This is a genomic window from Mycobacterium asiaticum, assembly GCF_001668675.1.
GTDB classification, from domain to species: Bacteria; Actinomycetota; Actinomycetes; order Mycobacteriales; family Mycobacteriaceae; genus Mycobacterium; species Mycobacterium asiaticum_D.
The window spans coordinates 1-50,331 of record NZ_LZKQ01000251.1 but is presented as its reverse complement, the minus strand read 5'-3'; the positions used below and the strand labels follow the sequence as shown (position 1 = coordinate 50,331).

At 67.6% G+C, this 50,331-nt stretch carries 46 protein-coding genes, 1 pseudogene and 2 riboswitches; of the genes and pseudogenes, 20 read left to right on the top strand and 27 right to left on the bottom strand.

Features of this window, described 5'->3' with window-relative positions:
- Window positions 1-216 precede the first annotated feature (216 nt).
- Window positions 217-891: an MOSC domain-containing protein gene (locus A9X01_RS21610; RefSeq protein WP_253849277.1), complete on the top strand. Its 675-nt coding sequence runs from the start codon at window positions 217-219 to the stop codon at window positions 889-891.
- A gap of 35 nt (window positions 892-926) precedes the next feature.
- Window positions 927-1,676: a CPBP family intramembrane glutamic endopeptidase gene (locus A9X01_RS21605; RefSeq protein WP_065122695.1), complete on the top strand. Its 750-nt coding sequence runs from the start codon at window positions 927-929 to the stop codon at window positions 1,674-1,676.
- Between the two features lies 1 nt (window position 1,677).
- Here the strand turns inward: A9X01_RS21605 and A9X01_RS21600 are convergent, their stop codons facing one another.
- The 6 genes from A9X01_RS21600 to modA all read right to left on the bottom strand — a co-directional run bounded on the left by A9X01_RS21600 (window position 1,678) and on the right by modA (window position 6,949).
- A complete protein-coding gene (locus A9X01_RS21600) occupies window positions 1,678-2,703 on the bottom strand; it encodes a zinc-binding alcohol dehydrogenase family protein (protein ID WP_172832580.1) in 1,026 nt (341 codons plus the stop codon).
- 45 nt (window positions 2,704-2,748) lie between these two features.
- Window positions 2,749-3,051 (bottom strand): GlsB/YeaQ/YmgE family stress response membrane protein, encoded by a 303-nt coding sequence (locus A9X01_RS21595; RefSeq protein ID WP_065036923.1) that lies wholly within the window; start codon window positions 3,049-3,051, stop codon window positions 2,749-2,751.
- A 101-nt stretch (window positions 3,052-3,152) separates the two neighbouring features.
- The gene (locus A9X01_RS21590; protein ID WP_065122694.1) at window positions 3,153-4,232 is read right to left on the bottom strand and encodes an alanine and proline-rich secreted protein Apa; all 1,080 of its coding nucleotides are present in this window, start codon (window positions 4,230-4,232) and stop codon (window positions 3,153-3,155) included.
- A gap of 42 nt (window positions 4,233-4,274) precedes the next feature.
- Window positions 4,275-5,396, bottom strand: coding sequence for a sulfate/molybdate ABC transporter ATP-binding protein (locus tag A9X01_RS21585; protein WP_065122693.1), 1,122 nt, complete (start codon window positions 5,394-5,396; stop codon window positions 4,275-4,277).
- Window positions 5,397-5,402: 6 nt separating this feature from the next.
- Window positions 5,403-6,197: an ABC transporter permease gene (locus A9X01_RS21580; protein ID WP_172832579.1), complete on the bottom strand. Its 795-nt coding sequence runs from the start codon at window positions 6,195-6,197 to the stop codon at window positions 5,403-5,405.
- Window positions 6,198-6,205: 8 nt separating this feature from the next.
- A complete protein-coding gene (gene modA / locus A9X01_RS21575) occupies window positions 6,206-6,949 on the bottom strand; it encodes a molybdate ABC transporter substrate-binding protein (protein WP_065122692.1) in 744 nt (247 codons plus the stop codon).
- Window positions 6,950-7,085: 136 nt separating this feature from the next.
- On the opposite strand from modA, the gene A9X01_RS21570 reads away from it, so the two are divergent.
- The 3 genes from A9X01_RS21570 (at window position 7,086) to A9X01_RS21560 (ending at window position 10,260) form a co-directional block, all read left to right on the top strand.
- Window positions 7,086-7,763, top strand: coding sequence for an SDR family oxidoreductase (locus A9X01_RS21570; RefSeq protein WP_065122691.1), 678 nt, complete (start codon window positions 7,086-7,088; stop codon window positions 7,761-7,763).
- Between the two features lie 34 nt (window positions 7,764-7,797).
- A complete protein-coding gene (locus A9X01_RS21565; protein WP_065122690.1) occupies window positions 7,798-8,718 on the top strand; it encodes an LLM class F420-dependent oxidoreductase in 921 nt (306 codons plus the stop codon).
- A 150-nt stretch (window positions 8,719-8,868) separates the two neighbouring features.
- The gene (locus A9X01_RS21560) at window positions 8,869-10,260 is read left to right on the top strand and encodes an NAD(P)/FAD-dependent oxidoreductase (protein ID WP_065122689.1); all 1,392 of its coding nucleotides are present in this window, start codon (window positions 8,869-8,871) and stop codon (window positions 10,258-10,260) included.
- A gap of 2 nt (window positions 10,261-10,262) precedes the next feature.
- Here the strand turns inward: A9X01_RS21560 and A9X01_RS21555 are convergent, their stop codons facing one another.
- On the bottom strand, window positions 10,263-10,667 hold the full coding sequence (locus tag A9X01_RS21555) for a PaaI family thioesterase (RefSeq protein ID WP_065122688.1): 405 nt from the start codon (window positions 10,665-10,667) through the stop codon (window positions 10,263-10,265).
- 280 nt (window positions 10,668-10,947) lie between these two features.
- Between A9X01_RS21555 and A9X01_RS21550 the strand changes: the two genes are divergently transcribed.
- The 9 genes from A9X01_RS21550 to A9X01_RS21510 all read left to right on the top strand — a co-directional run bounded on the left by A9X01_RS21550 (window position 10,948) and on the right by A9X01_RS21510 (window position 23,149).
- The gene (locus A9X01_RS21550) at window positions 10,948-11,364 is read left to right on the top strand and encodes a BlaI/MecI/CopY family transcriptional regulator (protein ID WP_065034744.1); all 417 of its coding nucleotides are present in this window, start codon (window positions 10,948-10,950) and stop codon (window positions 11,362-11,364) included.
- A gap of 14 nt (window positions 11,365-11,378) precedes the next feature.
- Window positions 11,379-12,329, top strand: coding sequence for a M56 family metallopeptidase (locus A9X01_RS21545; RefSeq protein ID WP_065122687.1), 951 nt, complete (start codon window positions 11,379-11,381; stop codon window positions 12,327-12,329).
- An 84-nt stretch (window positions 12,330-12,413) separates the two neighbouring features.
- Window positions 12,414-13,883 carry an NADP-dependent phosphogluconate dehydrogenase gene (gene gnd, locus A9X01_RS21540; protein ID WP_065122686.1) on the top strand — a complete coding sequence of 490 codons (1,470 nt, stop codon included), beginning with the start codon at window positions 12,414-12,416 and terminating at the stop codon, window positions 13,881-13,883.
- A gap of 13 nt (window positions 13,884-13,896) precedes the next feature.
- Window positions 13,897-15,333 (top strand): GuaB1 family IMP dehydrogenase-related protein, encoded by a 1,437-nt coding sequence (locus A9X01_RS21535; RefSeq protein WP_065122685.1) that lies wholly within the window; start codon window positions 13,897-13,899, stop codon window positions 15,331-15,333.
- A gap of 7 nt (window positions 15,334-15,340) precedes the next feature.
- Window positions 15,341-16,720 (top strand): hemolysin family protein, encoded by a 1,380-nt coding sequence (locus A9X01_RS21530; RefSeq protein ID WP_065122684.1) that lies wholly within the window; start codon window positions 15,341-15,343, stop codon window positions 16,718-16,720.
- A complete protein-coding gene (locus A9X01_RS21525; RefSeq protein ID WP_065122683.1) occupies window positions 16,717-17,781 on the top strand; it encodes a hemolysin family protein in 1,065 nt (354 codons plus the stop codon). The genes A9X01_RS21530 and A9X01_RS21525 overlap by 4 nt, the downstream gene beginning before the upstream one ends.
- A gap of 255 nt (window positions 17,782-18,036) precedes the next feature.
- A complete protein-coding gene (locus A9X01_RS21520) occupies window positions 18,037-20,235 on the top strand; it encodes a malate synthase G (protein WP_065122682.1) in 2,199 nt (732 codons plus the stop codon).
- Entirely contained in the window at window positions 20,228-22,285 is a 2,058-nt protein-coding gene (locus tag A9X01_RS21515) for a substrate-binding domain-containing protein (RefSeq protein ID WP_065122681.1), read from the top strand. Before A9X01_RS21520 ends, A9X01_RS21515 begins: the two co-directional genes overlap by 8 nt.
- Before the next feature lie 3 nt (window positions 22,286-22,288).
- Window positions 22,289-23,149: a haloalkane dehalogenase gene (locus tag A9X01_RS21510; RefSeq protein WP_065122680.1), complete on the top strand. Its 861-nt coding sequence runs from the start codon at window positions 22,289-22,291 to the stop codon at window positions 23,147-23,149.
- A gap of 6 nt (window positions 23,150-23,155) precedes the next feature.
- On the opposite strand, the gene gcvP is transcribed toward A9X01_RS21510, so the two are convergent.
- From gcvP to A9X01_RS21450, 12 genes are all read right to left on the bottom strand, one after another.
- Window positions 23,156-25,975, bottom strand: coding sequence for an aminomethyl-transferring glycine dehydrogenase (gene gcvP / locus A9X01_RS21505; RefSeq protein ID WP_065122679.1), 2,820 nt, complete (start codon window positions 25,973-25,975; stop codon window positions 23,156-23,158).
- Between the two features lie 41 nt (window positions 25,976-26,016).
- Window positions 26,017-26,135, bottom strand: a riboswitch (glycine riboswitch).
- Window positions 26,136-26,233, bottom strand: a riboswitch (glycine riboswitch). It lies immediately after the preceding riboswitch.
- A gap of 31 nt (window positions 26,234-26,264) precedes the next feature.
- Entirely contained in the window at window positions 26,265-26,891 is a 627-nt protein-coding gene (locus A9X01_RS21500) for a MerR family transcriptional regulator (RefSeq protein ID WP_036360271.1), read from the bottom strand.
- 342 nt (window positions 26,892-27,233) lie between these two features.
- Window positions 27,234-27,728 carry a bifunctional nuclease family protein gene (locus tag A9X01_RS21495; RefSeq protein WP_036360273.1) on the bottom strand — a complete coding sequence of 165 codons (495 nt, stop codon included), beginning with the start codon at window positions 27,726-27,728 and terminating at the stop codon, window positions 27,234-27,236.
- Between the two features lie 71 nt (window positions 27,729-27,799).
- Window positions 27,800-28,540, bottom strand: a complete 741-nt coding sequence (ftsR, locus tag A9X01_RS21490; RefSeq protein WP_065122678.1) for a transcriptional regulator FtsR — start codon at window positions 28,538-28,540, stop codon at window positions 27,800-27,802.
- A complete protein-coding gene (garA, locus tag A9X01_RS21485) occupies window positions 28,537-29,004 on the bottom strand; it encodes a glycogen accumulation regulator GarA (RefSeq protein WP_065122677.1) in 468 nt (155 codons plus the stop codon). The genes ftsR and garA overlap by 4 nt, the downstream gene beginning before the upstream one ends.
- Before the next feature lie 254 nt (window positions 29,005-29,258).
- Window positions 29,259-29,663 (bottom strand): glycine cleavage system protein GcvH, encoded by a 405-nt coding sequence (gene gcvH / locus A9X01_RS21480; RefSeq protein ID WP_065122676.1) that lies wholly within the window; start codon window positions 29,661-29,663, stop codon window positions 29,259-29,261.
- A gap of 34 nt (window positions 29,664-29,697) precedes the next feature.
- Window positions 29,698-30,483, bottom strand: coding sequence for a DUF881 domain-containing protein (locus A9X01_RS21475; RefSeq protein WP_065122675.1), 786 nt, complete (start codon window positions 30,481-30,483; stop codon window positions 29,698-29,700).
- A gap of 3 nt (window positions 30,484-30,486) precedes the next feature.
- Window positions 30,487-30,819 carry a small basic family protein gene (locus A9X01_RS21470; RefSeq protein WP_065122674.1) on the bottom strand — a complete coding sequence of 111 codons (333 nt, stop codon included), beginning with the start codon at window positions 30,817-30,819 and terminating at the stop codon, window positions 30,487-30,489.
- A 1-nt stretch (window position 30,820) separates the two neighbouring features.
- A complete protein-coding gene (locus tag A9X01_RS21465) occupies window positions 30,821-31,744 on the bottom strand; it encodes a DUF881 domain-containing protein (protein ID WP_065122673.1) in 924 nt (307 codons plus the stop codon).
- Window positions 31,737-32,357 (bottom strand): CDP-alcohol phosphatidyltransferase family protein, encoded by a 621-nt coding sequence (locus A9X01_RS21460; protein WP_065122672.1) that lies wholly within the window; start codon window positions 32,355-32,357, stop codon window positions 31,737-31,739. Before A9X01_RS21460 ends, A9X01_RS21465 begins: the two co-directional genes overlap by 8 nt.
- A 110-nt stretch (window positions 32,358-32,467) precedes the next feature.
- Entirely contained in the window at window positions 32,468-34,792 is a 2,325-nt protein-coding gene (gene secA2, locus A9X01_RS21455) for an accessory Sec system translocase SecA2 (protein WP_065122697.1), read from the bottom strand.
- 107 nt (window positions 34,793-34,899) lie between these two features.
- On the bottom strand, window positions 34,900-36,555 hold the full coding sequence (locus A9X01_RS21450; RefSeq protein ID WP_065122671.1) for an acetolactate synthase: 1,656 nt from the start codon (window positions 36,553-36,555) through the stop codon (window positions 34,900-34,902).
- Window positions 36,556-36,636: 81 nt separating this feature from the next.
- Between A9X01_RS21450 and bacA the strand changes: the two genes are divergently transcribed.
- Window positions 36,637-38,556 carry a vitamin B12 ABC transporter pemease/ATP-binding protein BacA gene (gene bacA / locus A9X01_RS21445; RefSeq protein WP_065122696.1) on the top strand — a complete coding sequence of 640 codons (1,920 nt, stop codon included), beginning with the start codon at window positions 36,637-36,639 and terminating at the stop codon, window positions 38,554-38,556.
- 113 nt (window positions 38,557-38,669) lie between these two features.
- Entirely contained in the window at window positions 38,670-40,700 is a 2,031-nt protein-coding gene (locus A9X01_RS21440) for a M13 family metallopeptidase (protein ID WP_172832578.1), read from the top strand.
- A 93-nt stretch (window positions 40,701-40,793) separates the two neighbouring features.
- On the opposite strand, the gene A9X01_RS21435 is transcribed toward A9X01_RS21440, so the two are convergent.
- From A9X01_RS21435 to A9X01_RS21425, 3 genes are all read right to left on the bottom strand, one after another.
- Window positions 40,794-42,281, bottom strand: a complete 1,488-nt coding sequence (locus A9X01_RS21435) for an FAD-binding protein (protein WP_065122669.1) — start codon at window positions 42,279-42,281, stop codon at window positions 40,794-40,796.
- Window positions 42,278-42,778, bottom strand: a complete 501-nt coding sequence (locus A9X01_RS21430) for a VOC family protein (RefSeq protein ID WP_065122668.1) — start codon at window positions 42,776-42,778, stop codon at window positions 42,278-42,280. The genes A9X01_RS21435 and A9X01_RS21430 overlap by 4 nt, the downstream gene beginning before the upstream one ends.
- Before the next feature lie 101 nt (window positions 42,779-42,879).
- On the bottom strand, window positions 42,880-43,566 hold the full coding sequence (locus tag A9X01_RS21425) for a TetR/AcrR family transcriptional regulator (RefSeq protein ID WP_065122667.1): 687 nt from the start codon (window positions 43,564-43,566) through the stop codon (window positions 42,880-42,882).
- A gap of 109 nt (window positions 43,567-43,675) precedes the next feature.
- Here A9X01_RS21425 and A9X01_RS21420 point away from each other — a divergent pair, with 109 nt between their 5' ends.
- A complete protein-coding gene (locus A9X01_RS21420) occupies window positions 43,676-44,119 on the top strand; it encodes a nitroreductase/quinone reductase family protein (protein ID WP_065122666.1) in 444 nt (147 codons plus the stop codon).
- Here the strand turns inward: A9X01_RS21420 and A9X01_RS21415 are convergent.
- Window positions 44,116-44,772 (bottom strand): Rv1815 family serine proteinase, encoded by a 657-nt coding sequence (locus A9X01_RS21415; protein ID WP_065122665.1) that lies wholly within the window; start codon window positions 44,770-44,772, stop codon window positions 44,116-44,118. The two genes, A9X01_RS21420 and A9X01_RS21415, sit on opposite strands and share 4 nt — an antisense overlap.
- Window positions 44,773-44,839: 67 nt before the next feature.
- Window positions 44,840-45,796: a sterol desaturase family protein gene (locus A9X01_RS21410; RefSeq protein ID WP_065122664.1), complete on the bottom strand. Its 957-nt coding sequence runs from the start codon at window positions 45,794-45,796 to the stop codon at window positions 44,840-44,842.
- Window positions 45,797-45,823: 27 nt separating this feature from the next.
- Here A9X01_RS21410 and A9X01_RS29435 point away from each other — a divergent pair, with 27 nt between their 5' ends.
- Together A9X01_RS29435 and A9X01_RS21400 are read left to right on the top strand one after the other, a co-directional pair.
- The gene (locus A9X01_RS29435) at window positions 45,824-46,735 is read left to right on the top strand and encodes an alpha/beta hydrolase fold domain-containing protein (protein WP_081282529.1); all 912 of its coding nucleotides are present in this window, start codon (window positions 45,824-45,826) and stop codon (window positions 46,733-46,735) included.
- The gene (locus tag A9X01_RS21400; protein WP_065122663.1) at window positions 46,732-47,916 is read left to right on the top strand and encodes an NAD(P)/FAD-dependent oxidoreductase; all 1,185 of its coding nucleotides are present in this window, start codon (window positions 46,732-46,734) and stop codon (window positions 47,914-47,916) included. Before A9X01_RS29435 ends, A9X01_RS21400 begins: the two co-directional genes overlap by 4 nt.
- Here A9X01_RS21400 and A9X01_RS21395 read toward each other — a convergent pair.
- From A9X01_RS21395 to A9X01_RS21385, 3 genes and pseudogenes are all read right to left on the bottom strand, one after another.
- A complete protein-coding gene (locus A9X01_RS21395; protein ID WP_065122662.1) occupies window positions 47,913-48,638 on the bottom strand; it encodes an MgtC/SapB family protein in 726 nt (241 codons plus the stop codon). The genes A9X01_RS21400 and A9X01_RS21395 overlap by 4 nt on opposite strands.
- A gap of 108 nt (window positions 48,639-48,746) precedes the next feature.
- The gene (locus tag A9X01_RS21390; protein ID WP_065122661.1) at window positions 48,747-49,073 is read right to left on the bottom strand and encodes a DUF732 domain-containing protein; all 327 of its coding nucleotides are present in this window, start codon (window positions 49,071-49,073) and stop codon (window positions 48,747-48,749) included.
- Window positions 49,070-50,101: pseudogene (locus A9X01_RS21385) on the bottom strand (PPE family protein, SVP subgroup); the annotation flags it as partial. The pseudogene A9X01_RS21385 and the gene A9X01_RS21390, both read right to left, overlap by 4 nt.
- Between A9X01_RS21385 and A9X01_RS30105 the strand changes: the two are divergent.
- Window positions 50,091-50,331, top strand: a 241-nt coding sequence (locus A9X01_RS30105) for a PPE domain-containing protein (protein ID WP_155772209.1), incomplete at its 3' end; no start/stop codon positions are given. The pseudogene A9X01_RS21385 and the gene A9X01_RS30105 overlap by 11 nt on opposite strands.

The window sequence follows — 50,331 nt, the reverse complement described above, 5'->3', positions numbered from 1 at the left end:
CTGGTGTCCAGCACGCTGCGCGATCTGGTGATCGGGTCGGGGCTGGCCTTCGAGGACCGCGGCGCGCACCAACTCAAAGGCGTGCCGGGTGAATGGCGGCTGTCGGCGGTCTAAAGGGTGGTGGGTCGTCCTCGGGTGGGGCGGGCCCGGTGGGGCTAACGGAGTGCGATACTGCGCCGGCCCACAGACAGGCCGATCGCTCGCTACGCTGTCCGAGTGGCGAAAGTGTTGTCGGTCAACGTAGCTGGCGGTCGTCCCAACCCCGATCCGCGCGCCATGAAGAAAGTCACCGGCATCGACAAGGTCGCCGTCACCGAGCCGGTCCTGGTCCGGGCGCCAGGCCCCAAGCGCGGCGGGCTGGGCAGCGGGCTCGTCGGCGACACGATCGGCAACAGCAAGTACCACGGCGGTGACGACCAGGCCGTCTACGTCTACGCCCGGGAAGATCTCGACGAGTGGGAGACCAAGCTCGATCGCACCCTCACTCATGGGATGTTCGGTGAGAACTTGACCACCACGGGCGTCGAGGTCACCGGGGCCAGGATCGGTGAGCGCTGGCGGGTCGGCACCGAGGGGTTGCTGCTGGAGGTTTCCGCGCCCAGAACGCCGTGCCGGACCTTCTCGGCGTTCCTCGAGCTGAGCCACTGGATGAAGACCTTCACCCAGGCCGGTAAACCGGGCGCCTACCTCCGGGTGCTCGAGCCGGGGACCGTTCAGGCCGGCGACGAGATCACCATTGTCGACCGGCCCGACCACGACGTGACGATCGGCATGGTCTTCCGCGCCAAGATGTCAGAACCCGAGTTGCTCCCCCGGCTCCTGGCCGCCGAGGCCCTCTCCGACGAGTACAAAAACTACGTCCGCCGCCGGCTTGCGGTGCGGGAAAGCTAGGCAGCGCCCATCGCTACGCCGGTAGAATCGCCCCAATGCGTCACCAAATCCTGGAACCGGGCTGTGCTGCGCCGGTGCAACCGGACAGGTTTCGTATCCACGTAGACATCGTCGTGGTCGTCGCGGTCCTGGTGTTGACCAACCTGATCGCGCACTTCACGACCGCTTGGGCGAGCATCGCGACCGTCCCGGCAGCCGCCGTCGGGCTGGTCCTGCTACTTCGCTGGCGCGGATTGGATTGGGCTGAACTCGGTCTGGGCCGCGAGCACTGGAGATCCGGGATGGGCTACGCGCTGGCCGCGGTGGCGCTGGTGGTGTCGGTGATCGCGGTCGGGGTGCTGCTGCCGATCACCCGGCCGATGTTCCTGAACAACCACTACGCGACGATCTCTGGTGCGGTCATTGCCTCGATGGTCATCATCCCGTTGCAGACCGTCATTCCCGAGGAACTCGTCTTCCGCGGCGTGCTGCACGGCACGTTGCATCGGGCCTGGGGGTTCCGTGGCGTCGCGCTGGCCGGATCGCTGCTCTTCGGGTTGTGGCACATCGCCACCTCGCTGGGCCTGACCAGCAATAACGTCGGCTTCACCCGGCTATTCGGCGGCGGCGTCTTCGGCATGGTGGCCGGTGTGACGCTCGCGGTCCTGGCCACCGGCACGGCCGGCTTCGTGTTCAGTTGGCTGCGCAGGCGCAGCGGCAGTCTGATCGCGCCGATCGCGCTGCACTGGTCGTTGAACGGCGTGGGCGCCCTGGCCGCGGCGCTGGTCTGGCACCTGTCCAGCTGACCTACACCAGAAGTACCGCGGCTCCGGCTATCCGGCCCGAGCTGAGATCGGTCAGCGCCCGATCGGCTTGTCCCAGCGGGTATTCCGGCGTGGTGACGTCGATGTGATACTGCGCGGCGAAGTCGAGGAACCCACGGGCATCGGCTCGCGTGTTCGAAGTGACCGATCGAATTTGGCGCTCCTGGAACAGATGTCGTTGATAGTTGAGCGACGGGATGTCGCTCAGATGGATTCCGGCGATCGCGAGCGTGCCGCCCCGGTCGAGAGCCTCGAGCGCGGGTAGCACCAGATCGCCGACCGGGGCGAACAGGATCGCCGCGTCCAGTGGAACCGGCGGCGGGTCGGAGGCACCCTGCGCCGACGCAGCGCCCAGCCCCAGCGCCAGCTCACGCGCCGCGGCGCCGCGGGTCATGACATGCACCTCTGCACCCTGCGCCAACGCGACCTGGGCGGTGATGTGCGCGCTACCCCCAAATCCGTAGAGCCCCAGCCGGCCTCCCGGCGGCACCTCGGCGCGCAACAGGGAGCGGTAGCCGATGATCCCGGCGCACAGCAGCGGCGCCAGCTCGCTGTCGCTGTAACCCGCCGGCAGGTGATGTGCGAAAGCGGCTGGCACCGTGGCGAACTCGGCGTAGCCGCCGTCAGCGTCCCAACCCGTGTAACGGGACTGCGGACACAGGTTCTCGTCGCCCCGGCGGCAGTATTTGCACGTCCCGCAGGTGTGTCGCAGCCAGGCGATGCCCACCCGGTCGCCCACCTTGAAGGCGTCGCCGGCGGCTGAGCCGACCTCGACCACCTCCCCCACCACCTCGTGGCCGGGAGTTACCCGCTCGCGGTGCACGGGCAGGTCACCCTCGGTGACGTGCAGGTCGGTGCGGCACACCCCGCACGCCAGCACGGCCACCAGCAGCTCGGTCGGCGCGGGCCGCGGAACCGCGGTGCTGACGCGTTCAAGCGGCTGGGTCCGCATAGGCCCGGGTGCACGCACCTGCCACGCGGTCATCGTCCGGGCGGTCGGCGGCGCCATTACCCCATCATGCCGCGAAGGACCATGCCGCCAAGGCGTCCGGTCCTAACCGCGCCGCTGTACCAGCCCGACGAGCCACAGCAGGATCACCGAGCCCAGGATCGCGGTGAAGAAGGTGAACCACCAGCCGCCCGACGCGGTGTCGAAGGCGAAGCTGAGCAGAAAGCCACCTATCAACGCACCGACCACACCGATCACGATGTTCATCAGGATGCCCGAGCCGCCGCCCTTGACGATCTTGCCGGCGATCCAGCCGGCCAGCGCACCGATGATGATGTAGCCGATCCAGCCCACGCTGGTGAGGGTCGACGAGCGAGCAAGGAATTCGGTAGCGGCAACGATGTCCATCAGGGTCTCCTATCGCCATCCCAGCCCCATTGCTGGGTTGTGACTTCGGTATACGCCTTCTGGATAACGATTCAAGCGTCGATTTGCGGCGCCTGCCGAGGTCAGGCCGGCTGGCTCCGCTGTTCGGTCGCCGCCGGCGCCCCGGCGGCCGGTGCTTGGGCCGGTGCCGGGGCCGGCGCGGGAACCTGAGCCGGAGCGGGAGCGGGTGCCGGCGCACCCGCGTCCGGCGCGGGCGCAACCGGGGGCGCTGGCGCCACGGGGGCGGGCGCCGGTGCGCCAGGAACCGCGCCGGGAACCCCTTCCGGAGGCGGGGCGGCGGGGGCTGCTGGTGCATTCCAAGGCCGGATCGACTCGGCCAGCGCCTTCGCGGCGTTCTTGTCCACCGGATTGTTCGACGTGCCCAGCCACACCACGAACCAGCGCTGCGGCGGTCCGCCGGTGGCCCCGGCCGGGTTCCCGACCACGCCCGTCCAGATCTGGCCCACCGGCTTGGTGGCGTCACTGAACTTCACTTCGTAATACGACGCGCTGCCCGACTCGCCATTGGCATTGAGCGGCACGGTCTCCTGGTTGACCCGGGTGCCGGGGTACGGCATGAAGAACTCGCCCATGTCCGAGCCGAGCCGGACGGCCGCCTTGGGGTTGGTGGCCTCGGCGCTGGCGTAGAGCTTCTGGTCCAGCCGGCCCAGCACGATGCGGGTGTCGTTGGCCACCGGTTGCGGCTGGCCGGGCATCGGGGCCTCACCGGCTGCCTTGCTCAGCAGCGCCGAACCGTAGTCCAGGTGCGAGGCGTCGGATTCCACCCAGCCAGGCGGAAGGACGAAGCTGAATCCGCCGACGGCATTGGTGATTCGCCCGGCGTTCGGGTCCGGCGGGGGTGGCGCGTTCGGATCCGCGGGTGGCGGCACCGCATTGGGGTCACCCGGCTGCGCGTTCGGGGTCGGGCTAGGGCTGGCCCCTGGCGGCGGGGTTGCCGGCGTGCTTGGGGTTGCTCCAGGCGCAGGTGTCGGTGACGCGGCCGGCGGCGCGACGGTCGGTGACGGCGGAGGCACCGGCTCCGGGTCGGCGCTCGAGGTAGCCGGCAAGGCGATGGTGACGACGCTGGCACTGGTCGCGGCGGCAATGGCCAGCGATGCCAGTAATCCTTTGCGGCGTGACGGGTTCGGGTCCACCTGATGCATGGGCACGAACCTACCGTGTTGCCGCTGCGAAGCAAGGAAAGACTACCCGGTGTCTCCCCAGTTCGTGGACCGGCGAAAGGCCGGGTGCAGCGCTACCTCGGTGGCTTTGACGCTGAACCACACCCGGGTTCCGACCGTGAGCTGCAATTCCGCCGCGGCGTCCACCGTGATGCTGGCTGCCAGCCCCGGCCCCCCGTCGGGCTGGTCCGCGGCGCGCACCAGGACCGCATGTCCGCGGGTGTCCAACTCGGCAACGGTCACCTCGACGGTGTTGCGCGGGCTGCCGTGGGGCGGCATGTCGTAGACGGCGACGCTTGCCGGGGTGAACACCGCAACCGCGGCGTCGCCGTCGCGAAGCTCCGCCGAATCCGCGATGCCGTGCCACTTCTGACCGGAACCGGTGTACAGGGCCCCGTCGCCGCCGATCGTTCCACTGACCAGGTTCACCCCCGCGATCCGGGCGCCGAAACGGCTACGCGGCGCACTCAGCACGGCGGCCGTCGGCCCGATTTCGGCGATCTTCCCCGACTCCAGCACCAGCACCCGATCGGCCAGGGTGAGCACGTCCAGCAGATCGTGGGTGACCAGGATGACCGCGCAACCGCTGTCGGTGACCACGCCGCGCAGCAGAGCACGGATCGACGCGGCCGCGGAGACGTCGAGTCCGCGGAGAGGCTCGTCGAGCAGCAGAATTTCCGGCTCCGCGGCCAGCGCCCGGGCAATCGCCACGCGTTGGGCCTGCCCGCCCGACAGTTGCCGCGGCTTGCGCTCCGCGAGTTGTTCGGCGTCCACCTCGCGCAGCCAGCGCAGCGCCGACGCCCGATCAGAACGCCTGCTGCGCCGGCTGTTTGTCCCGAAGGCAGCTCCGAAGGCGACATTGCCGAGAACGGTGAGGTGCGGAAACAGCAAGGGGTCCTGCAGGAGCAGACCGACCCGGCGGCGGTGGGTGGCGACTTCTACCCGCGCAGCGGTGTCGGTCAACACCCGGTCGCCCAACCGCACCCGACCCGCATCGGGCCGGAGCAGGCCCGCGATCACATGCAGCGCGGTCGACTTGCCGGCGCCATTGGGTCCCAGCACCGCTACCACCTCACCGGGAGAGACCGTGAACTCCAGGTCCAGATTCCGGGCGGTGACCACCGCGCGCAGCTGCAGTTCGCTCATCGCCGGCTACCGCGCGTCGGGTCCGGTCAGGCGCCGTGAGCCCAGCCCCAGCACCACCAGCGCCGCCACCACCACCAGCAGAAGTGACAGTGCCACTGCGGCATTGGGGTCATCGACGCGTTGCAGGTAGATCTCCAGTGGGAGCGTCCGGGTCACGCCCTGCAGCGAACCGGCAAACGTCAAGGTAGCGCCGAACTCCCCCAGCGCCCGCGCGAAGGCCAACACCGCGCCGGACACCAGGCCCGGCACCAGCAGCGGCAGCGTCACCCGCCACCACACCGTGGTCGGCCGCGCTCCCAGCGTCGCCGCCACCACCTCGTAGTCGCCACCGGCGCTGCGCGCGGCACCCTCCAGCGAAATCACCAGAAAGGGCAGCGAGACAAAGGTCTGCGCCATCACGACAGCAGTGGTGCTGAACGCCACGCTGACGCCGGCGGTCTCCAGATACCGCCCGACCAAACCCAACCGGCCGAACGCGTAGAGCAGCGCGATGCCGCCGACGACCGGGGGCAGCACCAGCGGCAACAGGATCAAAGGGCGCAGCAGACGCACCACTCGCAGTTGGCTGCGGGCCAGCACCAACGCCATGGGCACGCCCAGCACCACACATACGGCGGTGCTCGCCGCGGCCGTCTTCAGGCTCAGCACCAGCGCCGTCGCCGAGGAGTCGCTGCTGATCAACGACCAGAAGTGCGGCCAGTCGACCTTGGCGGCCGTCGCCACCAGCGGCAACCCGATGAACACCGTCCCGATGGCGGCCGGGATGTACACCCAGCGCGGCAGGTTGGTGAGCGAGGGCACTGGCGTCGTCAGGGGCGGGCGAAGCCGGCCTGGTCCAGGAGCCCCCGGCCCGTCCCGCCCGTCACGGTGGCCACGAACTTCCGGGCCAGCGCGGATTGCGGCGCCTTCTTCAATACCGCGATCGGATAGGAGTTCACCGCGCTCGCGGCTTCAGGGAACTTGACGGTCGCCACCTGGGCTCCGGCGGTCGCGGCATCGGTCACGTACACAAGTGCGGCGTCGGCCTGTCCGGTGGTGACCTTGTTCAGGGCGTCGGTGACGCTGGGTTCCTCGCTGACGGGATGCAGTTGCGTGCCGGTCGCCTCCTCGATGCGCCGGGTCGCCGATCCGCACGGCACCGGTTGCTGGCAGATGACCACACTCAATCCCGGTCTGGCCAGGTCGGCGAAGGATTGAAGGTGCTTGGGATTGCCCGGCGCGGTGACGATGGTCAGCGTGTTGCTGGCGAACGTCGTCGGGCCGTCCGCCACCAGGCCGGCGGCGGCGACCCTGTCCATCTGCGCGGTGTCGGCCGACGCGAACACGTCAGCGGTGGCCCCCTGGGTCAACTGCGTCGCCAACTCCGAGGAACCGGCGAAATTGAACTGGACGCCGGCCCCCGGATTATCGCTCTTGAATCGGTCCCCTAACTGGGTGAACACCTGCTTCAGCGACGCGGCGGCGAACACCACGATCGAATTCTGCTGCGCGCCGGAGGTGCACGAAGTCAAGCTCGCGACCAGCACTATCGCGACCCAGCCGATGCGATGCATTGGTCAAACCTAACCCTGGGACCACCACAGCCGAATAGTTACGTAATTCGTCCGCGCGTCGATGCGCCTGCGGTTTCGCCGAATAGCTACTGTCCAGTAACATGGGCGGAGTTCGATGCCATCGCACGAGGAGGTCATGGCAGTGGAGGTTGTGGTTACCGGCGGAGATACCGATCTGGGGCGCACGGTAGCCGAGCGTTTCCGCGACGACGGCCACAAGGTCACTCTGGTGGGCGCGCGCGGCAGTGACCTCGAGGTCGTTGCCAAGGAACTCGATGTGGACGCGATCGTCTGCGACGTCACCGATCCCGGCAGCCTCGAGGAAGCGCGGAGCCTGTTCCCGCACCACCTCGACACCATCGTCAACATCCCGGCACCGACCTGGGAAGCCGGCGACCCTCGTACGTATTCGTTGTCCGACACCGCCACTGCATGGCGCCGGGCGCTGGACACCACGCTGCTCTCGGCGGTGCTCACGGTCCAGTGCGTCGGTGACCACCTGCGCTCCGGCGGCAACATCATCAGCGTGCTGGCCGAAAACCCGGCAACCGGAAGTGTCGACGCGTCGATCAAAGCCGCACTTTCCAGCTGGGTCAGCGGGCAGGCGGAGATCTATGGCACCAGGGGCATCACGGTCAACGCGGTGGCGTGCGGCCGCAGCGTCCAGCCTGGCTACGAGGGGCTGTCGCGCACACCGGCGCCGGTCGCGGACGAGATTGCGCGCCTGGCGCTGTTCCTCACCACCGCGGCGGCCCGCCACATCACCGGCCAGACGCTGCACGTCAGCCACGGGGCGCTCGCTCAGTTCGCCTGATCCGCTTCGGTAGCCGGGGGCTACGGTAGACACCGTGGCGATTCGGCTCGGTTTTCAGATCCCTAACTTCTCTTACGGGACAGGTGTCGAGAACCTGTTCTCCACCGTCATCGATCAGGCGCGTGAAGCCGAATCAGCGGGCTACGACTCGCTTTTCGTGATGGACCACTTCTACCAACTGCCGATGCTGGGCACGCCGGATCAGCCGATGCTGGAGGCTTACACCGCCTTGGGGGCGTTGGCCACCGCCACCGAGCGCCTGCAATTGGGGACCTTGGTAACCGGCAACACCTACCGAAACCCCACGTTGCTGGCCAAGGTCATCACCACGCTGGACGTGGTCAGCGCCGGGCGGGCAATCCTGGGCATCGGGGCGGGCTGGTACGAACTGGAACACCGCCAGCTCGGCTTCGAGTTCGGCACGTTCACCGACAGGTTCAGTCGCTTGGACGAGGCGCTGCAGATCATCGACCCGATGATCAAGGGCGAGCGGCCCACCTTCTCCGGCAAGTGGTACAGCACCGAATCGGCCATGGCCGAACCGCGTTTCCGCGACCGGATTCCGATCCTGATCGGCGGTGGCGGCGAGAAGAAGACGTTCGCGCTGGCGGCCCGCTACGCCGACCACCTCAACATCGTGGCGGCGTTCGACGAACTTCCCCGCAAGGTGGACGCGGTCAAGGCCCGCTGCGCGGAAGTCGGTCGGGACCCGTCGACTCTGGAAACGAGTCTGATGCTGACAGTCGTGTTCGACGAGAACGCCGATCCCGACCAAGTCCCGCCGAGCATGAGCGGGCGCATGGCGATCGGCGGCCCAGCGCAGATCGCCGAACAGGTCCGGGCCAAGGTGCTGGAAGCGGGAGTGCAGGGAGCCATCGTCAACATCCCGACGAGTCACATCCCCGGCGTCATCACCAAGGTCGCCGAAGCGCTGCGCCCGGTTTTCGGACTGTAGCCGCAAGCGTCCACTGTCGAGCCTTCGCTCGGTGTGGCTCATTACACAGGCTCATGGCTGGGTTTGTGCCGATAGGTTGACTAACCTTATAGGGGGTACTAGCTAACTTCAGTCGCCCGTCAAGGAGCCCCCGGTCAGGAGCAGCGGAACATGAGTCCCCAGCAGGAACCCACAGTTGAGGCGCGTCATCGCCACCGGGTCGTCATCATCGGATCGGGGTTCGGTGGACTCAACGCGGCAAAGAAACTGAAGCGCGCTGATGTCGACATCAAGTTGATCGCGCGCACCACCCATCACCTGTTCCAGCCTTTGCTGTACCAGGTCGCCACCGGCATCATCTCCGAGGGCGAGATCGCTCCTCCGACCCGCGTCGTGCTGCGTAAGCAGCGCAACGTCCAGGTATTGCTGGGCAATGTCACGCACATCGACCTGGCCCGCAAGACTGTCGTATCGGAGTTGCTGGGCCACACTTACGAGACGCCCTACGACAGCCTGATCATCGCCGCCGGCGCCGGGCAGTCCTACTTCGGCAACGACCACTTCGCCGAATTCGCGCCGGGCATGAAGTCCATCGACGACGCGCTGGAGTTGCGCGGTCGCATCCTGAGCGCGTTCGAGCAGGCCGAACGGTCCAGCGACCCGGAACGCCGCGCCAAACTGCTCACCTTCACTGTCGTCGGCGCCGGCCCCACCGGTGTCGAAATGGCCGGGCAGATCGCCGAACTCGCCGAATACACCCTCAAGGGTGCCTTCCGGCACATCGATTCGACCCGGGCGCGGGTGATCCTGCTCGATGCCGCACCCGCGGTACTTCCTCCGTTCGGCGAGAAGCTCGGCGATCGGGCGAGGGCACGATTGGAGAAGCTGGGCGTCGAGATCCAGCTGGGTGCCATGGTCACCGACGTCGACCGCAACGGCATCACCGTCAAGGACGCCGACGGCACCGAGCGGCGCATCGAATCGGCCTGCAAAGTCTGGTCCGCCGGGGTGCAGGCCAGCCGACTGGGCCGTGACCTCGCGGAGCAGTCCGACACCGAACTCGACCGCGCCGGCCGAGTCAAGGTGCTGCCCGACCTGTCGATCCCGGGACACCCCAACGTTTTTGTGGTCGGCGACATGGCTGCCGTCGAGGGTGTGCCTGGCGTTGCGCAGGGTGCCATCCAGGGCGCGAAATACGTTGCCAACAACATCAAGTCGGAGCTCGCCGGCGCGGACCCGGCCGAGCGTGAGCCGTTCCAGTACTTCGACAAGGGCTCGATGGCCACGGTCTCGCGGTTCTCCGCGGTGGCCAAGATCGGTCCCTTGGAGTTCAGCGGTTTCATCGCCTGGCTGATCTGGCTGGTGTTGCACCTGGTGTACCTGATCGGGTTCAAGACCAAGATCACCACGCTGCTGTCGTGGACGGTGACCTTCCTGAGCACTCGGCGCGGTCAGCTGACCATCACCGACCAGCAGGCGTTCGCGCGAACGCGCCTGGAACAGCTGGCGGAACTGGCTGCCGAGGCGCAAGGTGCCGAAGCCATAGCGCGAAGAGCCAGTTGACCTTAAGGCTCAAGATTCTGTAGGCGGACCTGACCCCGGGCCACGATCCGGTCGTCGTCGTCGGTGATGGTGACCAGCCAGAGCTGCTGACGGCGACCGCGGTGTATGGGTTCGGCCTTGCCGTACACGGTGCCGGATCTAATGGCGCGCAAGAAGTCGGTGTTGTTGTTGACGCCGACCACGTTTCCGCCACCGCCGTTTGCGTTCAGCCAGGTGTACGCGGCCACGCTGGCCATGCTTTCGATCACCGAGCAGTAAACCCCGCCGTGTACCAGGCCCATCGGTTGCAGCAGCTTGGGTTTCACCTCCAGCTGCGCGCGGGCGCTGTCCGGAGTGAGTTCGGTGAACTGCAGACCGAGCTCGCTGTCGAACGCGGCAACGAAATCCGAATCGGGCCCTGATGACACGTCCTTGTGTCTACACCATGGGTTATGCGGCCCGGAAAAACGGGCGAGCCCCGTGCGCGTGGCACGGGGCTCGCCGATCGAGTAGGCCGGGGGTCACTGCAGCCCTCAGGACTCTCCGCGGCCTTTTCTTTCGCTCGACCGTCATCAGCATAGGCAAGGCTGCCCTAATTTCGCAAGCATTGATTGCGTAGTGTTGTGGTGTGCGGGAACCAACACGGCGCTAGATACGACACTCGGTAGTAATCGGAGTAAGCTGTCATCAACGCTCAGGAGATGAACTATGGCCAAGCTGACGCGGCTGGGGGATCTGGAACGCGCCGTGATGGACCACCTCTGGTCCATGCCGGAACCCCAGACTGTTCGCCAGGTCCACGAAGCGTTGTCGGCACGACGCGATCTCGCTTACACCACCGTTATGACCGTGCTGCAGCGGTTGGCCAAGAAGAACCTGGTTTCCCAGCTCCGGGACGACCGCGCCCACCGCTACGCGCCGGTGCATGGCCGCGATGAACTGGTAGCAGGGCTGATGGTGGACGCGCTGGCCCAGGCCGAGGACTCCGGCAGCAGGCAGGCCGCGCTGGTGCACTTCGTCGAGCGGGTCGGTGCTGATGAGGCCGCCGCACTGCGCCGCGCACTCACCGAACTCGAAGCAAATCACCGCAATTCGACATCTGCTGGACCTCCGGCCGACGACTAAGGGAGAATCACAGCGTGTCTGCGCTGGCCTTCACCATCCTTGCGGTGCTGCTGGCTGGCCCGACACCGGCGTTGTTGGCCCGCGCCTCCTGGCCGCAGCGCGCTCCACGGGCCGCGATGGTGCTCTGGCAGGCCGTCGCCCTGGCCGCCGTGCTGTCCACGTTCAGTGCCGGGATCGCGATTGCCAGCCGGTTGCTGATGCCGGGCCCGGACGGTCGGCCGACGGCGGGAGTCCTGGACGCCGAAGGTCGCCTCGGCTGGCCGCTGTGGTCGGCCTACATAGCCGTTTTCGCCCTGACCCTGATGGTCGGTGCGCGGCTGGCGGTCGCCGCGGCGCGGGTGGCCATCGCCACCCGGCGGCGCCGGGCGCGCCACCGCATGGTCGTTGACTTGGTCGGGATCGACCACGATGCCGCCTTGGGCCAGCCGTGTTCGGTGCCCCGCGACCTGCGCATCCTGCACGTCGAGCAGCCTCTCGCCTATTGCCTGCCCGGCGTGCGCAGCCGGGTGGTGGTCAGCGAAGGGACACTGAACACACTCGGCGACAACGAAGTAGCCGCGATCCTGTCTCACGAGCGGGCTCACCTGCGCGCCCGGCACGACCTCGTCCTGGAAGCGTTCACCGCCCTCTACGCCGCGTTCCCCCGGCTGGTACGCAGCGCCAACGCGCTGGGTGCCGTGCAGCTGCTGGTGGAACTGCTGGCCGACGACGCTGCCGTCCGCGCCACCGGTCGCGCTCCCCTGGCCCGGGCGCTGGTCGCTTGTGCTTCCGGTCGCGCGCCCTCGGGTGCGCTGGCCGCCGGCGGCGCCAGCACCGTGCTGCGGGTACGACGGCTCAACGGCAGCGGCAACAGCCCGCTGCTGTCCGCGGTGGTCTACCTGGCCGCGGCGGCGGTGCTGGTGGTGCCGACCATCGCGCTGGCCGTACCGTGGCTGACGGAGCTGCACCGGTTGGTCTCCGCCTGACGCCAAGCCAAACCCTTTGGACCGCCAGAAGTCTGCTGTGTCACAGTGTGTCCATCCAACGAAGGCCCGATCGAAAGGCAACAGATGAGTTCGTCGGATTCGAAGACTGCGACAGCCCAGATCGGCGTCACCGGCCTGGCGGTCATGGGCTCCAACCTCGCCCGGAACTTCGCCCGGCACGGCTACACCGTGGCGCTGCACAACCGCTCGGTGGCCAAGACCGATGCGCTGTTGAAAGAGCACGGTTCCGAGGGCAATTTCGTGCGCAGTGAAACGATCCCCGAATTCCTTGCGGCCCTGGAAAAGCCGCGCCGGGTCATCATCATGGTCAAGGCGGGCGACCCCACCGACGCCGTCATCAACGAGCTCGCCGACGCCATGGAAGAAGGCGACATCATCATCGACGGCGGCAACGCTCTCTACACCGACACCATCCGCCGCGAGAAGGCCATACGGGAGCGCGGGCTGCACTTCGTTGGCGCCGGGATCTCCGGCGGTGAGGAAGGTGCCCTGAACGGGCCGTCGATCATGCCCGGCGGGCCCGCGGAGTCCTACACCTCGCTGGGGCCGCTGCTCGAGGAGATCTCCGCGCACGTCGACGGGGTGCCGTGCTGCACCCACATCGGACCCGACGGCGCCGGACACTTCGTGAAGATGGTGCACAACGGCATCGAATACTCCGACATGCAGCTCATCGGCGAGGCGTATCAGCTGCTGCGCGACGGACTCGGCAAGACGGCCGGGGAGATCGCCGACGTCTTCGACGAGTGGAACAAGGGCGACCTGGACAGCTTCCTGGTCGAGATCACCGCTCAGGTGCTGCGGCAGAACGACGCCAAGACCGGCAAGCCGCTGGTCGACATCATCCTGGACGAGGCCGAGCAGAAGGGCACCGGCCGCTGGACGGTGAAGTCGGCGCTGGATCTCGGCGTGCCGGTGACCGGGATCGCCGAAGCGGTGTTCGCGCGGGCGCTGTCGGGCTCGGTGGCCCAGCGTAAGGCCACCACCGGGCTTGCCTCGGGCGAGCTAGGGCGGCGAATCGCCGGCGACGATGAAGCCGCGGCGCAATTCATCGAGGACGTCCGGCAGGCCCTGTACGCGTCCAAGATCATCGCCTACGCGCAGGGCTTCAACCAGATCCAGGCCGGCAGCGCCGAATACGACTGGGGTGTCACCCCCGGCGATCTGGCCACCATCTGGCGCGGGGGCTGCATCATCCGGGCCAAGTTCCTCAACCGGATCAAAGAGGCCTACGACGACGACCCGGACCTGGCGACGCTGATCGTTGCGCCCTATTTCCGCAGCGCGATCGAGGCCGCCATCGACGGCTGGCGCCGGGTGGTGGTGACCGCCACGCAGTTGGGTATCCCCATTCCGGGGTTCTCGTCGGCGCTGTCGTACTACGACGCGCTGCGCACCGAGCGCCTGCCGGCCGCCCTGACCCAAGGCCTGCGGGACTTCTTCGGCGCGCACACCTACGGGCGCACCGACGAGGACCCGAGCAAGAAGTTCCACACGTTGTGGAGCGGAGACCGGAGCGAAGTACCTGCTTAGCGAGTTGCACTAGATGAGATTTCTGGACGGGCACCGCCCAGCGTTCGACCTGACCTACAACGACGTGTTCATCGTGCCGAACCGGTCCGACGTCGCGTCGCGGTTCGACGTGGACCTCTCCACCGTCGACGGGTCGGGGACCACCATCCCGGTGGTCGTCGCAAACATGACCGCGGTGGCCGGCCGCCGGATGGCCGAGACGGTGGCGCGGCGCGGTGGCGTGGTGATCCTGCCACAGGATCTGCCGATCCCGGCCGTCCAGCAGACGGTCGATTTCGTCAAGAGCCGAGACCTGGTGCTGGACACCCCGGTCACGCTGGCGCCCGACGACTCGGTGTCGGACGCCACGGCGCTGATCCACAAGCGGGCGCACGGCGTCGCGGTGGTTGTCTTCGAGGGACGCCCGATCGGGCTGGTGCGCGAGTCGGCCTGCGTGGGCGTGGACCGCTTCACCCGGGTCCGCGACATCGCCGCCACCGACTTCGTGACCGCCCCGGCCGGCACCGAACCGCGCAAGATCTTTGATCTGCTCGAACACGCTCCGATCGATGTCGCGGTGGTGACCGGCGCGGACGGGTCGCTGGCAGGTGTGCTGACGCGCACGGGCGCCCTGCGCGCCGGCCTGTACAGCCCGGCCGTCGACGCCAAGGGCCGCATGCGGGTCGGGGCGGCAGTGGGCATCAACGGCGACGTCGGCGCACGCGCCCAGGCACTCGCCGAATTGGGCGTGGACGTGCTGGTCATCGACACCGCGCACGGACACCAGCTCAAGACCATCGAAGCGATCAAGACGGTCGCCTCCCTGGGCCTCGGGGTGCCGTTGGTGGCCGGCAACGTGGTCTCGGCGGCGGGGACGCGGGACCTGCTGGAAGCCGGGGCGAACGTCGTCAAGGTGGGCGTGGGTCCCGGCGCGATGTGCACCACCCGGATGATGACCGGCGTCGGCCGGCCGCAGTTCTCCGCGGTCCTCGAATGTGCCTCCGCGGCAAGGGAACTGGGCGGACACGTGTGGGCCGACGGCGGGATCCGCCATCCCCGCGACGTGGCGCTGGCGCTGGCGGCCGGCGCGTCCAACGTGATGATCGGGTCCTGGTTCGCCGGCACCTACGAATCCCCCGGCGACCTGATGCGGGACCGGGAGGACCGGCCCTACAAAGAGAGCTACGGCATGGCTTCCAAGCGTGCAGTGGTGGCGCGCACCGGCGCGGACAGCCCGTTCGACCGGGCCCGCAAGGCGTTGTTCGAGGAGGGGATCTCGACATCGCGGATGGGGCTGGACCCCGACCGCGGCGGCGTCGAGGACCTGATCGACCACGTCACCGCGGGCGTGCGCAGCACCTGCACCTATGTGGGCGCGGCGAACCTGGAAGAGTTGCACGAGCGGGCGATCGTCGGCGTGCAGTCGGCGGCGGGCTTCGCCGAAGGGCACCCGCTGCCCACCGGCTGGTGAAAGGCTCATGAATCACTCCGGCACCGCGGTGAGCGTGCTGGCCATCCTGGCCTTGATCTTCGGCACCGCGGTATTCGTCGCGGCGGAATTCTCCTTGACGGCATTGGACCGCAGCACCGTGGAGGCCAACGCGCGCGGCGGGGCGAGGCGCGACGGGTTCATCCGGCGGGCCCACCGCCGGCTGTCGTTTCAGTTGTCGGGCGCGCAGCTGGGAATCTCCATCACCACGCTGGCCACCGGCTACCTGATCGAGCCGCTGGTGGCTGACCTCCCGCACGGCTGGCTGGACCGCATCGGCACGCCCGACCGGCTGGCCGACGCGATCACCGGTTTCGCCGCGCTGGCGGTGGTGACCTCGGTGTCCATGGTGTTCGGCGAACTGGTGCCCAAGTATCTCGCCGTGGCCCGGCCGCTGCGGACCGCCCGTGCCGTCGTGCTGCCTCAGTGGTTCTTCTCCGTGCTGTTCACCCCGGCGATCCGGATGACGAACGGTGCCGCGAACTGGATCGTGCGCCGGCTCGGCATCCAGCCCGCCGAGGAGCTGCGTTCTGCCCGCACCGCGCAGGAACTGGTGTCGCTGGTACGACGCTCGGCGCGCCGCGGCGCGCTGGACGACGTGACCGCGTCGCTGATGCACCGTTCCCTGCAATTCGGCTCGCTGACCGCCGAGGAGTTGATGACACCCCGCTCGAAGATCGTTGCCCTGCAGACCGACGACACGATCAGTGACCTGATCGCCGCCGTCGCCGCGACCGGCTTCTCCCGCTTCCCGGTGGTGCGTGGTGACCTCGACGAGACAGTCGGGATCGTGCATGTGAAGCAGGTGTACGCGGTGCCACGTGCCGACCGGGCGAAAACCCTGCTGACGACGATCGCCAAGCCGATCGCGGTGGTGCCGTCGACCCTGGACGGCGATGCCGTGATGGCGCAGATCCGGGCGAACTCGCTGCAGACCGCGATGGTGGTCGACGAATACGGCGGCACCGCCGGCATGGTGACCGTCGAGGACCTGATCGAGGAGATCGTCGGCGACGTCCGCGACGAGCACGACGACGCGACACCGGACGTGGTGGCATCCGAGAACGGATGGCGGGTTTCGGGCCTGCTGCGCATCGACGAGGTGGAGACTGCGATCGGCTACCGGGCCCCGGAAGGGCCATACGAGACCATCGGCGGCTTGGTGTTGCGCGAACTCGGACACATTCCGGAGCCCGGTGAGACGGTGGACCTGCCCGCGCTGGACCGCGACGGGTTGCCCGACGAGGCGACGCGGTGGCGGGCCAAGGTGGTGCAGCTGGACGGTCGCCGACTCGACCTGTTGGAGCTGTCCGAGTGGGCCAGTCCCGTCGAACCCTCGGACAGTGCTGCCGACGGGGCCGAGCGATGAACCCGGTGGTGGCGATCCTGCTGGCAGTCCTGCTGATCGCCCTGAACGCGTTCTTCGTCGGCGCGGAGTTCGCCATGATCTCGGCGCGCCGGGACCGGCTGGAGGCGCTGGCTGAGCAGGGCCGGACCCGAGCGGTCACGGTCATCCGGGCCGGTGAACAGCTGCCCGCGATGCTGGCCGGCGCGCAACTGGGTGTCACCGTCGCCTCGCTGCTGCTCGGCCGCATCGCCGAGCCGGCCGTCGCCGGGCTGCTGCAGTCGTTGCTCGGGCTGACCGGGATGCATCCCGCGCTGCTGCACACGCTGGCGTTCGCGATCGCGCTGGCCGTGGTGGTGATCCTGCACGTGTTGCTCGGCGAGATGGTGCCGAAGAACATCGCGCTGGCCGGCCCGGAGCGCACCGCGATGCTGCTGGTTCCGGCGTATCTGCCCTACGTGCAGGCGGCGCGGCCCGTCATCGCCTTCTACAACAAATGCGCCAACGGGGTCCTGCGGGCGGTGGGCGTCGAGCCCAAGGACGAGCTCGACATCACGGTGTCCACCGCCGAGCTGTCGGAGATGATCGCCCAATCCTCCTCGGAGGGTTTGCTCGACAACGAGGAACAGATCCGCCTGACCCGTGCCCTGCGGGTCCGCACCCGGGTGGTCGGGGATGTCGCGGTGCCGCTGGCCCGAGTGCATGCGGTCTCGGTTGCCGCACCGGGCTCCGGACCGACCATCGGCGCGGTGGAAGAGGCCCTGGCCCAGACCGGCTATTCCCGCTTCCCGGTGGTGGACCGCGACGGTAATTTCCTGGGATACCTGCACATCAAGGACGTGCTGGCCCTGGGCGACGATCCGGAAACGGTGATCGACCTGTCCCTGGTGCGTGCCTTGCCGCGGGTACCGCAGTCGCTCGGATTGCCCGACGCCCTGTCCCGGATGCGCCGCAGCAACAGCCACCTGGCCTTGGTGACCGCTGACAACGGCACCGTGCAGGGCGAGATCGTTGCTGTGGTGGCGCTGGAAGATCTGGTCGAGGACCTCGTCGGCAGCATGCGCGACGATGGTGCCGGTGATTGACCGTATGATCTGAGCGGCCGCGGGTATCAGTGAGCTGATGCATGGAACGAAATTCCTCGTGCCCGCGTTGCCGAAAAGCGATTCCAAGGACGCCCGTCGCGTGGCTGCGGGCGAGCCTGTCAGCGTGCCGTGACCTGGCATTGTGTGCCGGTCGGGCTACGCTCGTCAGGCTGTTGCTCGGTAGGGTGATGGTAGCTAGTCGGGCCTGGTCCCGGGTTAGTTGAGGGGCCGGAAAGGCCATTACGGAGGAGAACAATGACTGATCGGGTAGCCCAAGGCAATCTGCGCGTCGCCCAGGTGCTGTACGACTTCGTGAACAACGAGGCCCTGCCCGGCACCGGTATCGACCCGGACAGCTTCTGGGCCGGCGTCGACAAGGTGGTCACCGACCTCACCCCGCGCAACCAGGAGCTGCTGGCCAAGCGCGACGAGTTGCAGGCCCAGATCGACAAGTGGCACCGGCACCGGGTGCTGGAGCCGCTGGACCCGGACGCCTACCGCCAGTTCCTCACCGACATCGGCTACCTGCTGCCCGAGCCGGAAGACTTCACCATCACCACCTCAGGCGTCGACGACGAGATCACCAGCACCGCCGGCCCGCAGCTGGTGGTGCCCGTGCTCAATGCCCGGTTCGCGCTGAACGCCTCCAACGCGCGGTGGGGCTCGCTGTACGACGCCCTGTACGGCACCGACGTCATCCCTGAAGACGACGGCGCCGAGAAGGGCGACAGCTACAACCAGGTGCGCGGTGACAAGGTCATCGCCTACGCCCGTGAGTTCCTGGACGGGGCGGTCCCGCTGGCGTCGGGCTCCTGGGCGGACGTGACCGGCCTGAGCATCGAGGACGGCCAGCTGCAGGTCGCCCTCGACGGCGACTCCACCACCCTGGCCAGCCCGGAGAAGTTCGTCGGGTACCGCGGCGAGCTGGGCTCCCCCGACTGGTCGGTGCTGCTGGTCAACCACGGCCTGCACATCGAGATCCTGATCGACCCCGACTCGCCGATCGGCAAGACCGACGCCGCCGGCATCAAGGACGTGGTGCTCGAGTCGGCGGTCACCACGATCATGGACTTCGAAGACTCGGTCACCGCGGTCGACGCCGACGACAAGGTGCTCGGCTACCGCAACTGGCTGGGCCTGAACAAGGGTGACCTGGCCGAGGAGGTCGCCAAGGGTGGCAAGACCTTCACCCGCCGTCTCAACGAGGACCGCACCTACACCACGCCCGACGGCGGCGAGCTGACCCTACCCGGGCGCAGCCTGCTGTTCGTCCGCAACGTCGGCCACCTGATGACCAACGACGCCATCGTGGACGCCGAAGGTAATGAGGTGCCGGAGGGCATTCAGGACGCGTTGTTCACCGGCCTGGCCGCGATTCACGGGCTCAGGTCCGGCTCGGACAACGATGGGCTGAATGGCCCGTTGGTCAACAGTCGCACCGGCTCGGTGTACATCGTCAAGCCCAAGATGCACGGGCCCGAAGAGGTCGCGTTCACCTGTGAGCTGTTCAGCCGCGTCGAGGACGTGCTGGGACTGCCGCAGGCCACGTTGAAGGTCGGCATCATGGACGAGGAGCGCCGCACCACGGTCAACCTGAAGGCGTGTATCAAGGCCGCCGCGGACCGGGTGGTGTTCATCAACACCGGCTTCCTGGACCGCACCGGCGACGAGATCCACACCTCGATGGAGGCCGGCCCGATGATCCGTAAGGGTGCGATGAAGAGCACCACGTGGATCAAGGCCTACGAGGACGCCAACGTCGACACCGGACTGGCCGCCGGCTTCAAGGGCAAGGCCCAGATCGGCAAGGGCATGTGGGCCATGACCGAGTTGATGGCCGACATGGTCGAGCAGAAGATCGGCCAGCCGAAGGCCGGCGCCACCACCGCGTGGGTGCCGTCCCCGACGGCGGCGACCCTGCACGCCATGCACTACCACCAGGTGGACGTCGGCGCCGTGCAGGAGGAGTTGCAGGGCAAGAAGCGCACCACCATCGACGAACTGCTGACCATTCCGCTGGCCAAGGAACTGGCCTGGGCCCCCGAGGAGGTCCGCGAGGAGGTCGACAACAACTGCCAGTCCATCCTCGGTTACGTGGTGCGCTGGGTCGAACAGGGCGTCGGCTGCTCGAAGGTGCCCGACATCCACAACACCGCGCTGATGGAGGACCGCGCCACGCTGCGCATCTCCAGCCAGTTGTTGGCCAACTGGCTGCGGCACGGGGTGATCACCCGCGAGGACGTGCGGTCCAGCCTGGAGCGGATGGCCCCGCTGGTGGACAAGCAGAACGAGGGCGACCGTGCCTACCGGCCGATGGCGCCCAACTTCGACGACAGCATCGCCTTCCTGGCCGCCCAAGACCTGATCCTGGAAGGCGGCCAGCAGCCCAACGGCTACACCGAGCCGATCCTGCACCGCCGCCGACGGGAATTTAAGGCACGCGCGAGTGGGTAGGCACAGCAAGCCCGACCCGGAAGAATCGGCCCCCGATTTCGAACCGGAACCGGTCGCTGAGCCTTCCCGTGAGTTCGAGGACTCGGATTACCCGGAGGACTTCGGGCACTTTCGGGAGCCCGACGAAGGGCATTTCGGAGTCCCGCAAGAAGGGCCCGCCAGTTCCGTCGGCCCCGATGTTCCCGATCATGAGTATCCCGACGACGAGTACCCGGACTTCGGGCAGCGGCCGTCGGAATTCGAGCCGCCTGCCGCGGAGACGCCGGCAACCCCCCCGCCACCGCTGTTTCGCGGTGGGCACCGGGGGCTCGGCGAAAGGCTGGGCGGGCACCGCAGCGCAGGCGGCCGCCGCGGCGTCAGCATCGGCGTGATCGTTGCGCTGGTCACCGTCGTCGTGGTGGTGGCCGGGGTTATCGTGTGGCGCTTCTTCGGCGACGCGCTGTCGCACCGTTCGCACACGGCTGCCGCGCGCTGCGTGGGCGGCAAGGACGCGGTCGCGGTGCTGGCGGACCCGACGATCGCCGAGCAGGTCAAGCAGTTCGCGGACAGCTACAACGCGTCCGCCGGCCCCGTCGGTGACCGCTGCGTCGAGGTCACGGTCAAGCCCGCCAACTCCGACGCCGTCATCGGTGGTTTCATCGGCAAGTGGCCGGCCGAACTCGGCAACCAGCCAGGTCTGTGGATCCCAGGCAGCTCGATCTCGGCGGCCCGGTTGTCCAGCGCGACGGGCCAGAAGACGATCAGCGACAGCCGTTCGCTCGTGACGTCGCCGGTGGTGCTCGCGATCCGGCCGGAGTTCCAGCAGGTGCTCTCGAAGCAGAACTGGGGGGCGCTGCCCGGCCTGCAGTCGAATCCGAACTCGATGGCCGGGCTGAATGCCCCCGCATGGGGCTCGCTGCGGCTGGCCGTGCCGGAGACCGGCAACGGCGACGCCTCGTTCTTGGCCAGCGAGGCGATCGCGTCCGCGTCGGCGCCGGGCGGCTCTCCCCCGACCGCCGGCATCGGCGCCGTGCGCACCGTGCTGAGCGGGCAACCCAAGCTCTCCGACGACTCGCTGACCGAGGCGATGAACGCGCTGCTCAAGCCGGGAGACCCGGCGGCCGCGCCGGTGCACGCGGTCGTCACCACCGAACAGCAGCTGTTCCAGCGCGGCGAGTCGACCTCGGACGCCAAGGGCAAACTGGCCTCCTGGCTGCCGCCCGGGCCTGCCGCGGTGGCCGACTACCCGACCGTGCTGCTCAGCGGTTCCTGGTTGTCGCGGGAACAGACCACGGCCGCCAGTGCCTTCTCCCGGTACATGCACAAGCCGGAGCAACTCGAGCGGCTGGCCAAGGCGGGCTTCCGGGCCGAGGGGGTCAAGCCGCCAAGCAGCTCGGTCACCGGCTTCCCGGCCCTGCCAGCCACCTTGTCGGTCGGCGACGAGGCCACCCGCGTGATGCTGGCCGATACCCTGGCAGCGCCTTCGACCGGCGTGGCCGCAACCATCATGCTCGACCAGTCGCTGCCCAACGACGACGGCGGCGGCAAGACGCGGCTCGCCAACGTCATTGCGGCGCTGAACGGCCGGATCAAGGCGTTACCGCCCAGCGCTGCCGTCGGGCTGTGGACATTCGACGGACACGAGGGCCGGGCGGAAGTGCCGATCGGGCCGCTGGCCGACCAGGTCAACGGCCAGCCGCGCTCGGCGGCGTTGCAGGCCGCGCTGGACAAGCAGTATTCGTCCGGTGGCGGGGCGGTGTCGTTCACCACGCTGCGGATGATCTACCAGGAAATGCTGGCCAATTATCGTGCCGGCCAGAACAACTCGATCCTGGTCATCACCGCCGGGCCGCACACGGACCAGACGCTGGACGGACCTGGCCTGCAGGAGTTCATCAAGACTGCGGCCGACCCGGCCAAGCCGATCGCGGTCAACGTCATCGACTTCGGCGGCGACCCGGACCGGGCGACCTGGGAAGCCGTCGCCCGGCTCAGCGGCGGCAGCTATCAGAATCTGCCCACGTCGGCGACTCCCGACCTCACCACCGCGGTGAACACCTTCCTGAGCTAGGCGATGAGCCCGCAATTCACGCCCGACCCGCAGCTCTATCCATTCGAGTCGCGGTGGTTCGACAGCTCGCGGGGTCGCGTGCATTACATCGACGAGGGCGAGGGCCCACCGATCCTGTTCTGCCACGGCAACCCGACGTGGAGCTTCCTTTACCGCGACATCGTCGTGGCACTGCGGCACCGCTTCCGCTGCATCGCGGTGGACTACCTGGGCTTTGGCCTCTCGGAGCGTCCGGCGGGCTTTGGGTACACCGTCGCCGAACATGCCGCGGTGCTCGGCGAATTCGTCGACCACCTCGGTCTGGACGGCTACGTCACCATGGGACAGGACTGGGGCGGTCCGATCGGCCTGGCGGTCGCAATCGAGCGCGCCGACCGGGTGCGCGGCGTCGTCCTGGGCAATACCTGGTTCTGGCCCACCGAGGATTTCAGCACCAGGATGTTCAGCAAGGTGATGTCCAGCCGAGTCATGCAGTGGGCGATCCTGCAGCGAAACTTCTTCGTGGAAAGGCTCATTCCGGCCGGCACCGAGATCCTGCCGAAGCAAGCGGTCCTGGACCATTACCGCCGGGTGCAGCCCGACCCCGCGGCCCGGGTGGGCGTGGCGGTGCTGCCCAAGGAGCTGCTGGCAGCGCGTCCGCTGCTGGATCGGCTGGCCCGCGAGGTGCCCGCGTTGCTCGGCGGCAAACCCGCCTTGGTGGTCTGGGGCATGCGGGACGTCGCATTCCGGCCCGGACCGGCAATCCCCCGGCTGCGCGCGACATTTCGTGACCTGGTGGTCGTCGAACTTCCGACCGCCAAGCATTTCATTCAGGAGGACGCGCCCGAGCGCATCGCCCAAGCCATCATCGATCGCTTCGGCTGAGGGCCGTTACGCGAACGCCTCGATCGGCGGGCACGAGCAGACCAGGTTGCGGTCGCCGTAGGCGCCGTCGATGCGCCGCACCGGCGGCCACACCTTGGGACGGAACGCCTTCCCCAGCGGGTAGGCGGCCTCCTCCCGGGTGTAGGGGTGCTCCCACTCCGACGTGAGCAGGCACTCGGCGGTGTGCGGTGCCCCGCGCAGCGGGTTGTCGTCCGCCGGCCACTGCCCGGACCCGACGCGGTCGATCTCGGCGCGGATCCCGATCATGGCCTCGCAGAAGGCGTCCACCTCGGCCAGGCTCTCGCTTTCGGTCGGCTCCACCATCAGCGTGCCGGCCACCGGGAAGCTCATCGTCGGAGCGTGGAAGCCGTAGTCCGCCAATCGTTTCGCCACATCGTCGACCGTCACGCCGGTCGCTTTGGTGATGCCGCGCAGGTCCAGGATGCATTCGTGCGCGACCATGCCGTTCTCGCCGGTGTAGAGGACCGGGAAGTACTCGTCGAGTCGCCGTGCGATGTAGTTGGCCGACGCGATCGCGGTCAGCGACGCCGCCCGCAGGCCGTCGCCGCCCATCATCCGGATGTACGCCCAACTGATCGGCAGGATCGACGCGGACCCGTAGGGCGCCGCCGACACCGGATGCCCGCCGGGAAGTTCCGGAGCGTACGGGTGGCCCGGCAGGAACTGGGCCAGGTGTGCGCGCACCGCCACCGGCCCGACACCGGGGCCGCCGCCGCCGTGCGGGATGCAGAACGTCTTGTGCAGGTTCAGGTGGCTGACGTCGCCGCCGAACTTGCCCGGCCGGGCCAAACCGACCAGCGCGTTGAGGTTGGCGCCGTCGACGTAGACCTGACCGCCGGCGTCGTGCACGGCCGCGCAGATCTCGGCGATGTCATGTTCGTAAACGCCGTGGGTGGACGGGTAGGTGATCATCAGCGCGGACAACCGGTCGGCGTGCTCGCTGACCTTGGCACGCAGATCGGCCAGGTCGACGTCGCCGTTTTCCAGGCAGCCCACCACGACCACCCGCATCCCGGCCAGCGCGGCCGACGCCGCGTTGGTGCCGTGCGCGCTGGACGGGATCAGGCAGATGTCGCGATGCGGCTCACCACGGCTGGCGTGGTAGTCGTGGATGGCCAGCAGGCCCGCGTACTCACCCTGCGAACCGGCGTTGGGCTGCAACGAAACCGCGTCATAGCCGGTGATCGCCACCAGCCAGTTCTCCAGGTCGCTGATCAGCCGTCGCAGGCCCGGGGTGTCCGAAGCAGGCGCGAACGGGTGCTGACGCCCGAACTCCGGCCAGGTGATCGACTCCATCTCGGCGGCGGCGTTGAGCTTCATGGTGCACGAACCCAGCGGGATCATGCTGCGGTCCAGCGCAATGTCTTTGTCGGCCAGGGTGCGCAGGTAGCGCATCATCGAAGTCTCGGTGCGGTACTGGCTGAACGCCGGGTGGGTCAGGAATTCCGATGTGCGCGTTGCGATGTCGGTGCTGGCGGGCGCGGCGGTGACGCCGAAGGCGGCCAGCACGGTCGCCACGTGCGCGTCGGTGGTCGCCTCGTCGCAGGAAACCGAAACGTGGTCGGCGTCGACGCGCCACAGGTTCACCCCGCCGGCCTTCGCCGCGGCGATCACCTCGTCGGCACGGCCGGGGACCCGGGCCAGCACCGTGTCGAAGTACCGGTCGTGCACCAGCGCCTCACCCAGGGCGCCGGCGATGGCGTCAGCGTGGGCGTGGATGCGGCGCGCGATGCCGGCCAGCCCGTCGGCGCCGTGGTAGCTGGCGTACATGGCGGCCATCACCGCCAGCAACACCTGGGCGGTACAGATATTGCTGGTGGCCTTGTCGCGGCGGATGTGCTGTTCGCGGGTCTGCAGCGCCAACCGGTAGGCCGGGGTGCCGTCACTGTCGACCGACACTCCCACGAGTCTCCCGGGCAGCTGCCGGGCGTGCTTGGCGTGCACCGCCAGGTATCCGGCGTGTGGTCCGCCGAAGCCCATCGGGACGCCGAACCGTTGGGTGGTGCCGAACGCGACATCCGCGCCGATTTCGCCCGGCGGTGTGATGAGGGTCAGCGCCAGGAGGTCCGCGCCGATGGCCACCAGTGCGCCGCGGTCGTGGGCCTGCTCCACCAGTGCGGTCCAGTCGGTGATCCGGCCGCCGGCCCCCGGCAGCTGGGCGATGACCCCGAAGAAGTCGCCCTCGGGCAGCTCGTCGCGCAGGTCGGCGGTGACGATCTCGATACCCAGCGGCTTGGCCCGGGTGGCCAGGATCGCGGCGGTCTGGCCGAACACGTCGACGTCGACCGCCAGCCGGTTGGCGGGCCCGCGGTAGGCGCGGTGCATCAGCGTCATGGCCTCGGCGGCCGCGGTGCCCTCGTCGAGCATCGACGCGTTGGCGATCTCCAGCCCGGTCAGGTCGGTGACCATGGTCTGGAAGTTCAGCAGCGCTTCCAGCCTTCCCTGGCTGATCTCGGGCTGATACGGGGTGTAGGCGGTGTACCAGGCCGGGTTCTCCATGATGTTGCGCAGCAATACCGGCGGGGTGAGCGTGTCGTAGTAGCCCTGCCCGATCATCGAGACGGCGACGGTGTTGCTGTCGGCCAGGGCCCGCAGCTCGGCCAGGGCCTCGGCCTCGCTGGCGGCCGGTGGGAGGGCGTCCAGACCAGGCGCGGCGCCTGCGGTCAGCTTGTCCAGGATTCCGGTCGGGACGGCCTTGGTGGCGAGGTCGTCGAGGGAGTCGACCCCGATGACGGCGAGCATGGTCGCGATGGCCTGGCTGTCCGGCCCGATGTGGCGGTCGGCGAACGCGGGCTGAGTGGTCACGGTGAAACTCCTGACGCGGCAGAGGACTAGCGGATCAGCGGTCCTCCCCCTCTGTCCTCACCTGCGTGTCAGGCGCCTGAGAGATTCGGCGCGCCAAGGCGCCTTTCCCCATCGGCGGGCGGCGACCGCATTGGGTCGTCACCACTTTCCAGAGGCATCGTTGTCCGGCGCGGTCCGGGTGCCTGAGAGGTTGACGGAGAGGTATTGCTCCTTCGGCGTCCGTAGCTGGCAGCTACAGAACTCTCCCGCGCGAGTGCGATGCGCGATCCAGTTTACTCCGGCGCCGGGGTCAGCCGATCTTGCGGTCGCGGTGCTTCCGACGCGAGGCCAGCTCGTCCTCGGGAGCCGCGATCGACTCGCCGCCGTCGGCGCGCTCGCCCGGGAAGTCGGCGATGACGCCGGTCAGCTCCCGCATGGCCCCGGACACCGCGATGCCGAACACCCCCTGGCCGCCCTGCAGCAGGTCGACGACCTCTTCGGCGGAGGTGCATTCGTACACGCTGGTGCCGTCGGAGAACAGGGTGATGTTGGCCAGGTCCTGCACGCCGCGCTGGCGGAGATGGTCGACCGCGACGCGGATGTTGTGCAGCGAGATTCCGGTGTCGAGCAGCCGCTTGACGATCTTGAGAACCAGGATGTCCTTGAACGAGTACAGCCGCTGGCTGCCGGAGCCGGCCGCGCTGCGAATGGAGGGCACCACCAGCGAGGTACGGGCCCAGTAGTCGAGCTGACGGTAGGTGATGCCGGCGATCTGGCAGGCGCTGGGGCCGCGGTAACCCACCAATTCGTCGGGCACCGAGTCGTCCGGGAACAGTCCCGGCTGTACGGGTTCGCTGACCGCCGCTGGGCTTTGACCGCCGGTGGCGGACGCGTGTTCGGCAAGATCAAGCTGTTCTTGTCGTGGCTGTTCGCTCACGGTGCTTCCTCTCGCCGATAGCGCTTTTGTCAGTAGCTGCGGCATTTGGCTGCCCCCGACAGCCACGTTAGCTCAGGCCCGAGTGCTTGAGAGCATACGCTGTTCGGTGGCTGTCGTGCTCTGAGTCGATCATCGACTCGTCATCAAAGTATGGCGGCCTTCGGGATGTGGCGGTGATATCCGCCAGGCGTGTCGACAATCCGTTGTGTGATATGAGACGCATCTGTTACCTAGAGCGGGTACGTCCCGTCCCGGCGCGAGCAGACGCTAAAGCACCCTTTTCGTGCCGAAAATGGGTGCTTTAGCGTCTGCTCGCGGGATACCGCGCGGCAACCGCGCGGGCTAGGTGGCCTTGAAGTCGTCGGGTGAGACGCTGTCAAGAAACTCCTTGAACTTCTCCACCTCGTCCTCACGCACCGCGCTGCTTGCCTCTTCATCGCCCTCGTCCGGGATCAGCAGGCCGGCCTGGGCCAGCACCGCCTCCTCGACGTAGATGGGCACACCCACCCGAAGCGCGATCGCCACCGAGTCCGACGGCCGGGCCGACACCTTGATGTCGCGATCGAAGATCAGATCCGCGTAGAACGTGCCTTCCTGCAGGTCGACGATGCGCACCTCTTTGAGTGAATGGCCAAGGGCGGCAATCAGATCCCTGATCAGGTCATGGGTCAACGGCCGCGGCGGCTCGACACCTTGCTGCTCGAGCGCGATCGCGGCGGCCTCCGACTGCCCGATCCAGATCGGCAGGTAGCGGTCACCGTTGGCCTCGCGCAGCAGCAGCACCGGCTGGTTCTGCGGCTGCTCTACGCGAATGCCGACAACACGAACTTCACCCATCTGTGTCTGCCCTCCGCATGTGCCGCTTTGACTCACTTCGCCGAACACCAGCTTCGAACGAAGTCTAGTCCTCAGCGGTGCAGAACGTCGCGAACGGCGGACTTGATCAGCGAGGTGTGCAAAGTAATTGCCAGTGCCGCGACCTCGCGGGCCAAATCGTCAGCCCGATCGCGCGCACCGGCCTTATCCGCCTTGACCAGCGGCCCGGCGATCTGGGCAATCAGGTCCGACTGGCGATCGGCCGCGGAACGAAAAGCTCGCAAATGCCGCGGTTCGACGCCGTAATCGGCCAGCGCCCGCGCACATTGGAGGATCACCACCGCGTGTTCGTCGAAGAAACCGCCCGGCCCGGTGGTGATCACGCCCGCCTTGACCAGAGCGGTCAGCAGCGCGTCGTCCACGCCCGAGCGGTCCAGCAGGTCTTCGCGGCTGAGCCGGACCTGGGTGGGTGCCACCGCGCCCGGGTCGGCGGCGGGCTCGGCTCCGGCGCCGTCCACCGACACCAATCGCGGTACACCGTAAGGCGATCCGATGGCCGGCAGCTCGCCGTCCGGGTGGGCGTCCAACTGTGCCCGGATCACCTTCAGCGGCAGATAATGATCGCGCTGAGCGGTCAGAATGAAACGCAGCCGCGCACAGTCGTACGCGGTGAACCTCCGATAGCCCGACGCCGCACGTTGCGGCGTGACCAGCCCCTCCGCCTCCAGGAAGCGGATCTTGGAGATGGTGACGTCGGGAAAGTCCGGTCGCAGCAGATCCAGTACCGCCCCGATCGACATCCCCGCCAGGCCGGGACTATCGGGTGCGGTCACTGGCCCCCGGATCCCCCGTCGTCGTCGCCCTTGGGCCCGGTCAAAAAGACCAGGCGGAACTTGCCGATCTGGACCTCGTCACCGTTGGACAGCACCGCCGAGTCCACCGGCTCGCGGTTGACGTACGTGCCGTTCAGGCTGCCGACGTCGACAACGTTGAACTCGCCGCTTTCCAAACGGAATTCAGCGTGCCGGCGACTCACGGTGACGTCGTCGAGGAAGATGTCGCTGTCGGGGTGCCGACCGGCCGACGTGATGGCCTGGTCCAGCAGGAAGCGAGAACCGGCGTTGGGCCCGCGTTTGACGACCAGCAACGCCGAACCGGCCGGGAGGCCTTCCACCCCGGATACCGAGCTCTCGGGACCCGCCTGAGCGGGCGCGTCCAGTTCGTTGAGGAAGTCGGCGCGGAAGACTGAGGTCGTCTCCACAGTGACTTCGTTCTGGTCGTCGTCCTTGTCCGTCACCCGCTGCTCCTCACTGGCCGCTGTGGCGTTGTCTGACCGGACCGGTCGGCCGGCTTTCTCCTCGGATTTACCGTCTGTACTGCCTTTTACTGCTGTCTAACGCGTCAAGTATTTGATATCTCGACCGTACCGCGTCCCGGTCCGGAATGAGCCGACCACTGCCCAGGATCGTAAGCCCCACACCCCGGCTTCTTCTAGATCCCCCACGCTGCGGTGCGTTCTGTTCCGAAACGCTTTCGGGACCTTAGCAATCGTCATTCGGTCAATGTGCCGCGGTAGGCCTCGGCGTCGAGAAGTCCGGCGATCGCCGAGTCCAGTGCGCTGACCTCGGAGCCGTCGACCTGGATTTCCAGCAGCCAGCCGGCGCCGTAGGGATCGGAGTTCAGCAATTGGGGACTGCCGTCCAGATCGCCGTTCACCGCAGACACTTTGCCCGATACCGGGGCGTACAGATCCGACACCGATTTCGTCGACTCCACCTCGCCGAACGACTCGCCGGCCGAGAGCTCGGTGCCCACGTCGGGCAATTGCACGAACACGACGTCACCGAGGGCCGACTGCGCGAAATCGGTGATTCCGACCCGCACGGTGTCTTCTGCGCTGCGGCGAACCCACTCGTGTTCGGCGGTGTAGTGCAGATCGGACGGGATATCGCTCACGGTGATCCTGTTCTGGTCGGTTTCGCTGGGTGGTTCACTTGCCGGGCTGAGCGTATTGGTGCGGTTTTGGTTGTCGCAAGGTGGTCACCTCGACTCGATCGGCCTGCTGCACCGACATCCGTCCGCCGACCCGTTTGACGCTGTCGTCCGCCCCGCCCGGAATATTCATGGCCGCCGCCAGGGTGGGCGGATCCCCAATGGCCAGAATCGAATACGGCGGCGAGAACCCCTTTGTGTCGATGGTCAGGGAACCCGCCGAACCGGTGACCCAGGTGTCGACCCCGACCCGCACCGACTGGTGTGCGTCGTTGATCTGGATGGCCTCGGCGCCGGCCGCGCGCAGCTCGTTGATCACGTCGAGCATCACCTCCGCCGAGATCCCCGGCCCCGGGTCGTCGATTTTCACCGTGACGCCCGGACCGCTGGCTCCGACCGCGCCGACCAGGATGGACAGCGCCGCGAGCCTGGCTTGCGCGTTCTCAATGGCGGCCTGGTCGGTATTGCCCGAGGCCTGCAACGTATTGAGGGTGTTCTGCAGGTCGGCCACCTCGGTGCTGAGCGTCGCTTCTCGTTGCCGCAACGAGTCCAACAGCACCAGCAGGTCGGCAGGGCGGGCGGTCTCCAGGGAGTCGCCGGAATCGTTCTGGCGGACCTGGGTGACGATCGCGACCCCGAGCACCAGGCACAACAGCACGGCCAGGGTCCCGAACGCCAACCGGGACCGGCCGCGTCCGGCCGCGGCTTCGATCTTGGGCTGCGAGCGGTCCGGCGGCAGTTCGTGCCGGCCGTGCCGGGCGGGGTTCGGTGGCTCCTGGCTCACGGGTCACGCTCCGAACAGCCGGCGCCGCAGCGCGGCCGCGTTGCCGAAGATCCGGATTCCCAGTACGACGATGATCGCGGTGGACAACTGGGTGCCGACGCCCAGTTGGTCGCCGACGTAGACGATCAGTGCGGCCACCAAGACGTTGAACACGAAGGAGACCACAAACACCTTGGGGTCGAAGATGCGCTCCAGGTAGGCCCGCAGACCGCCGAACACCGCGTCGAGCGCCGCGACCACCGCGATCGGCAGATACGGCTGGATCGCCTCCGGGACGCTGGGGTGAAAAATCAATCCCAGCACGATGCCGATGACAAGCGCCGCGATTCCAATCATGTCACTTGGGCCCAATCTCGTTGGCGAACTTGACCTCCCGGGTTGATCCGGCGGGCAGCGCCAGCTTTTCGCCGACGTTGACGCTGACGCCGACGCTGTAGGACACCTCCAGCAGTCGCAGCCGCCGCAACCCGGGACTCCGCTCGAAGCTATCCCGCATTGTCTGCGCGGGACCAATCGCGAGGATGACGTACGGGCTCGTGGTCGGGTTGTTGTCGACCAGGATGGCGCCGCCGGCCTGCCGAATGGTGACGTTGGGGCCGATGCGAGCGCCGTCCACCGAAATGGCCTCCGCCCCACTGGCCCACAGGGAATTGACGACGAGTTGCAGGTCGCGGTCCAGGATGATCTGCCGGCTGCCGTTCACCCGCTGCTTGGACGCGTCGGAGAGATTCGGGCTGGCACCCGGGTCGGTCACAGTGACGGTCAGACCCGGGCCCGTCACCGCGGTGCTGGCCGCGGCCAGGCTGAGCGCGTCGAGTTGGCTCAGCAGTCGCTGCCCCTCGGCATCGTCGGCCAGCGCGACGCGCTGCACTTCGTCGACCCTGGCCGCCAGCGCGCTGCGCTGCTTGGCCAGCCGACCGGCCGCGGACTGCGTTGAACGGACGTTGGTCGCCAGGACCTGCTGTGCGGTCCGCACCCCCGGCGCGACCGAGCGGGCCTGCGCGACGGCGGCGGCGAACACGGTGGCCACCAGGGCCGCCGCCAGCGCCTGCCACATCCACCCGAAGGCGCGGGTCCGGGCGGTTTCTGGTTCCGTCCGGCGCTCCCGTTCGGCGGCCGCCGCGGCGTAGCCGGGGTCGAGATGCTCGGACAGCAGGGCGCGCAGCAACGACGGCACCGGAATGTGTTGCGGCCGCGGGGCATGGGCGCGGTAACCGGCGTTGGGGTCGTACCCGCCGAGCAGGTGGTCCCGGTCAGCCATGGCCCCCCGCCTTCGGGGGCGAGGACTTCCGGTTGACCTTGGGCAGTTGGCGCATCACCAGGACCATCTGCACCAGGTAGAGCGCGAAGGCCCACAGGTACATGTACAGGCCCCAGCCCAGAAACGCCCACCCGCAGGCTCCCACCACGCGGCTCCACAATGCGTCCCACCGGCCCAGCAGAACCAGCGGGAAGCCGGACATCAGGGCGAAGGTCGCCGCCTTGCCGACGTAGGACACCGGCAGCGCCGACAGGCCGCGGCTCCACAGCAAGGGCAGCGTCCCGGCCAGGATCGCGTCGCGGGCCAGCAGCATCAGCACGAACCACCAGGGGGCGATCCCACTGATTGCGAACACGATCGGCACGGTGATCATGTAGAGCCGATCGACTGCCGGGTCGAGCAGCATGCCCAGCCGTGACGACTGGTCGAGTAGTCGGGCGATCTTGCCGTCCGCCCAGTCCGAGACGCCGCTGAACATCAGGATCGCGACGGCCCAGCCATAGGCGTGGGTGCCGAGCATCAGGTAGACGAAAACCGGGATGAGTGCCAGCCGGAGGACACTCAGCACATTGGGCACTGTCAGCACCCGATCCTGGGCGAGCACTCGCTCCATGAGCCGTGACCTTAGCCCGGTGACGATGCGGTCCGCACGGCGGACCGAGGAGGAGCCGGGCAATCAGGTGGAGCCCGGTGACGATGCGGTCCGCACGGCGGACCGAGGCGTCAGCGGAAGACGCCGGGCAGGCTCAGCGTGGACAGCGTGTCGTCGGACAGCGGATTGTCATTGACCATGTAGGTCCACGTCGATGTCGGCCGTGCCAGCTTGGACAGATCCAGCCCCGGCTCGTCCTCGAGGATGTTCGCCGTCTCGAAGGTCTGCTGAGCGGCTTCGATCGCGTCGGCGGCGAGCGAGGCGAACGCGTCCACCGCCATCCGGTGGAATTCGTCCAGCGGGTTCTGCCGGCCCAACGCCCGCAAGTGGATGCTCTCGCGGATGTCGGCCAGATAGGCCAGGTGATCGGCCCAGCCCCGGTCCAGGTGGTACAGCATGATCAGCCGGCAGATCTTTTCCAGCCGCTCCTCGCTGACGTCCTCGGCCAACTCCTTGTACCGCTTCGGCGCAAGGTCCTCGAGCTCTTCGCGGGCGGTCGGGGTGCGCAGCAACGTGTTTCGCCGATCCACGATGATCGCGCGCTGCTGGGCGATCAGCTGGTTGTAGCGCCAGGTGTTGGCGTGCACATCCAGCAGCCGGCCCTCCGCGACCCGCTGCGCATGGTCGAGCAGGCCGCTGGCCTTCGGACTCAGGATCCGGCCGTCCTCGTCGGTTTCTGTGGGCAGCTTGTTGGTGTCCAGGTTGGCCGCCACCACCTCGTCTTCCCAACTCGAGAAGAACACCGAGGACCCCGGGTCGCCCTGACGTCCGGCCCGGCCGCGCAGCTGATTGTCCAGCCGCTCGGTGTTGTGCCGACCGGTGCCGACGACGTGCAGGCCGCCCAGTTCGGCGACCCGGTCGTGGTCGGACTCGTCGGAACCGCCGAGCCGGATGTCGGTGCCGCGCCCGGCCATCTGCGTCGACACCGTGACCGATCCGTAGGTGCCGGCCTCGGCGATCACCTGCGCCTCTTCCGCATCGTTCTTCGCGTTCAGCAGCACCGCCGGAACGTTGCGCCGTACCAGTCGCTCGTGCAGGTCCTCGGATTCCGCGACGTCGCGGGTACCGACGAGCACCGGCTGTCCGGTCTCGTGCACCTCGGCGATGTGGTCGACGATCGCGTCGTTCTTGGCGGCCGCGGTGATGTACACCCGGTCGGGCTCGTCTTCCCGGATGTTGGGGGTGTTCGGCGGGATGGGCGACACCCCCAGCTTGTAGAACTGGCGCAGCTGTTCGCCGGCGGCCAGCGCCGTGCCGGTCATGCCGCATACCGTGGAGTAGCGGTTTATCAGAGCCTGCACCGTGATGGTGTCGAGCACCTCACCGGTCTCGGTGGTCTCGATGCCCTCCTTGGCTTCCACGGCCGCCTGCAAACCGTCGGGCCAACGCTGCAGCTGCGCGATGCGTCCGCGCGAAGAGTTGATCAGGTGCACCGCGTCGTCCCGGACGATGTAGTGCACGTCGCGCTGCAGCAGCACGTGCGCGTGCAAAGCGACGTTGACCTCGGTCAGCGTGGTGCCGACGTGCTCTTCGGAGTAGAGGTCGATGCCGCCGAGCGCCTTTTCCACCTTGCGCGCGCCCGCCTCGGTCAGGTGCACATTGCGGCTGTCGGCGTCGGTGTCGTAATCCCTTTCGGCGGTCAGGTTGCCGACCAGCTTGATGATTTCCAGCCGCGGCGTCTCGCGGTGGGTGGTGCCGGCCAGGACCAGCGGCACCAGTGCCTCGTCGACCAGCACCGAATCGGCCTCGTCGATCAGTGCGACGTCCGGGTTGGGTGAGACCAGGTCCTCGACGTCGGTGACCAGCTGGTCGCGCAACACGTCGAACCCGATCTCGTTGACCGATGCGTAGGTGACGTCGCAGTCGTAAGCCGCTTTGCGGTCATCCCTGGTCGATTCGGCGGTGATCCAGCCGACCGTCAGTCCCATCGCCTCGAGTAGCGGCCCCATCCATTCCGCGTCGCGGCGGGCCAGGTAGTCGTTGATGGTCACGACGTGGACGTGCCGGCCGGCCAGCGCGTAGCCGGCGGCGGCAATCGCCCCGGCTAGCGTCTTGCCCTCACCGGTGGCCATCTCGATCACGTCGCCGGCGAGCATGCGCAACGCCCCCAGCAACTGCACGTCGAACGGGCGCAGCCCGGTCGCCCGCTCGGCGGCTTCCCGGGCGATCGCCAGGAACTGCGGAATGTCGGCGGAGTCCGCCAGGTCGTCGAGGTTCAGTAGCTTGGACGCCTTGCGCAGCTTTTCATCGCTGAGGTCGGCGGCTTCCTTGTCGTACTCCTCGGCCGCGGTCACGTCGGCCATCGAGCGGCTGCGGTTCTTTTCGGTGGTGGCCCCGAGCAGCCGCCAGAATCGGCTGCTCAGCCGGCCGGGCTGAGAGCGGGTCGTCTTTGGCACAGCCCCACGGTACGCGAACACAACACCGGGGCGAGCGCGCGAGTCGTGCCACCGACACGCCGCCGCAGCTGGCATTTCACGCGCGCTCGCGACCCGAAAGGGTGCCGTCAGGCCAGGTTCGATCGGCGGGGGTAGGCCACGCTCGGATCGGTCAGGGCGTTCACGACGGCCGGGAGACCACTGGCGAAGGCGCGTTCCAGGGCCGGGCGCAGCTCGGCCGGCGCCGAGACCAGCTCACCATGGCCACCCAGGGCCCGCACCACCTCGTCGTAGCGGGTGCCGGGCCGCAGTTCGGCGACCACCGAATAGCCGTACAACGCTTCCATCGGGTGCTTTTCCAGGCCCCAGATGCCGTTGTTGCCCACCACCGACACCACCGGCACGTTGTGGCGTACCAGGGTGTCCCACTCCATCCCGCTGAACCCGAATGCGCCGTCGCCCTGCAGCAGGACCACCTGTCGCTCGGGCCGCGCGAGCTTGGCCGCCAAGGCGTAACCGGGCCCCGAACCCAGGCAGCCGAACGGCCCGCTGTCCAGCCAGCAGCCCGGCTGATAGCTGTCGATGACGCGGCCGGCGTAGGAACCGAAGTCTCCGGCGTCAATGACGACGATCGCGTCCCGGTCCAGCAGTGGAGCCAGCTCGGCGTAGACACGCATCGGATGCAGCGGGATCCGGTCCTCGGCGAGCTCGGCCTTCTCCTGATCGCGGGCGCTGTCCTCGACTGCGCGCAACTCGTCGATCCAGGCTTGATGGTTCGCCGAGTGGTCCGCGGAGCCCGAACCGGCGAGCGCGGACAGCGTCGCGGACAGGTCGCCGTAGAGCTCGGCGGCGACCGGGCGCGGATGGTTGCGCTCGGGCCGCGCCCGATCTGCCACCACGAGCTGTGTCTGCGCGCCGAACACCCCACCGAAGCCGAGACGGAAATCCATCGGCACGCCGACGATCAGCGCGACGTCGGCACCGCCCAACGCCTTCGAGCGCGCCCGCGAGAATGCCAGCGGGTGGTCGGCGGGCACCGCCCCGCGAGCCATCCCGTTCATCAGCACGGGTATCCGCAGCTGTTCGGCGAGCCGCAGCAGCGCCGTCTCTCCTCGGCCCCACCAGAGGTTGGTGCCGGCCATGATCACCGGCCGCTGAGCCTTGGCCAGCAGGTCGGCCACCCGGTCCAGTGCGTCGGCATCCGCGGCGGGCGCCGCGGGCAGGCTGGCGAGCGCGCCGGGCCGGCCGTCGTCGTCGGACACCGAGAAAACGTGATCCATCGGGAAGTCGACGAACCCGACCCCCGACGGCGCGCCGACCGCGGCCTGCAGTGCCTGGTCGACGAGCCGGCCGGCGTCTTCGGCGGACTGGGCGGTGGCGGCGAAACGCGTCAGCGGTGCCACGAACGGCACGTGGTCGATCTCCTGCAGCGAGCCCATCCCCCAGCGCCCGGCCGGGGCGCGGCCACCGAGCACCACCAACGGCGACTGGTTCTGCTGGGCGGCGGCCATCGCGCTCATCCCGTTCGTGACGCCCGGACCCGCAGTGAGCGCGGCCACGCCAGGCACCCTGGTGACCTTCGACCAGCCTTCGGCCGCGAAGGCCGCGGTCTGCTCGTGGCGGGTGTCGATCAGCCGCACGTCCTCGTCGCGGCAGCCGTCGTAGATCGAGAACAAGTGGCCGCCCGACAGCGTGAATACCGTGTCGATACCGCTGGCCTTGAGCCGGCGGGCTACGAGCCGGCCCGCGTGCACGGTCTGGGTGGGGGCTGCTTCGGTGCTCATAGGGGCAGCCTATCCACCCGGTTCAGGTACCTTCGCCGATGTATTTCGTTGCGCACCCCCGTCCGTGAGGAGACCACGACGTTGGCCCCGAAGCCGTTCACGCCGTCGATCAACTGGTCGCACGCGCTGCTGGATTCGCTGCGCTGGACCGCCATAGCGTGGGCGATCAGCGCGGTCTGTCTGCTGGCCGTGCTGGTGCTGTTCCGTTACCTGACTCCCTGGGGCCGCCAGTTCTGGCGGATCACCGCGGGCTACTTCACCGGGGCGAAGAGCATCAAGGTCTGGCTGATGGTGGGTGTGCTGCTGCTCTCGGTGGTGCTGGCCGTGCGGCTGAACGTGCTGTTCAGTTACCAGGGCAACGACATGTACACCGCGCTGCAGAAGGCCTTCCAAGGCGCCGCCGGTGGCGACGGCGTCGTCAAAAACTCTGGTGTGCATGGCTTTTGGATGTCGATCGGAATCTTCAGCATCATGGCCGTGATTCACGTCGCGCGAGTGATGGCCGACATCTACCTGGCCCAGCGCTTCATGGTGGCGTGGCGGGTGTGGCTGACCGACCATCTCACCGGGGACTGGCTGGACGGCAAGGCCTACTACCGCGACCTGTTCATCGACGAGACGATCGACAACCCGGATCAGCGCATCCAGCAGGACATCGACATCTTCACGGCCGGAACCGGAAATGGTCCGAACACACCTGGCACCGGGACAGGCAGCATCCTGTTGTTCGGCGCGGTGCAATCGGTGGTCTCCGTCGTTTCGTTTGCCGCGATTCTGTGGAACCTGTCGGGGACCCTCACCGTCTTCGGTGTCTCCTTCCCACGCGTCATGTTCTGGACGGTCATCATCTACGTGCTGATCGCCACGATCATCTCGTTCATCATCGGACGTCCACTCATCTGGCTGAGCTTCCGCAACGAGAAGTTCAACGCCGCGTTCCGGTACGCCCTGGTGCGACTGCGCGACGCCGCCGAGGCCGTCGGTTTCTACCGGGGTGAGCGGGCCGAGCGCGCTCAGCTGTCCAAGCGCTTCAGGCCGGTCATCGACAATTACCTCCGCTACGTCAACCGCAGCGTCGGCTTCTACGGATGGAACCTGGCGGTGAGTCAGGCGATAGTGCCGCTGCCATGGGTGATCCAGGCGCCGCGATTATTCGCCGGGGCAATCGATTTCGGTGACGTCAGCCAGACGGCGACGTCATTCGGCAACATTGCGGATTCGCTATCGTTCTTCCGCAATGCCTACGACTCTTTCGCGTCCTACCGGGCGGCCATCATCCGACTGCATGGGCTGGTCGATGCCAATGATCGCGGACGGGCGCTGCCGGCGGTGCTCACCACGGCGACGGCGGACGGATCGGTCGAGATTGAAAACGTCGAGGTGCGCAAGCCGGACGGCGACCGGTTGATCGACCCCCTCGACGTTCGGCTCGAAGCCGGTCAGTCGCTGGTCATCACCGGGCAATCGGGTGCGGGCAAGACGACTTTGCTGCGTAGCCTGGCCGAACTGTGGCCCTATGCTTCAGGAACCCTCCGCCGGCCGGGTGGCGAGAACGAGACAATGTTCCTGTCGCAGTTGCCCTATGTCCCGCTGGGGACGCTGCGGGCAGTGGTGTGCTACCCGAACTCGGCGGACGACGTCACCGATGCCGAGTTGCACGAAGTGATGACGAGGGTGGCCCTCGCGCCGCACATTACGCACCTGGATGAAGAGCAGGACTGGGCCAAGGTGCTTTCGCCGGGCGAACAGCAGCGGGTGGCCTTCGCGCGCATTCTGCTGACCAAACCGAAGGCGGTATTCCTCGACGAGTCCACCTCAGCGCTTGACCCCGGGCTGGAGTACGCCCTGTATCAGCTCGTGCGCAACGAACTTCCGGATTGCGTTGTGGTCAGCGTCAGTCACCGGCCCACGGTCGAACAGCATCACGACCGCCAGCTCGAATTGCTCGGCGGGGGCCAATGGCGATTGGGTCCGGTGGAGCACGAACCGGCAACGGTGTAGTGCACGACGCGGCCCAGGCGCAACGCGCTGAACACGTTGCGGCCGGCGCGCACAGCTAAGCTGCCCTTGGTCCGGCGACTGGAGGTATGCGGGTGTGCGTATTCGTTCGTGCGGTGGCAGTGCTACTGGCTACTACTCTGGTGCTCGTCGGCTGTGGCCGCTCGGCCGAACACCCCGCCAAACCCAAATTCGGGGCGTGGGGCGTCGACCTGACCGAGATGGACACGTCGGTCCGGCCCGGTAACGACTTCTTCGGATACGCCGTCGGCGGTTGGGTGAAGAACGCGAAGATCCCGGCCGACAAGGTATGCGCGGGCGTCAATCTGGACATCCAGAACCAACTCAACGCGGACCTGAAGGCGATAGTCGAGAGCGCTGCCGCCAAACACGCACCCGAGGGCGACATTTCGCAGCAAATCGGCGACCTGTTCGCGTCCTACATGGACGAGGCGTTGCTGAACAAGAAGGGCGTCGAGCCCGTCCGGCCGCTGCTGGCGTCGGTCGACGCTGCCAACGACAGGTCGGCCCTCAACGCGGTCCTGGTGTCGTTCAACGGCAGGACTCGGGTAAGCGACCCATTCCCGGTCTCGGTGGCAATGGACCCGAACAACCCGACGCGCTACTTGCCCATCATCTGGCAGGGCGGCCTCTCGCTCGGTGAGCGCGACTACTACGTGGAAACCGATCCCGAATCCGTGGAGCTGCGCACCAAGTTCGTAGCGCATGCCGCCCGGTTGCTCGGTCTCGCCGGTTTTGCGGATTCGCAGCAACAGGCCGAACGATTGCTGGCTCTGGAAACCAAACTGGCAGAGGTGCAGGTGCCGCGGGAGGAGGAGCGCGACGTCGTCAAGACCAACAACATCATGCCGCGAGCCGCGGTCGAGCAGCTCGGGCAGGGCGCACCCCTGCATGAAATCTTCGACGAACTGAAGTTGCCGGCCCAGACCGACTTCCAGGTCGGCATGCCTAACGTATTGAGCCGCACCGCAGCGCTTTTCGCCACCGAGCCGCTGGACTCGTGGAAGTCGTACATGCGTTACCAAGTCCTCTCCGCCTACGGCGGCGATCTTTCGACGCCGTTCGCTGATGAGTTGTTCGACTTCTACGGCCGAACGCTGGGCGGCGCCAAGGAGCGCGCGCCCCGGGTGGAGCGCGGGGTCTCTCGGGTGAGTAAAGGGCTCGGCGACCCGGTCGGTCAGTTGTATGTCGACGCCCACTTCAGTCAGCAGACCCGGGACAAGGCGCGGGCATTGGTCGAAAATCTGCGCTCCGCCTACAGCAAACGCATCGACGCGGCCACCTGGATGACGCCTGAGACGAAGAGAGAAGCTCAGGCCAAGCTCGCCGCGCTGGTGGCCAAGATCGGTTTCCCCGACAAATGGAAGTCGTATGCGACGGTCAAGATCGCGGCGGGCGAACTGGTAGCCAACGACGACGCCCTGGCGATGTGGTCGTGGAACGACGACCGCAGCAAGTTGGGCAAGCCTATCGACCGCGGCGAATGGAGCATGACGCCGCAGACCAACAACGCCTACTACTCTCCGCGACTGAACGACATCGTCTTTCCCGCGGCAATCCTGCAGCCGCCGAACTTCGATCCAGCAGCCGATCCCGCAGTGAATTACGGCGCGATCGGGGCCACCATCGGTCATGAGATGAGCCACGCATTCGACGACCAGGGCCGCAAGAGCGACGGCACCGGGTTACAGCGCGATTGGTGGACACCGGCCGACGCCGACCGTTACACACGCGAGGCGGACAAGCTTGTCGCCCAGTTCAACGGATACGAGCCGTTACCCGGCAATCGCATCAATGGAGCGGTGACACTCGGCGAGAACATCGCCGATCTCGCCGGACTGCGCATCGCATATGACGCCTACAAGCTCTCCCTCGGCGGGAAAGAAGCCCCCGTGATCGACGGCCTCAGCGGAGACCAGCGGTTCTTCCTCGCCTTCGCGGCGAGCTGGAAGGAGATCTGCCGGCCCGAAACCGAACGCAATCAGCTGCTGACGGACGTGCACAGCCCGGCGAAGTTCCGGGTGAACGGGATCGTGCGCAACATGGACGAGTGGTATACCGCGTTCAATGTGCAGCCCGGAGACTCGCTGTTCCTCAAACCCGAGGACCGCGTCCGCGTTTGGTGAAAAGCAGCTAAGCGTTTCCGCGCCTACTCGCCCGCGCCTACTCGCCCGCGGCTGCCGCCGCGTGCGTTCCGGCGCTCAGCTGCTTTTCCGCGCCTACTCGCCCGCGGCTGCCGCCGCGTGCGTTCCGGCGCGGCGCCCGAAGAACGAACCCTCGCCCAGCTGCGTCCCGCTCGCGTACCCCTTACCGTCCTGAGCGATGTTGGACGCGCAGGCCCCAGCGGCGTACAAGCCCGGCACCACCGAACCGTCCTCGCGCAGCACTTCGCCGTCCACTGACACCGCCAAGCCGCCGATGGTGAATCCGGAGTACATCGCCCGGCCCAGCGACAGATCGAATACCGCCCACGGTCCTTTGTCTTGCGGGGCAACGTATTCCGGCTGCTTGTGGAAGTCCGGGTCCTCACCCTTGGCGGCATACTCGTTGTAGCGGTCCAATGTGGCGGCGACGTTCCCGGCCGGAATGCCCAGCGCGACTTCCAATTCAGCGATGGTCTCGTACCCGTCGAGAAACTTGATCAGCGGCATCTCGGGCATCTGCATGTGCGCTTCGTCAACGATTAGATAGGCCGTCTGCTCCGGCTGCTCCAGCACGAAGGCCGAGGTGCGGGAGTGGTAGGAGTCTTCGGCGACGAAGCGCTTGCCGTCCTTGTTGACGATCACCCCAGTCAGCAGGATCTCCGGTGGATAGGCGGCCGCGGTGATGAACAGTTCGTCCATGTTCTTGGTGGCCCCGCCGGCCGAGACGCCCATCCGGATGCCCAGCCCGTCGTCGTTCGGGTTGCCCAGGATGTACGGCGCCACCAGGCCGTGGTGTTTGGTGCGCCGCGGCTGCCCCAATGCGGGCGTGTGCTCGGACACCATGTCGGGGTTCATCGCGAACCCGCCCGCGGCAATGATCACCGCTTTGGCCTTGATCGCGCCGGTCTCGCCGAAGTGCTTCCACGCGACGCCGACCACGGCGCCGTCCGCCACGATCAGATTCGTCGCCCCGGTTTCGTAGCGAATCTCGACACCGAGCTCGGCGGCGCGCTTCACCAACAAGTCGACCACCATTGCGGCGCCGCCCAATTCGCCGGGCACCGGCACGGAATGACCGCGCGGCGCCGGCACGGCCTGCTCGCAGTAGGGCCACACCTTCTCATTGCCGGTATAGCTCAGGCCCTCGGTGCCCGGAGGCACCACCACCTTGCCCGGGTAGAAGCTGCGCTCAAACTGAAAGCCCAGAGCCTCAAGCCAATTGAAATGCTCAACGCTGCCGTCGCAGTACGCACGGATCTTGTCGAGTTCGGGCTCGCGGGACACCGCGACCAGGTACTTGAACATCTCGTCGGGCGAGTCGGGATGACCGGTCGCCTCCTGCACCGCCGTCCCGCCGCCCAAATAGAAGTGGCCGCCCGCCATCGAGGTGGTGCCCCCGGCCGCGGCGGCACGTTCGGTCACCAGCACCCGGGCACCGGCCGCCGCGGCCGAAACCGCAGCGCAGGCTCCGGCGATCCCGAAACCGATCACCAGCACGTCGACTTCATCCGACCAGGACTCCACCGCGTCGGCCTGGACTGTCGCTGGGATGTCGGTGCTCACCGCTGCTCCTGTTTGATGTAGTCGTAAAACGCGCTGATCTCGGGTGACAGATAGGCGATCTCGAGAAACGGCACTCCCGATTGCGGCGCCGCGACGTAGGCGAATCGCAGTCCGCCGGGCATGGTGCCTTCTTGCACCACATTCGCACCCTGGCCGGCGGCGTCGGCGACGGCGGCATCGAACCGCTCGGGGCTTTCGGCCTCCACACAGATGTGGTGCAAACCCGGGCCGTGGTCGCGGAGAAAGTCACTATAGATGTTCTCCCCGCGAACCGGGGCGAGCAGCTCCAGCTGCATGTCACCGAGATAGCTCAACGAGACGCCCGCAACGAAGTCCGCGGGTTGGCCGCGATAGGTGCAGGTGTTGGGCGCGAAATGCACCTCCGGCATCCGTATCCATTTGTGGACGCCTAAAAGCCCGGTGAGAGCGGTTTCGGTGGCATCAAGGTCCGTTGTCACCCACGCGATCTGGATGGGTGACTGGACGAGCAGGTTCATCGCCTCGCAGGATATCCCAGCCCGGCGGCGGGCAGAAAGGCCCGGGTAAAGATTTGCCATGGCGGCCGAAGTCTCGGGCGCGCCGAAGGGGTGAACACGTTCTAATTCGACCCGAGCATGCCGATCAGCAAACGCACCTGGGTATCGAAGACGCTGCGCGGGTCGGTCAAAGTGTCCGCGCCGTACTGTCCGAACACCTCGAGGCTGATCGCGCCCAGCACACCCGCCCACAGCAGGAAGCACTTAGCCATGACCCGATCATCACCGGGGAACCCGAAATCGTGCCGAATTCGCTCGAAGTCCGACGCCAGCGGTTGGGGCGCCGCGTCGCTGGTCAGCATGATCTCCCCGGTGGTGATCCCCGCCGCCAGAGCGTCGAACAAATCCGCAACCACGCGGGTGCCAACGCCGACGGTGCGCTCCGCGGGAGCGTGGTAGCCGGGCACCGGACTGCCGTAGAGCAGCGCCCACCCGGCCGGGTGGGCTACCGCCCACTCCCGCACCGCGTGGGTGATGGTCAGCACGTCGTCGCTCCACGAATCCGTTGCGGCATTGTCGCGGGCGCGCTTCACCGCGTCGGCCAGGTCCGAATAGGCGTCGACGAGCAGCAGCGTCAACAACTCGTCACGACTGGCCACGTAGCGGTAGACGGCCGAAGAGACCATGCCCAGGTCTCGCGCTATCGCGCGCAGCGACAGGCCGGCCGCGCCGTGATCCACGAGGTGGCGGCGGCCGAGTTCGACGATCTTCGCCTCTATCTGCTCGCGCGATTCCTGGCGTTTGCCCACACGGTGGAGTCTTGCAGTTCAGAGATCACCGCTCTTGCTTTTAGGTCACGGTTGTGACACGGTATTCGCATGTGAGAGCGGTGCTCTCTGAATATCCCCGGGAGGCGGCATGACCACGCACTATCAGGAACCGAACCGGGCCATGCGGGCCGCCAACGCCGTCGTCCGCTGGCTCGCCGAGTCCGGGATCAGCATTGCCGGCACCAGCGCGTTGCGGGTCCGCGGACGCACCAGCGGGAAACAACGCAGCGTGGTGATCAACCTGCTGACCGTGGACGGCGTGGACTACGTCGTGTCACCGCGCGGGAACACCCAGTGGGTGCGCAACGTTCGCGCGGCGGGCGTCGTCGACACCGGCCCGCGCTGGCGGCGGCGGCACGCCACCATCCACGAGGTCGGCGACGACGCCAAACCCGAGATCCTGCGGCGTTACCTTGCCCGGTGGTACTGGCAGGTCAAGGGGTTCGTCGGCGAACTGACACCGGAATCCGGCGACGACGAATTGCGCGCCGCGTCCGACCGGATACCGGTGTTTGCCCTGGGTTCCGCCTAGCTGGGGTTCACTCCCCCGTCCTCGCGCATCTGCTGCGAGGTGGCCTGCCAGGACACGGCGGCCGGTAGCGTCCCCCAGACACTGTTGAAGATTCCGACGAGCTGACCGCTCGACGGCGAGAAGACCGGTCCCCCGGAGTCGCCCTGCGACGTCTGAACGCCGTTGGTCATGGTGAACCAGCCGTTGTTGACGCTTTCGATCGTGCCGCAGGTTTCGCCGGTGGTGATGCCGAAGTGGCACACCGGCTGCCCGGCCGTGGGCGCACCGCCGCCGGCGCGCAGCGCGCGTCCGCCCGGCAGGATGTCGCTCGCGGCGACGCCTTCGGCCAGGGCGATCGCCTCGTAGTCGGCGATGACCTGGTCGGTCGCCACGGTCGACCCGGTGGGTGTGTTGTCCCGGAAGGTGGTCATGCGTCCGATGACGTTGTTGTCCTTGTCGTAGACCAGCCCACTACCGCGGCAGTGCCCGGCCGTCACCGCGACGCGCGAGCGCGGGTCGACAAAGCCCAGCGTGCAGACATGGTTGTCCTGGTGGATCTCCATCCCGGGGTACACGGCCACCGGGTCGGCGTGACCGGTCGCCGGCGTCAGGCCCCACGCCGACGCCGCGAGAAGTGCAGGTGCAATGAAAGTGCGCAGTGCCAGGCGGCTCACGGTGGCTCCCGTCGGTTACGGCGTTATCACTTCGACATTAGAGCTTTCGCCGCCGGCTGCCGAAGCGTTACCGAGACGTGACCAGCGGGGTGGTGCCGTCGACCTGGTCGGACGTGCGCGGCGTCCAGCCCGGCGGGCCGAAAACGTAGCCGAGCCGGTCGCGGAACCGGCGCGCGGAGCGCCAATCCCGGGCGATGGCCAGGTACTCGTGGGTCTGCAGCTTCCAGATGTTGAACGTGTCGACCTGCTTGGTCAACCCGTAGTGCGGCCGGAACAGTTCCTTCTGGAAACTACCGAACATCCGGTCCCAGAGGATGAAGATGCCGCCGTAGTTCTTGTCCAGGTACAGCTGGTCCATGCCGTGGTGGACGCGGTGGTGCGACGGGGTATTGAAGATGAACTCGAACCACCGTGGCAGCTTGTCGATGCGCTCGGTGTGCACCCAGAACTGGTAGATCAGATTCAGCGACCAGCTGAAGAACACCAGCCATGGCGGAAGTCCCAACAGCGGCAACGGGATCCACATCAGGATCTCCCCGCTGTTGTTCCACTTCTGGCGCAGCGCGGTGGCGAAATTGAAGTACTGGCTTGAGTGATGAGCCTGGTGGGTAGCCCAGATGAGCCGGATACGGTGGGCGACGCGGTGGTAGGTGTAGTAGAGCAGGTCTACACCGAGGATCGCGACGACCCAGGTGTACCACTTGGTCGCAGGGAGGTGCCACGGAGCCAGGTAGGCATAGATTGCGGCATACCCGAACAACGCAAGGGCCTTCCAAGCGGCCGTGGTGGCAATCGAGACCAGACCCATCGAAATGCTCGCCATGGAATCGCGGGTGAGGTACGCACCCGATGAAGGCCTGGGCGTTGCCGAATCGTCGGTCGCCGCGGCGGCATCGAACTTCTCCAGCTTGCGCGCCGCCGTCCACTCCAGGGTCAACAAGAAAAGGAAGAAGGGGATGGCAAAAAACACCGGATCCCGCATCTCGGCCGGCAGCGCCGAGAAGAAGCCTGACACACTGCTCACAGCACACAGCCTAACCTGGTGAGACCAATGAAACGCCCGGTGCACCGGCCCCACGTGACGCAGCGGTTGTTGCGTGCCTCCGGTGTCCGCAATCGGCTGTTCCCACCCGCGAAGCTGGCGAGTTGGGAAGCCAATCCCCGCCCGCCTTACTGTGGTCGCCCGTCCAAGCACCTGCTGAAGAAGATCGATGTCGTCCGGGACGACGTCAACGGCCGGCCGGTCTATCAGGTGACCCCCCGCCACGTGCCGCGGGCCGACCTGGCCGGCCATCTGATCTATCTGCACGGCGGCGCCTACGTGCTGGATCTGCTGCCGCATTTTCATTGGCCGGCCATCGCGAAGCTGTCGAACCTGCTGCGCCGCACCATCACGGTGCCGATCTATCCGATCGCCCCCGAGCACACCTACCGCGAGGTGTTCCCCTTCCTGCTCCAGCTGTATCGCCGCCTCCTGGAGGAGCGTGACCCCGAATCCCTTGCATTCATGGGAGATTCGGCGGGCGGCGGGATGGCTTTCGCGCTGTGCCACGCGGTGCGCGACGCCGGCTTGCCGCAACCGACGGACGCGGTGCTGCTCTCCCCGTGGATGCACCTCGGGTTGCCGGATCCCGACGTGCCCACGGTCGCCAAGAAAGACCCGTTCCTCAACCTCGACGATCTGCGCGCCGCCGGCCTGCGTTACGCCGGCGGTGATCCGCTCGACACTCCCCTGCTCAGCCCGTGCGTGGGCCCGCTGGACGGATTGCCGAGGTTGACGGTGTTCACCGGCACCCACGATGTGCTCAACCCCGACGCCCGCGCCTTCCACAAGCGCGCGACGGCCGAAGGCGTCGAGATCGGGTGGTACGAGCTCGACGGCGGCATGCACACCTGGATGTTGCTGCCCGGCCACAAGGCCAAGGTGACGCTGGAGCAGATCCGCCAGGTGCTGTCCGGGTGAAGCGGGTGGTGGTGATCGGCTCCGGGTTCGCCGGGCTGTGGGCCGCGCTGGGTGCCGCGCGCCGGGTCGACGAGCTCGCCGTTGCGGCTGAGGTCGAGATCACGGTGCTGAGCCCGAAACCGTTCCACGACATCCGGGTCCGCAACTACGAGGCCGATCTGAGCGAGTGCCGCATCCCGCTCGCCGACGTGCTCGACCCCGTCGGTGTCCGGCATGTCGTCGCCGACGTGGTGGGTATCAATGTCGAGGCCCGCACCCTCGCCACGTCGACCGGGCAGAGTTTCGGGTACGACCGGCTGGTGCTGGCGGCCGGCAGTAGCGTCTGCAAACCGGACCTGCCGGGGCTGCGAGAGTTTGGTTTCGACGTCGACACCTACGACGGCGCATTGCGGTTGCAGCAGCACCTCCGGCGGCTGGCTGAGGGACCACCGAACGGCGCGGCGGCCACCGTGGTCGTGGTCGGAGCGGGGCTGACGGGGATCGAAGCCGCCAGCGAACTGCCGGCCCGGCTGCGCGAACTCGGCCTCGCGCCCCGGGTGGTGCTCGTCGACCACAACCGACTGGTCGGCTCGGACATGGGCGCCTCGGCGCGGCCGGTGATCGAAAAGGCGCTGTCGGACAACGGCATTGAAGTCAGAACCGGGGCGAGCGTAACGGCGGTGAGCCACGAATGGGTGTCGCTGTCCTCGGGCGAGCAGCTCGAGGCCGCGACCCTGGTGTGGTGTGCCGGCATGCGGGCCAGCGTGCTGACCGAGCAACTGCCGGTGGCTCGCGACCGGTGGGGCCGGGTCATGGTCGACGACTACCTGCGGGTGATCGGAGTGCCGTCGGTGTTCGCCGCCGGGGACGTGGCCGCGGCCCGCATGGACGACGAGCACATGTCGGTCATGTCCTGCCAGCACGGTCGACCGATGGGCCGGTACGCGGGTTACAACGTGATCAGCGAGTTGTTTTCGGAGCCGCTGCTGGCACTTCGAATCCCTTGGTATGTAACGGTTCTCGATCTCGGCCCGGCGGGCGCGGTATACACCGAGGGGTGGGATCGGGTGGTGGTGGCCCAGGGCGCCCAAGCCAAGGCGACCAAGCAGACGATCAACACCCGGCGGATATATCCGCCGTTGTCGGGCAGTCGCGAGGACCTGCTGGCCGCGGCCGCGCCGGAGTTGCAGGCGCGACCCTAATCGGCCGGAGCGGCGGGCAGGATCGGACTGCTCGGCTCGCCGGCGTACCAGTGCACCGCGTAAATGCCCGGTTGCAGCGACAATTCGGCCACCAGGCGCTCCAGCCGAGCCGGCGAATGCCCGTCGATCAGCACGTGGGCGGTGAGCGCGACGTTGTCCTCGGTGTGCCCGGTGTGGATACCGCGCAGGATGATGTCATTGCTGCGGGTGTGCTGCACGATCTGGGCGCGGGCGTACTTGGCGGACTTGGGCCGGCAGATCACCTGCACCTGGTAGGGCTCGAGGCTCTCGTCCTCGTCGCCGGAGTTGTCGTGGTCGATGAACCGGCCCAGTGGGCGGCCCAGCAGATGGATGGCGACGACGGTCGCGGTGCCGATCAGCGCGAACACCAGGTGCCCGGACGCGGCCAGCACCCCGACCGCGGCGGAGCACCACAGCGTGGCGGCGGTGTTAAGGCCGCGGACGTTGAAGCCTTCGCGCAGGATCACCCCGCCGCCGAGGAATCCGATCCCTGACACGACGTAGGAGGCGACCCGGGTGGGGCTGCTGTCCTCGGTGGCGGCGGCGTAGAGAACGAACAGGGTGGCACCGGTGGCCACCAGTGCGTTGGTGCGCAGGCCGGCCATCCGGGCCCGCCATTGCCGCTCGATCCCGATCAGCGCGCCACAACCTACGCCCACGCCCAACCGGAGCGCGAAATCGGCGACGGTCAGTGACTGCACCGGGCTACCCCTCTCCTTGACCTCATTGACGGAACAGCTACGGCAGCCAATCAGATCCGGGTGAACACCAGGTGGAGCCCAGGCGAACCGGGGATTCCGCTGGAAGTGCTAGAAGTATCCGCCCTCGGGCGCTCCGAGATGCTCGGGGCAGTAGCTGTTCGACGCGATGGCGGTGAACATGGCGGCGCCGTCCAGCGTCAGCGCGGGATTTTGCTTCTTCACGTCGGTCAGCACCTGCAGGCCGGTCTCACCATTACGCATCAATCCGCACACCGCCTGGGCGGAGGCGATGGCTTGCGCCGGATTGGGCACCGTGATGCCGGCATTGGCCAGGGCGGCGAGGAACGCCGCGTCGTCGCCGGTGGGATCCGCGTGTGCCGGAGCCGCGAAAGCGACCATCGCGGCGATGGCAAGCAGTACCGGCCGTAGTGTCATTTTCCGCCCAGTTGCGCGTCGGGCAGGGTCACCTTGTGCTTGTCCTTGTTCGATACGTGCACCGCGTGGATGCCGGGTTCCTTGGACAACTTGTCGAGCAGCGCGTCCAGGCCTTCCTTGTCGACGTTCCAGTGTTTGACCGAGTCGGGTTCTTTTTGCAGCTTCGCGATGACGCTGTCCAACTTGACCGGCTCGACGGGTCCTTTTCCGCCGTTGGCGCGGGCGCGGGCGCCGCTGCCGCTGAGCACCTGCGGCCCAACGGCGCCGAGGGCGCCACCCGTCGCGGCACCCAACGCCATTTCGTTGACCAGGTTGCCCGGGATGGCCGCCGACGGGGCGGCGGAGAGGCTGGTGGCGGATAGCGCGGTGGAGGCCATCCGGATGGCCGGCGTCGCCGAGGCCCAGCTCGGCGGGACAGACAGTTTGCCCACCACGTTGGCCTCGCCGATGCTTGCCGATGCCGCCGATCCCGCGCTGGTCAAGCCGGCGGACGGTGCCATTCCCAGCCCCGCTCCCAAGGCTGATTTCGGGATGTCCTCAAGGGGGGGCTTCCAGAAGAGCTTGAACTCGGTCATGGCGAGGTTGGGGATGCTCATGACGTCGTTGGCGACGGTGCTGAAGCGGCCGATGTCAGCGAAGATCCCGAAGGTGTTCTCCCAGGTCGGGCCAGCCAGCGGGGTTCCGGTCAGGGCGTTGAGAAGCTGGCCCATGGCCTGCATGTACGCGGTGCCGCCGCTGCCGAGCGCCTCGAAGACCTGCAGGACGACGTCGAACGGGAAGATCGGCGCGGCGGTTGGTGCTGCCGTGGCCGCGGCGGTCGCCGCCGCGGTGCCGGCGGCCAGGGCGCTGGCCTGTCCGACCGCTGCCTGCTGACCGGCGAGTCCGGCCGGGTCCGCAATCGGCGGCGGTTCGGTGTACGGCGTCAGCCGGGAGGCGGCCGCCGACGCGCTCGTGTAGGTGAACATCGCCGACGTGTCCTGGGCCCACATCTCCGCGTACTGGGCTTCGAGGGCGGCGATGGCGGCGGTGAGCGCTTACGAAGCGGTTTTCGCCGCCGTCGTGCCGCCGGCGGAGATCGCGATCAACCGAAGCCAGCTGGCCTTGCTGGTGGCGACCAATATTTTCGGGCAGAACACCGCCGCCATCGCCGCCCTCGAAGCCCAGTACGCGGAGATGTGGGCCCAGGACACGTCGGCGATGTTCACCTACACGAGCGCGTCGGCGGCCGCCTCCCGGCTGACGCCGTACACCGAACCGC

Coding starts and splice junctions, on each gene's coding strand:
- A9X01_RS21450 (WP_065122671.1), bottom strand. CDS start 36,555: ATGAGCACCGAAGCAGCCCCCACCCAGACCGTGCACGCGGGCCGGCTC.
- A9X01_RS21510 (WP_065122680.1), top strand. CDS start 22,289: ATGAGCCCGCAATTCACGCCCGACCCGCAGCTCTATCCATTCGAGTCG.
- A9X01_RS21535 (WP_065122685.1), top strand. CDS start 13,897: ATGAGATTTCTGGACGGGCACCGCCCAGCGTTCGACCTGACCTACAAC.
- A9X01_RS21520 (WP_065122682.1), top strand. CDS start 18,037: ATGACTGATCGGGTAGCCCAAGGCAATCTGCGCGTCGCCCAGGTGCTG.
- gnd (WP_065122686.1), top strand. CDS start 12,414: ATGAGTTCGTCGGATTCGAAGACTGCGACAGCCCAGATCGGCGTCACC.
- A9X01_RS21530 (WP_065122684.1), top strand. CDS start 15,341: ATGAATCACTCCGGCACCGCGGTGAGCGTGCTGGCCATCCTGGCCTTG.
- A9X01_RS21495 (WP_036360273.1), bottom strand. CDS start 27,728: ATGGGTGAAGTTCGTGTTGTCGGCATTCGCGTAGAGCAGCCGCAGAAC.
- A9X01_RS21560 (WP_065122689.1), top strand. CDS start 8,869: ATGAGTCCCCAGCAGGAACCCACAGTTGAGGCGCGTCATCGCCACCGG.
- A9X01_RS21470 (WP_065122674.1), bottom strand. CDS start 30,819: ATGATTGGAATCGCGGCGCTTGTCATCGGCATCGTGCTGGGATTGATT.
- A9X01_RS21525 (WP_065122683.1), top strand. CDS start 16,717: ATGAACCCGGTGGTGGCGATCCTGCTGGCAGTCCTGCTGATCGCCCTG.
- A9X01_RS29435 (WP_081282529.1), top strand. CDS start 45,824: ATGAAACGCCCGGTGCACCGGCCCCACGTGACGCAGCGGTTGTTGCGT.
- A9X01_RS21590 (WP_065122694.1), bottom strand. CDS start 4,232: ATGCATCAGGTGGACCCGAACCCGTCACGCCGCAAAGGATTACTGGCA.
- A9X01_RS21460 (WP_065122672.1), bottom strand. CDS start 32,357: ATGGAGCGAGTGCTCGCCCAGGATCGGGTGCTGACAGTGCCCAATGTG.
- A9X01_RS21595 (WP_065036923.1), bottom strand. CDS start 3,051: ATGGACATCGTTGCCGCTACCGAATTCCTTGCTCGCTCGTCGACCCTC.
- A9X01_RS21390 (WP_065122661.1), bottom strand. CDS start 49,073: ATGACACTACGGCCGGTACTGCTTGCCATCGCCGCGATGGTCGCTTTC.
- A9X01_RS21430 (WP_065122668.1), bottom strand. CDS start 42,778: ATGAACCTGCTCGTCCAGTCACCCATCCAGATCGCGTGGGTGACAACG.
- A9X01_RS21465 (WP_065122673.1), bottom strand. CDS start 31,744: ATGGCTGACCGGGACCACCTGCTCGGCGGGTACGACCCCAACGCCGGT.
- A9X01_RS21585 (WP_065122693.1), bottom strand. CDS start 5,396: ATGAGCGAACTGCAGCTGCGCGCGGTGGTCACCGCCCGGAATCTGGAC.
- A9X01_RS21605 (WP_065122695.1), top strand. CDS start 927: ATGCGTCACCAAATCCTGGAACCGGGCTGTGCTGCGCCGGTGCAACCG.
- A9X01_RS21600 (WP_172832580.1), bottom strand. CDS start 2,703: ATGGCGCCGCCGACCGCCCGGACGATGACCGCGTGGCAGGTGCGTGCA.
- modA (WP_065122692.1), bottom strand. CDS start 6,949: ATGCATCGCATCGGCTGGGTCGCGATAGTGCTGGTCGCGAGCTTGACT.
- A9X01_RS21420 (WP_065122666.1), top strand. CDS start 43,676: ATGACCACGCACTATCAGGAACCGAACCGGGCCATGCGGGCCGCCAAC.
- A9X01_RS21570 (WP_065122691.1), top strand. CDS start 7,086: ATGGCAGTGGAGGTTGTGGTTACCGGCGGAGATACCGATCTGGGGCGC.
- A9X01_RS21550 (WP_065034744.1), top strand. CDS start 10,948: ATGGCCAAGCTGACGCGGCTGGGGGATCTGGAACGCGCCGTGATGGAC.